The 56,001-nt window shown below is 73.9% G+C and carries 50 protein-coding genes and 1 pseudogene (2 of these 51 only partly in view); 20 read left to right on the forward strand and 31 right to left on the reverse strand.

Features of this window, described 5'->3' with window-relative positions:
* On the forward strand, positions 1-905 hold the 3' portion of the coding sequence (locus ACFY04_RS12990; RefSeq protein ID WP_389116256.1) for a hypothetical protein. Its footprint begins 241 nt before the window's first position; the window shows 905 of its 1,146 coding nt (coding positions 242-1,146); its start codon lies off the left edge, out of view; its stop codon occupies positions 903-905.
* Between the two features lie 73 nt (positions 906-978).
* Here the strand turns inward: ACFY04_RS12990 and ACFY04_RS12995 are convergent, their stop codons facing one another.
* The 6 genes from ACFY04_RS12995 to ACFY04_RS13020 all read right to left on the reverse strand — a co-directional run bounded on the left by ACFY04_RS12995 (position 979) and on the right by ACFY04_RS13020 (position 6,290).
* Positions 979-2,376 carry a cytochrome P450 gene (locus ACFY04_RS12995; RefSeq protein ID WP_389116259.1) on the reverse strand — a complete coding sequence of 466 codons (1,398 nt, stop codon included), beginning with the start codon at positions 2,374-2,376 and terminating at the stop codon, positions 979-981.
* Complete coding sequence (locus ACFY04_RS13000; RefSeq protein WP_389116260.1) at positions 2,373-2,993, reverse strand: ATP/GTP-binding protein; 621 nt, start codon at positions 2,991-2,993, stop codon at positions 2,373-2,375. Before ACFY04_RS13000 ends, ACFY04_RS12995 begins: the two co-directional genes overlap by 4 nt.
* A complete protein-coding gene (locus tag ACFY04_RS13005) occupies positions 2,974-3,333 on the reverse strand; it encodes a DUF742 domain-containing protein (protein WP_389116263.1) in 360 nt (119 codons plus the stop codon). Before ACFY04_RS13005 ends, ACFY04_RS13000 begins: the two co-directional genes overlap by 20 nt.
* Positions 3,330-3,740, reverse strand: a complete 411-nt coding sequence (locus tag ACFY04_RS13010; RefSeq protein WP_389116264.1) for a roadblock/LC7 domain-containing protein — start codon at positions 3,738-3,740, stop codon at positions 3,330-3,332. Before ACFY04_RS13010 ends, ACFY04_RS13005 begins: the two co-directional genes overlap by 4 nt.
* 2 nt (positions 3,741-3,742) lie before the next feature.
* Positions 3,743-5,224: a sensor histidine kinase gene (locus ACFY04_RS13015; protein WP_389116265.1), complete on the reverse strand. Its 1,482-nt coding sequence runs from the start codon at positions 5,222-5,224 to the stop codon at positions 3,743-3,745.
* 427 nt (positions 5,225-5,651) lie between these two features.
* Positions 5,652-6,290: a TetR/AcrR family transcriptional regulator gene (locus ACFY04_RS13020; protein ID WP_389116266.1), complete on the reverse strand. Its 639-nt coding sequence runs from the start codon at positions 6,288-6,290 to the stop codon at positions 5,652-5,654.
* Positions 6,291-6,363: 73 nt separating this feature from the next.
* Between ACFY04_RS13020 and ACFY04_RS13025 the strand changes: the two genes are divergently transcribed.
* From ACFY04_RS13025 to ACFY04_RS13040, 4 genes are all read left to right on the forward strand, one after another.
* Positions 6,364-7,152 carry an SDR family NAD(P)-dependent oxidoreductase gene (locus ACFY04_RS13025; protein WP_389116267.1) on the forward strand — a complete coding sequence of 263 codons (789 nt, stop codon included), beginning with the start codon at positions 6,364-6,366 and terminating at the stop codon, positions 7,150-7,152.
* Between the two features lie 114 nt (positions 7,153-7,266).
* The gene (locus ACFY04_RS13030) at positions 7,267-7,983 is read left to right on the forward strand and encodes a response regulator (protein WP_389116269.1); all 717 of its coding nucleotides are present in this window, start codon (positions 7,267-7,269) and stop codon (positions 7,981-7,983) included.
* A gap of 74 nt (positions 7,984-8,057) precedes the next feature.
* Entirely contained in the window at positions 8,058-8,840 is a 783-nt protein-coding gene (locus ACFY04_RS13035) for a crotonase/enoyl-CoA hydratase family protein (protein ID WP_389116270.1), read from the forward strand.
* A gap of 308 nt (positions 8,841-9,148) precedes the next feature.
* A complete protein-coding gene (locus ACFY04_RS13040) occupies positions 9,149-9,889 on the forward strand; it encodes a DJ-1/PfpI family protein (RefSeq protein ID WP_389116272.1) in 741 nt (246 codons plus the stop codon).
* 27 nt (positions 9,890-9,916) lie between these two features.
* Here ACFY04_RS13040 and ACFY04_RS13045 read toward each other — a convergent pair whose 3' ends face one another.
* From ACFY04_RS13045 to ACFY04_RS13060, 4 genes are all read right to left on the reverse strand, one after another.
* Positions 9,917-10,270 (reverse strand): UBP-type zinc finger domain-containing protein, encoded by a 354-nt coding sequence (locus ACFY04_RS13045; protein ID WP_389116274.1) that lies wholly within the window; start codon positions 10,268-10,270, stop codon positions 9,917-9,919.
* The gene (locus tag ACFY04_RS13050) at positions 10,267-11,772 is read right to left on the reverse strand and encodes an ATP-binding protein (protein ID WP_389116276.1); all 1,506 of its coding nucleotides are present in this window, start codon (positions 11,770-11,772) and stop codon (positions 10,267-10,269) included. The genes ACFY04_RS13045 and ACFY04_RS13050 overlap by 4 nt, the downstream gene beginning before the upstream one ends.
* A complete protein-coding gene (locus ACFY04_RS13055) occupies positions 11,769-13,445 on the reverse strand; it encodes an FAD-dependent oxidoreductase (RefSeq protein ID WP_389116278.1) in 1,677 nt (558 codons plus the stop codon). Before ACFY04_RS13055 ends, ACFY04_RS13050 begins: the two co-directional genes overlap by 4 nt.
* A gap of 193 nt (positions 13,446-13,638) precedes the next feature.
* Entirely contained in the window at positions 13,639-14,379 is a 741-nt protein-coding gene (locus tag ACFY04_RS13060) for an ABC transporter ATP-binding protein (RefSeq protein ID WP_314245013.1), read from the reverse strand.
* 196 nt (positions 14,380-14,575) lie between these two features.
* Between ACFY04_RS13060 and ACFY04_RS13065 the strand changes: the two genes are divergently transcribed.
* Genes ACFY04_RS13065 through ACFY04_RS13075 form a run of 3 tightly spaced genes read left to right on the forward strand, consistent with a single transcriptional unit; the run spans position 14,576 to position 21,740 of the window.
* Positions 14,576-17,863 carry an FtsX-like permease family protein gene (locus ACFY04_RS13065; protein ID WP_389116280.1) on the forward strand — a complete coding sequence of 1,096 codons (3,288 nt, stop codon included), beginning with the start codon at positions 14,576-14,578 and terminating at the stop codon, positions 17,861-17,863.
* Positions 17,860-20,766: a hypothetical protein gene (locus ACFY04_RS13070; RefSeq protein ID WP_389116282.1), complete on the forward strand. Its 2,907-nt coding sequence runs from the start codon at positions 17,860-17,862 to the stop codon at positions 20,764-20,766. Before ACFY04_RS13065 ends, ACFY04_RS13070 begins: the two co-directional genes overlap by 4 nt.
* Positions 20,763-21,740: an ABC transporter ATP-binding protein gene (locus tag ACFY04_RS13075; protein WP_389116284.1), complete on the forward strand. Its 978-nt coding sequence runs from the start codon at positions 20,763-20,765 to the stop codon at positions 21,738-21,740. Before ACFY04_RS13070 ends, ACFY04_RS13075 begins: the two co-directional genes overlap by 4 nt.
* A gap of 173 nt (positions 21,741-21,913) precedes the next feature.
* Here the strand turns inward: ACFY04_RS13075 and ACFY04_RS13080 are convergent, their stop codons facing one another.
* Both ACFY04_RS13080 and ACFY04_RS13085 read right to left on the reverse strand, forming a co-directional pair.
* A complete protein-coding gene (locus ACFY04_RS13080; RefSeq protein ID WP_389116286.1) occupies positions 21,914-22,267 on the reverse strand; it encodes a hypothetical protein in 354 nt (117 codons plus the stop codon).
* Between the two features lie 189 nt (positions 22,268-22,456).
* A complete protein-coding gene (locus tag ACFY04_RS13085; RefSeq protein ID WP_389116288.1) occupies positions 22,457-23,347 on the reverse strand; it encodes an NAD(P)-dependent oxidoreductase in 891 nt (296 codons plus the stop codon).
* Between the two features lie 147 nt (positions 23,348-23,494).
* Between ACFY04_RS13085 and ACFY04_RS13090 the strand changes: the two genes are divergently transcribed.
* Complete coding sequence (locus ACFY04_RS13090; RefSeq protein ID WP_389116289.1) at positions 23,495-27,061, forward strand: BTAD domain-containing putative transcriptional regulator; 3,567 nt, start codon at positions 23,495-23,497, stop codon at positions 27,059-27,061.
* A 28-nt stretch (positions 27,062-27,089) separates the two neighbouring features.
* On the opposite strand, the gene ACFY04_RS13095 is transcribed toward ACFY04_RS13090, so the two are convergent.
* Positions 27,090-28,094 carry a LacI family DNA-binding transcriptional regulator gene (locus ACFY04_RS13095; protein ID WP_389116291.1) on the reverse strand — a complete coding sequence of 335 codons (1,005 nt, stop codon included), beginning with the start codon at positions 28,092-28,094 and terminating at the stop codon, positions 27,090-27,092.
* Between the two features lie 196 nt (positions 28,095-28,290).
* Here ACFY04_RS13095 and ACFY04_RS13100 point away from each other — a divergent pair, with 196 nt between their 5' ends.
* Together ACFY04_RS13100 and ACFY04_RS13105 are read left to right on the forward strand one after the other, a co-directional pair.
* A complete protein-coding gene (locus ACFY04_RS13100) occupies positions 28,291-29,232 on the forward strand; it encodes a nitrilase-related carbon-nitrogen hydrolase (RefSeq protein WP_389116292.1) in 942 nt (313 codons plus the stop codon).
* A gap of 138 nt (positions 29,233-29,370) precedes the next feature.
* A complete protein-coding gene (locus ACFY04_RS13105) occupies positions 29,371-29,937 on the forward strand; it encodes a hypothetical protein (RefSeq protein WP_389116294.1) in 567 nt (188 codons plus the stop codon).
* Between the two features lie 16 nt (positions 29,938-29,953).
* Here ACFY04_RS13105 and ACFY04_RS13110 read toward each other — a convergent pair whose 3' ends face one another.
* A complete protein-coding gene (locus tag ACFY04_RS13110) occupies positions 29,954-30,781 on the reverse strand; it encodes a hypothetical protein (protein WP_389116296.1) in 828 nt (275 codons plus the stop codon).
* Positions 30,782-30,878: 97 nt separating this feature from the next.
* Between ACFY04_RS13110 and ACFY04_RS13115 the strand changes: the two genes are divergently transcribed.
* From ACFY04_RS13115 to ACFY04_RS13125, 3 genes are all read left to right on the forward strand, one after another.
* Positions 30,879-31,163 (forward strand): hypothetical protein, encoded by a 285-nt coding sequence (locus ACFY04_RS13115; protein WP_389116297.1) that lies wholly within the window; start codon positions 30,879-30,881, stop codon positions 31,161-31,163.
* Between the two features lie 373 nt (positions 31,164-31,536).
* Positions 31,537-33,678 carry a PIG-L family deacetylase gene (locus ACFY04_RS13120; protein ID WP_389116299.1) on the forward strand — a complete coding sequence of 714 codons (2,142 nt, stop codon included), beginning with the start codon at positions 31,537-31,539 and terminating at the stop codon, positions 33,676-33,678.
* Positions 33,679-33,874: 196 nt separating this feature from the next.
* Complete coding sequence (locus tag ACFY04_RS13125) at positions 33,875-34,321, forward strand: hypothetical protein (RefSeq protein ID WP_389116301.1); 447 nt, start codon at positions 33,875-33,877, stop codon at positions 34,319-34,321.
* 58 nt (positions 34,322-34,379) lie between these two features.
* On the opposite strand, the gene ACFY04_RS13130 is transcribed toward ACFY04_RS13125, so the two are convergent.
* Positions 34,380-35,858, reverse strand: a complete 1,479-nt coding sequence (locus ACFY04_RS13130) for a hypothetical protein (protein WP_389116303.1) — start codon at positions 35,856-35,858, stop codon at positions 34,380-34,382.
* Between the two features lie 421 nt (positions 35,859-36,279).
* Between ACFY04_RS13130 and ACFY04_RS13135 the strand changes: the two genes are divergently transcribed.
* Positions 36,280-37,776 carry a DUF6056 family protein gene (locus ACFY04_RS13135; protein ID WP_389116306.1) on the forward strand — a complete coding sequence of 499 codons (1,497 nt, stop codon included), beginning with the start codon at positions 36,280-36,282 and terminating at the stop codon, positions 37,774-37,776.
* Positions 37,777-37,792: 16 nt separating this feature from the next.
* Here ACFY04_RS13135 and ACFY04_RS13140 read toward each other — a convergent pair whose 3' ends face one another.
* On the reverse strand, positions 37,793-38,644 hold the full coding sequence (locus ACFY04_RS13140; protein WP_389116308.1) for a methyltransferase domain-containing protein: 852 nt from the start codon (positions 38,642-38,644) through the stop codon (positions 37,793-37,795).
* Between ACFY04_RS13140 and ACFY04_RS13145 the strand changes: the two genes are divergently transcribed.
* Positions 38,634-38,966 carry a hypothetical protein gene (locus ACFY04_RS13145; protein WP_389116310.1) on the forward strand — a complete coding sequence of 111 codons (333 nt, stop codon included), beginning with the start codon at positions 38,634-38,636 and terminating at the stop codon, positions 38,964-38,966. The two genes, ACFY04_RS13140 and ACFY04_RS13145, sit on opposite strands and share 11 nt — an antisense overlap.
* A 135-nt stretch (positions 38,967-39,101) precedes the next feature.
* Here ACFY04_RS13145 and ACFY04_RS13150 read toward each other — a convergent pair whose 3' ends face one another.
* From ACFY04_RS13150 to ACFY04_RS13180, 7 genes are all read right to left on the reverse strand, one after another.
* Positions 39,102-39,335 (reverse strand): hypothetical protein, encoded by a 234-nt coding sequence (locus ACFY04_RS13150; RefSeq protein ID WP_389116312.1) that lies wholly within the window; start codon positions 39,333-39,335, stop codon positions 39,102-39,104.
* Between the two features lie 63 nt (positions 39,336-39,398).
* Positions 39,399-41,834, reverse strand: coding sequence for a molybdopterin dinucleotide binding domain-containing protein (locus ACFY04_RS13155; protein WP_389116537.1), 2,436 nt, complete (start codon positions 41,832-41,834; stop codon positions 39,399-39,401).
* The gene (locus ACFY04_RS13160; protein ID WP_389116315.1) at positions 41,792-43,669 is read right to left on the reverse strand and encodes a molybdopterin-dependent oxidoreductase; all 1,878 of its coding nucleotides are present in this window, start codon (positions 43,667-43,669) and stop codon (positions 41,792-41,794) included. Before ACFY04_RS13160 ends, ACFY04_RS13155 begins: the two co-directional genes overlap by 43 nt.
* Positions 43,670-43,844: 175 nt before the next feature.
* A complete protein-coding gene (locus ACFY04_RS13165) occupies positions 43,845-44,816 on the reverse strand; it encodes a GDSL-type esterase/lipase family protein (RefSeq protein WP_389116316.1) in 972 nt (323 codons plus the stop codon).
* A gap of 90 nt (positions 44,817-44,906) precedes the next feature.
* On the reverse strand, positions 44,907-45,665 hold the full coding sequence (locus ACFY04_RS13170) for a HEAT repeat domain-containing protein (RefSeq protein ID WP_389116318.1): 759 nt from the start codon (positions 45,663-45,665) through the stop codon (positions 44,907-44,909).
* Positions 45,610-46,275: a hypothetical protein gene (locus ACFY04_RS13175; protein ID WP_389116320.1), complete on the reverse strand. Its 666-nt coding sequence runs from the start codon at positions 46,273-46,275 to the stop codon at positions 45,610-45,612. Before ACFY04_RS13175 ends, ACFY04_RS13170 begins: the two co-directional genes overlap by 56 nt.
* 20 nt (positions 46,276-46,295) lie before the next feature.
* Positions 46,296-46,643 (reverse strand): S26 family signal peptidase, encoded by a 348-nt coding sequence (locus ACFY04_RS13180; RefSeq protein ID WP_314244995.1) that lies wholly within the window; start codon positions 46,641-46,643, stop codon positions 46,296-46,298.
* Between the two features lie 153 nt (positions 46,644-46,796).
* On the opposite strand from ACFY04_RS13180, the gene ACFY04_RS13185 reads away from it, so the two are divergent.
* Entirely contained in the window at positions 46,797-47,303 is a 507-nt protein-coding gene (locus ACFY04_RS13185) for a hypothetical protein (protein WP_389116321.1), read from the forward strand.
* 13 nt (positions 47,304-47,316) lie between these two features.
* Here the strand turns inward: ACFY04_RS13185 and ACFY04_RS13190 are convergent, their stop codons facing one another.
* The 6 genes and pseudogenes from ACFY04_RS13190 to ACFY04_RS13215 all read right to left on the reverse strand — a co-directional run bounded on the left by ACFY04_RS13190 (position 47,317) and on the right by ACFY04_RS13215 (position 52,898).
* Positions 47,317-47,745, reverse strand: coding sequence for a VOC family protein (locus tag ACFY04_RS13190; RefSeq protein WP_389116322.1), 429 nt, complete (start codon positions 47,743-47,745; stop codon positions 47,317-47,319).
* Between the two features lie 22 nt (positions 47,746-47,767).
* Complete coding sequence (gene dacB / locus ACFY04_RS13195; protein ID WP_389116324.1) at positions 47,768-49,402, reverse strand: D-alanyl-D-alanine carboxypeptidase/D-alanyl-D-alanine-endopeptidase; 1,635 nt, start codon at positions 49,400-49,402, stop codon at positions 47,768-47,770.
* An 85-nt stretch (positions 49,403-49,487) separates the two neighbouring features.
* Entirely contained in the window at positions 49,488-50,960 is a 1,473-nt protein-coding gene (locus ACFY04_RS13200) for a carotenoid oxygenase family protein (RefSeq protein WP_389116326.1), read from the reverse strand.
* Positions 50,961-51,068: 108 nt separating this feature from the next.
* The gene (locus tag ACFY04_RS13205) at positions 51,069-51,446 is read right to left on the reverse strand and encodes a hypothetical protein (RefSeq protein WP_389116327.1); all 378 of its coding nucleotides are present in this window, start codon (positions 51,444-51,446) and stop codon (positions 51,069-51,071) included.
* A gap of 110 nt (positions 51,447-51,556) precedes the next feature.
* Positions 51,557-51,736: pseudogene (locus ACFY04_RS13210) on the reverse strand (cytochrome ubiquinol oxidase subunit I); the annotation flags it as partial.
* A gap of 52 nt (positions 51,737-51,788) precedes the next feature.
* Positions 51,789-52,898, reverse strand: coding sequence for a hypothetical protein (locus ACFY04_RS13215; RefSeq protein WP_389116329.1), 1,110 nt, complete (start codon positions 52,896-52,898; stop codon positions 51,789-51,791).
* Positions 52,899-53,071: 173 nt separating this feature from the next.
* Between ACFY04_RS13215 and ACFY04_RS13220 the strand changes: the two genes are divergently transcribed.
* Both ACFY04_RS13220 and ACFY04_RS13225 read left to right on the forward strand, forming a co-directional pair.
* Complete coding sequence (locus tag ACFY04_RS13220) at positions 53,072-53,500, forward strand: Ig domain-containing protein (RefSeq protein WP_389116330.1); 429 nt, start codon at positions 53,072-53,074, stop codon at positions 53,498-53,500.
* 91 nt (positions 53,501-53,591) lie between these two features.
* Positions 53,592-54,188: a nucleoside/nucleotide kinase family protein gene (locus ACFY04_RS13225; protein WP_389116538.1), complete on the forward strand. Its 597-nt coding sequence runs from the start codon at positions 53,592-53,594 to the stop codon at positions 54,186-54,188.
* Between the two features lie 48 nt (positions 54,189-54,236).
* On the opposite strand, the gene ACFY04_RS13230 is transcribed toward ACFY04_RS13225, so the two are convergent.
* Both ACFY04_RS13230 and ACFY04_RS13235 read right to left on the reverse strand, forming a co-directional pair.
* Positions 54,237-54,842 (reverse strand): GPP34 family phosphoprotein, encoded by a 606-nt coding sequence (locus ACFY04_RS13230; protein ID WP_373037767.1) that lies wholly within the window; start codon positions 54,840-54,842, stop codon positions 54,237-54,239.
* A 117-nt stretch (positions 54,843-54,959) separates the two neighbouring features.
* Complete coding sequence (locus ACFY04_RS13235) at positions 54,960-55,211, reverse strand: hypothetical protein (RefSeq protein WP_389116331.1); 252 nt, start codon at positions 55,209-55,211, stop codon at positions 54,960-54,962.
* A 216-nt stretch (positions 55,212-55,427) separates the two neighbouring features.
* On the opposite strand from ACFY04_RS13235, the gene ACFY04_RS13240 reads away from it, so the two are divergent.
* Positions 55,428-56,001: the 5' portion of an alpha/beta hydrolase gene (locus ACFY04_RS13240; RefSeq protein ID WP_389116332.1), read on the forward strand. Its footprint extends 524 nt past the window's final position; only the first 574 of its 1,098 coding nucleotides appear in the window; its start codon is at positions 55,428-55,430; its stop codon lies off the right edge, out of view.

The following is a 56,001-nucleotide window of genomic DNA, read 5'->3' on the forward strand; positions in this document are numbered from 1 at the left end:
CCTGCCGCATCATCCCGGACGGGAACGTCGAGGCCCTCCTGCTCTTCACCGAATGGAACTACTGGGCCAACGCCGTCGACGACTGGCAGGATTCGGGTTCCGACGAGGTGGGGACGGGTGCCGTCGTCGAACACGGCGTACGTCTGCTGCGCACCATCGAGGACCCGGGGGCCTCGGTGCTGCCCGACGGACCGATGACCCGTGCGCTGCTGGACCTGGTGCGCCGCACCCATGCGATGCTCACGCCCTACGAGCTGCGCAGGTTCGCCGAGGGGACGCGCGACTGGCTGCTGGGAGCGGCCTGGCGGGCCGCGCGGGCCGAGGCCGGGATCATGCCGGGGCTGAACGACTTCGTCGCCATGGGGCCGCTGGCGAACGGGACGCGCTTCTCGCTGACCTGGTCCGGCGTCGCACGCGGGGACCGACTGCCGGCGGAGGTGCTCTGCTCCCGCGCTCTGACGGTACTGACGGATGCGGCGGGATTCGTCGTCAGCGCGGACAACGACCTGTTCTCCTACGACAAGGACGACCACCTGGATCCGAGGGAGGTGAATCTCGTCAATGTCCTCGCCCACCAGGAGAACTGCTCGCCCGCCGAGGCCGTGCCGCTCGCGGTGGCCCTGCGTGACCGGGTGATGGTCCGCTTCATGACGCTGTGGGCACGGACGGAGGCCGGCGCGACCGCGGAACTACGCCGTCATCTGGCGGCGTTGGGTCACTACGTGGCCGGCTCCATCGCCTGGCAGAGCCGGGCGCCCCGGTACGCGAGCCCGCGCAACCGGCACGAACTGCCCCTGGCGGACGCCCGGTTCGCGATCCGGTTCGCCGACGCCCCCAGCTTCGCCGCAGCCGAGCCGCCGGATGTGCCGGCCCTCGCTTCGTGGTGGCAGCGGCTGCCCGACTGAGTGACGCCGAGGGCCCCGGCCGGTGCGGCCGGGGCCCTCGGCCCGGAAGTCGTCAGGGGTCGGTCGTCAGCGGTCAGCCGAGGCCGAGCAGCCGCCGCCACCAGCTGACGCCGCCGCGGCGGCGACCCGCGACCGCGGGCGCTGTCGTCGGCCGCGGCGGGACGGGCGCGTGCTCGGGGTGCCCGGCCGGCTGCTCCTCCTGGGACTGCGCGTTCGCCACGGGGCGCGGGGCGAACCGTACCGGCAGGGACAGCAGGTGGCGTGACATGAGGGTGCCGCGCCATTGCAGCTCGCTCGCGTCGACCGCCAGCTGGAGGTCGGGCAGCCGGTCCAGCAGGACCTCGATGCCGGTGTCCGCGATGGCGCGGCCGATGTCCTGGCCCGGGCACTCGTGCGGGCCGCTGCTGAAGGCCAGGTGGGAACGGTTGCCGTGGACGGAGGCCGCGGGATCCGGCCGGATCTGCGGGTCGGCGTTGCCCGCGGCCAGCCCGAGCAGGATCATGTCGCCGGCCTTCACCTCCCGGCCGCCGAGCAGGGTGTCACCGGTGGCCCAGCGCCCGATGATCGTGTTGATCGGCGGGTCGTCCCACAGGACCTGCTCCAGGGCGTCGGGCAGCGTCATGTGGCCTCCGGAGAGGCTGGCGCGGAAGCGCGGGTCGGTCAGTACGGTCCGCAGCGTGTTGGCGATCAGGTTGGCGGTGGTCTCGTAGGCCGCGATCAGCACGACACGCAGGTGCATCAGCACTTCGGTGTCGCTCAGGTTCGCGGGGTGCTCGATCAGCCAGGAGGCGAGGTCGCGCACGGGCCTGGCCTTGCGCTCCACGACCAGGTGTTCCAGCGTGGCGGTGACGTAGCGGTCGCTCTGGAGGGCCGTCTCGGTCCCCTGGAGCATGTCGCGCGCCGCGTTGACCAGCAGGGGTCCGTGTTCGTCGGGTGCCCCGATGAGCTGGGTCATGACCAGCATCGGGAGCTGGTCGGAGAAGGCGGACACCAGGTCCGCGTACCCCTCACCCGCGATCTGGTCGACGAGCTGGTTGGCGAAACGGGTCACGTAGCGACGGATGCCGCGCTTGTCGAAGCGTTCCAGGGACTCCACCACGGCCGAGCGAAGCCGCTCGTGAACGGGCCCGTCGGTGAAGTTGCACACCGGCACCCAGGAGACCATGGGGCCGAGCGGGGTGTCGGCCGGCACCCGGCCCTCCTTCATGTCGCGCCACCCCCGCGGGTCGCGGGCGAAGCGCGAGGAGGTGCGTGCCACGTCCAGGTTCTCCCGGTGGCCGAGGACCAGCCAGGCCGGGAGGTCCCCGTTCACCAGTACGGGGGCCACCGCCCCGTGTTCGGCCCGCAGCTTCTCGTACAGCGCGAGGGGATCGGCCTGGGCCTCCGCTCCGTGGAGGCGGTACAGGCCGCCGGCGGTCGCCGCCGCCGCGTGGGCGGGGCACTCGGGCGGTGGGGTGGGACTGTTACTCACATTGCCTCCTGGGTGGCTGCCTGGGAGTGCAGGTAGCGCATGAGGGTCAGCAGGACATCGCGGGACGAGTCCCGCCGTCTGGCATCGCAGACGAGGATCGGGACCGCGGGGGGCAGATCGAGGGCCTGGCGCAGTTCCTCCAGCGGATGCTCGGGCGCGCCGGGGAAGGAGTTGACGGCCACGACGAAGGGCACGCCCCGCTCCTCAAGCCGTCCGATGACATCGAAGCTGATCTCCAGCCGACGGGTGTCGAGGAGTACGACCGCTCCGAGCGCGCCCTCGAAGAGCCCGCGCCACAGGAACCAGAAACGCTCCTGGCCAGGTGTTCCGAACAGGTACAGGACGAGCTCGTCGTTGATGCTGATGCGGCCGAAGTCCATGGCGACGGTGGTGGTGATCTTGCGGTCCACGCCCCAGGTGTCGTCGACGCCGACGCCGGCCCGGGTCATCGTCTCCTCGGTCGTCAGCGGCTTGATCTCGCTGACCGCACCGACCATCGTCGTCTTGCCCACGCCGAATCCGCCGACGATGACGACCTTCACGGCGGCCGCGGCCGTCTGCGGGAGTATGTCCGCCTCGCGCGGCCCGGCGGGCGGGTCAGAGCTTTTGAAGTCCATCGATCACTGCCTCGATCAGAGCAAGGTCGGGTAGCTGCGCGGCGGGAACGGGCGGACGGACGTACACGCGTCGAGCGGCCATCAGGTCCCCGACCAGCACGGTGACGACGCTCACGGGCAGGTTTGCGTACGCGGAGATCTCGGCCACCGACAGCGGTGACTGGCACATCCGCAGGATGGCCGCCTGCTCGGGCTGCATCTCGGGCCGGGCGGACCCTTTGGCCACGACTAACGTCACGAGGTCCAGGTGGACGGCGGTGGAGGGTCCGCTGCGTCCGCCGGTGATGACGTAGAGCCGTTCGGGGCTGCCGTCCTCCCAGCTTGCGGGCGGCTCATTCACGTGGGCTGCCCGTCATGTCGGGGCGGGCTGCTCAGGTGGTCCCCCATTCGGGTCACCAGGTTGCGCATCTGCGCGCCCATCAGGCCCGCGTCCACGCCCTCGTCGGCGAGGACCGCGAGGTAGGAGCCGTCGCCGGCGGCCATCAGGTAGAAGAACCCGCCGTCCATCTCGATCACGACCAGGCGCATCCTGCCCTCCGAGCGGGGCAGTTCCGCGCCCACCGCTCCGGCCAGGCTCTGCAGGCCCGCGCAGGCCGCTGCCAGGCGGTCGGCCGTGTCGGTCTCGGCCCCGTGCTGCGCCACGCAGAGTCCGTCCGCGGACAGTACGATCACGTGCCGCGTCTGCGGCACTCCGGCGGCCAGGTCCTTGAGCATCCAGTCCATGCTGCTGATTCGCTGAGTCATCATTGCTACGCCCCCTTGGTCGCTGAACCCGACGTTCCTTCGGTGCCCGGCGCATCGGCGCCGGGGGTGCCGGACAGTCCGCTGTGGAACGCCTCCAGCCACATTCCGGGACCGCCGTCGTCCGCCGGCCGGGGCTCCGCGGCCGGCCGGGCGTCGGCGGTGGTCACACGGTCCTTCCGGCGGCGCTGCGGCAGGCCGGTCGCGGTACGTGCGCCGGCCTCCGGCTGCCCGGCGGTGACGGGCGCGGGCCCGGGCCCGGGCACCGGAGCCGGCCGGGGCGCGCCCACGCCCGCCGGCGAGCGGTCGAAAGGGTGCTCGCGCGGTGTGGCGGCCACGGCCCTGGGCCCCGAGGAGGAGCCGATGCCGTGGGCGAGACCGGTCGCGGAGGACGCCGTGGTGATCAGGTGCTGCGGCACGATCACCACGGCGCGGACGCCGCCGTACGCGGACGAGCGCAGGGACACCTGGAACCCGTACGCCTGCGCCAGCCGGCCGACCACCGCCAGACCCAGCCTGGGTGTCTCGCCCAGGTCGTTGAGGTCGATGCCGGACTGCGCCTGCGCGAGCATCTTCTCCGCCCGGCTGCGGGCCTCTTCGCTCATGCTCAGGCCGCCGTCCTCGATCTCCACGGCGATGCCCGACTGCACCTCGACGGCCGTGAGGTGGACCCGGGTGTGCGGCGGCGAGTACCGCGTGGCGTTGTCCAGCAGCTCCGCCAGGGTGTGGATCAGCGGTTCCACGACGGGACCGACGACGGCGACCTCGGAGACCGAGTGCAGCTCCACCCGCTGGTAGTCGATGATCCTCGACATCGCGCCGCGCATCACGCTGTACAGGGTGACGGCCCTGCTCCACTGGCGGCCGGGGCGCGCACCGCCGAGGACCGAGATGGAATCGGCGAGCCGGCCGATCAGGGCGGTGCCGTGGTCGAGCCGCAAAAGGTCGCCGAACACGTCCGGGTTGCTCCCGTGCCGGTCCTCCATCTCGCGCATCTCGTGGGCCTGCTGATGGACGATCGCCTGCACGCGCCGGGCGACGTTCACGAAGGCCCGCTGGGCCGAGTCGCGCAGGCTCTCCTCGTTGTCGACCGCGTCGACGACGTGGGCCAGCACGGCCTGGAGGGCAGCTCTGAAGCGCGGGGTCAGGGCCTCGTCGTCGCCCCAGCGGCTGCCGTGGCCGCCGCGCCCTCCCAGGGCGGTCAGCACCTCCTCGGCCAGCTCGCCCTTGCGCAGCCGCTCGATGGCCTCGGGCAGCACCGACTGGGACAGCCGGGCCGCCTCGGTCTCCTGCCGGGCCAGGGCGTGCCGGAGGGCCGCGACCTGGGCGCGCCCGGTGGCGAGCGCGCGGCCGCGCCGCCGCGCCTCGACGAAGACCGCTGCGGTGCACACGGCGCCGACGGCGATCAGGGCGGTGCCGAGCGGTCCCGAGGAGGAAGCGAGCGCCCCTACCAGGCAGGCGGCGGCCACGACCGCGATCGCGGGCAGCATCCGGCTTGCTCTTCCCCCCAGGTGGGCACTTTCGGGGGGCGTACCTCTTTGCTCCATCGGCGTCCTCGAACTATCGAAAAGGGGGGCCTTCTGACCGGTGGGCGGGAGCATAACTACGCCCAACTTCCCTGATGTGGCCTTTCGTTGGAGTTCCCCGGACCGGAGGAACCGTTATGCGCCATCGATGACATCGAATTCCGGCGAGGATCCGGGCCCGCGCGCGGTGCGCGGTGGCGTAACGGGAGGTGGGCGGCGCGCCGGCCCCGTTCGGCGCGCGGGAATCCGCGCGCGCAATCCGATCGGTTCCGGCCGCGTCCCTCGGCTCGCGGGTGGCGACCGGGACCGAAATGCGCTAAGGGGTGTCTTGCGGATCGGGCCGGATCAGGCACCGGCCGCCGCGAGCCCGGCCTGATCGGCAAGACACCCCCTAAGGGGTGTCGGGACCGGCCGCGCCGAGGCCGGTGAGCAGGACGTCGAGGGCGAGGTCGGTCGCCTCGTCCAGCGGCGTGTCCTCGAGGAGGGAGCCGACGGCCAGGGCCGCGAGGCCGTGCACCACGGAGAAGGCGACCTGGGCGAGCCGGGCCGGGTCGCCCGCCCGTACGACACCCTCCTGCTGCGCGAGGGCGATCAGTTCGGCGGCGATCTCCAGGCTCCGGTGGCCGAGCTCGCGGAGTTCGGCGCTGGAGTGGTCGGCGTGCTTGGCCGTGAACATCAGGCTCAGCAGCGGGGCGTGCGCGACGGCGAAGCCGATGTACGCGCGGCCCATGCAGGCGAGCCGGGTGGTGACGGGGCCGGGCTCGCCCACGGCGGCCCGGAGGCGTTCGTTGAGCCGGGTGAAGCCGCCCACGGCGAGCGCGTCCAGCAGGGCCTGCCGGTCGCGGAAGTGGCGGCCCGGCGCCGCATGACTGACGCCGAGGTCCCGCGCGAGGGCGCGGAGGGAGAGGCTGTCCGCCCCCGAGGTCGCGAGCACGTCCTCCGCGCGCGCCAGCAGGGCCTCCCTGAGATTGCCGTGGTGATAGGGCGCATCGGCGTCGGCCAAGGCGGTCTCCTCCCTCGATGTTGTCATTGACAACAATGTTTGCTCTGTCTACATTCAAGTATCGACCATCAACCGCAGTCCCGGAACGGAGCGCCGACCCATGTCTATGACATACCGCGGAACCACAGCCCTGATCACCGGGGCGAGTGCAGGCCTCGGTGTCGAGTTCGCCCGGCAGTGGGCCGAGCGCGGAGCGGACGTCGTCCTCGTCGCCCGGCGCGTCGACCGGCTGGAGGAGCTGGCGGCGGACCTGGAGCGCCGGTACGGGGTCACGGCCCGCCCGATCGCCGCGGACCTCGCCCGGCCCGGTGCCGCGGCAGCGCTGCGTGCGGAGCTCGACGCACTGGGCGTACCGGTCCACACGCTGGTCAACAACGCGGGCTTCGGCACCCACGGCCCCTTCGCCGGCGAGGACCCCGCCCGGATCAGCGAGATGATCCAGCTCAACGTGCTCGCGGTCACGGAGCTGACCCGAGAGTTCCTGCCCGGCCTGACGGCCGACGGCCGGGGCGCCCTCGTCACCGTGGCCAGCGCGGCCGCCTACCAGCCGACCCCGGCGATGGCGGTCTACGGCGCCACGAAGGCCTTCGTCCTGAACTTCACCGAGGCCGTCGCGTACGAGACGCGCGCCTCCTCCCTGCGGGTGCTCGCCGTCTCGCCGGGGCCGGTCCGCACCGAGTTCTTCGACGTCGTCGGCAGCCGGGACGCCGCCGTGGGCCGGATGGCCACCCCCGAGCAGGTCGTCACCGCGACGCGCCGGGCGCTGGAACGCGGCAAGACCCCGCCCAGCATCGTCGTCGGCCTGGGCAACCGGCTCTCGGCCACGGCGTCCGCCCTGGCCCCCCGCCGCCTCGCACTGACCGTGGCGGGGCGCGTCCTCAAGGCGTGACCGGACGCACCTGAACACCGGAGGGCGGGCCGTCACAGGGGTGACGACCCGCCCTCCGGTACTTCGGGCAGTGCGAACGGAGCCGGACGTATCCGATGAGGACCGAATTCCCCGATGCCCACGGTACTGGTGGTCGACGATCAACTGCTCATCCGTGCCGGACTGGTGTCCCTGCTGAACGCCGCGCCAGGGCTGTCCGTGGCCGGCGAGGCGTGCGACGGGGAAGAAGCCGTCCGGCTGGCCGAGGCCACCGCACCCGATGTCATCCTCATGGACCTCCGGATGCCGGGCACCGACGGCATCACCGCGACGGAACGCATTCTCCGCCGCGCGGGAGACACGGGTGACACGCCGCCGAGGATCCTGGTGCTGACCACCTTCGACCTCGACGCATACGTCTACAACGCCCTGCGTGCGGGCGCCTGCGGGTTCCTGCTCAAGGAGACACCCCCCGAGCGCCTGGTCGCCGCCATCCATACCGTCGCCTCGGGTGACATGCTCTTCGCGCCGACCGTCACCAGGCGCCTGATCGAGGCGTACCACCCGGGGCCGACACCGCCGGGGGCGATCGCCCCGGACTGGCACACCGTGACCGGCCGTGAGCGCGATGTCCTGCGTCTCGTGGCCACGGGCGCGACGAACACGGAAGTCGCCCAGCGGCTCTTCATCAGCGAAGCCACCGTGAAGACCCACCTCAACCGCGCCATGGCCAAGCTCGGGCTCTCCAGCCGCGCCCAGGTCGTCGTCTTCGCCTACGAGACGGCGCTCGTGACGCCGGGCGGCCCGACGAACCTCCCCGGCTCCGGCCCCGCTGCGGGCGGGCCGGGCTGAGCGCCCGGGGAGTCCCGCACGCAGCGGCCTCCCCGCCCCCACAATGGAGGCCGGCGAGCAGGAGGGGAGCGGGCATGGCGGACGAACAGGCCTCGGTGCGGGTGGAGCGGGACGGCCCCGTGTACACGGTGATCCTGAGCAGGCCAGGGGTACGCAACGCCGTGGACGGACCGGCGGCGGCACAACTGGCCGACGCCTTCCGGGAGTTCGAGGCCGATGAGGACGCGGCCGTCGCCGTGCTCTGGGGCGAGGGTGGAACGTTCTGCGCGGGCGCCGACCTCAAGGCCATCGGCACCGAGCGCGGCAACCGGGTGCTCGCCTCCGGCGACGGACCCATGGGGCCGACCCGGATGCGGTTGAGCAAGCCGGTGATCGCGGCCGTTGCGGGGCACGCGGTGGCGGGCGGCCTGGAGCTGGCGCTCTGGTGCGATCTGCGGGTCGTGGAGGAGGACGCGGTGTTCGGCGTGTTCTGCCGCCGCTGGGGCGTCCCCCTGATCGACGGCGGTACGGTGCGGCTGCCCCGCCTGATCGGCGAGAGCCGGGCCATGGACCTGATCCTGACGGGCCGTCCGGTCCCGGCGGCCGAAGCGCACGGGATCGGGCTGGCCAACCGCGTGGTCCCCACGGGCCGGTCGAGGGCGGCCGCGGAGGAACTGGCCCGCGAGATCGCCGGGTTCCCCCAGATCTGCCTGCGCCACGACCGGTTGTCCGTCCTGGAACAGCACGGACTGGCCGAGGAGGACGCGCTGGCGGGGGAGTTCCGGCACGGCCTGGTGCCCCTGGCCGCGGGTGAGACCCAGGCCGGAGCGGGCCGGTTCGCAGCCGGGGCGGGCAGACACGGCACCTTCGGGCCGTAGCGGGTGCCGGGGACCCGCGGCCTTCGGCGATCGTCCTGGCCTAGGGGGTGTCTTGTCGGTCAGGCCGGATCAGGGAGCGGGGTCTGGTGCCGTGCATCGCAAGGCGGACGAGGGAGTCCATGCGGAGCATCGACGACCGAGGATAACGCGGCGAGGCGCGGTGCCAGGGCCCGCGAGCCCGGCCTGACCGACAAGACACCCCCTAGGTGTGGCGACTGCCACAACCGGCCCCGGGAACCCGGCCTCCGGCGGCTCCGACTCCTGCCGTAGAGCGGCGTATCGGCCGGGCGATCGGAAGGAACCACCGTATGGACCGCAGGAACGTGCTCCGGGCCCAGGTCGCTGTCGGCGCCGCGGCCGCGCTGGGAGGTGCCGCCGGGGTGGCGGCGGCGGAACCGCGATCCGCCGGCAAGCCGGCGGGGCCGTTACGCGTGCACGTCGTCATGTACGACGGCGTGGAGGAGCTGGACTTCGCGGCGCCCTACGAGGTCTTCGCGGCCGCCCGGTTCTTCACCGACCGCGAGGTCGACGTCCGCTACGTCAGCGCCTCCGGGCCCGGCGTCGTGCGCGCCGCCTACGGCACGCAGGTGAACGTGGAGCACGCCTGGGCCCCGCGCACCGCGGACGTCCTCCTCGTGCCCGGTGGCGGATACGCGCGCCGCGACAGCCCCGGAGTGTGGGCCGAGATCCGCAGCGGCGTCTTCCCGGGGAAACTGGCCGCGGCGGTACGCCCCGGCCTCACCGTCAGCGCCGTCTGTACGGGCACCATGCTGCTGGCCGCCGCCGGGCTGACCACGAGACGCCCCTGCACCACCCACCACAAGGCGCGCCCCGACCTGGAGAAGCAGGGAGGCCTCCTGAAGAACGCCCGTGTGGTGGACGACGGAGACCTGGTCACCGCGGGTGGCATCACCAGCGGGCTGGACCTCGCCCTGTGGCTCGTACGCCGGGAACTGGGTGCCGACGCGGCGACCGGCGTGGAGACCATGCTCGAATACGAGGCCCGCGGCACGGTGTGGACGCCGCCCGCGGCCGGGCGGCGTTCGTAGGGCTGCCGTAGCCGACGGTCACGGCGGTCAGCGGTGCAGTTGCCGTGTCCAGTCCTCGGGGACCCGGCCGGCCGGGCCCGGGGCAGGCTGCTCCGCCGGGTGATCGCGCGGAGCGGTCAGCTCGGGGCCGGAGTCGTACAGGGCGTCCGTGTCGTAGTTCCAGAACCATTCCTCGCCCGGCTCGAAGCTCTGCACCAAGGGGTGGCCGGAGGACTTCCAGTGGGCGGTGGCGTGCTGGGCGGGGGAGGAGTCGCAGCAGCCGATGTGGCCGCACTGGGCGCAGCGCCGCAGGTGGAACCACCAGCCGCCCAGCTCGTCGCACTCGACGCAGCCGGTGCCGGTGGGTGCGGCGCTCGGGTCGATTCCCTGGATGTCGCTCATACGGGCTCCTCAGCGGTCTCGGTCGCGGTCGCGGATCCGGTCTCGGTCCGGGTCTCGGTACCGGTCTCGGGGGCCGGGGCGGTCAGCGGCAGCAGTACCTGGAACCGGGTGTCACCCGGGGCGGACTCGACCTGGAGGCTGCCGTGGTGCTTGTTCACGACGATCCGCCAGGAGATGTCGAGGCCCAGACCGGTGCCCTCGCCGACCGGCTTGGTGGTGAAGAAGGGGTCGAAGATGCGGCTGCGGATGTCCGCCGGGATACCGGGTCCGGTGTCGCGGAACTCCACCAGCAGGCGGTCGCCCTCGCGCGCCGTGCGGACGGTCAGCGTGCCCTCGCCGCCGGTGCTCCCGATGGCGAACACGGCGTTGTCGATGAGGTTGGTCCACACCTGGTTGAGCTCCGCCGGGTAGGCGGGCACGTCCGGCACGGAGCGGTCGTACTCCTTGACCACCCGCACCCGGGAGCCGATCTTGCCGGACAGCATCAGCAGGGTGCTGTCGAGGAGTTCATGGACGTCGACGACCCGGTACGGGGCGCGGTCGAGCTGCGAGTACTGCTTGGCCGCGGCCACGAGGTGGGAGATGCGGGTGGTGGAGTCGTCGATCTCGTCCATCAGCAGCTCGGTCTCGACCGTGTAGTTGAGCCAGCCGATCGCCGACGGCAGGATCTCCTCGGCCACGGTCGCCGCGACCTGCTCCAGCCAGTCCGTGTCCAGCCCGGCCTGCACGAAGGTCGGCGCGAGGCGCCAGCCCTCCTCGATGCCGTGGTCGTCCAGCCAGTCGGCGAGCTCGTCCTCCCGGTCGGAGGCCTCCAGCGGACTGAGCGCCGTCGCCTTCGCGACGCGTTCGACGGTGCGCTCCTGGATCTCGATGAGGTCGGCGATCGTCTCGCGCGAGTACTGGCCCTGGGAGATGTGGGCCAGCTTGTGCCGCATCTTGCCGACCCGTTCCCGCAGGGTCGCCGTGGCCCGGACGGCCGCCGCCGCCGGGTTGTTGAGCTCGTGGGTGAGGCCGGCGGACAAGGACCCGAGCGCCAGGAGCCGTTCGCGCTGCCCGATGGCCCGCTGGGTGTTCTTGGAACCGAAGAACAGCCCCTCCAGCAGGTGCGCCGCCATCGGGAACCACTCCCGCATGATGTCCGAGAACGACTGCGCGGGCAGCACGAAGAACCGCGTCGGCTCGGTCACCCGCATCGAGTTGGTGTACGTCTGCGGCACCTGGTCGCCCAGGTACGCCTGCATGGCTCCCGCGTACACGCCGCGCTGCGAGGTGCGGCTCACCTCGACGTCGTCGCCGCCGACCCGGCGGGACAGCACGACGGTGCCCTCGATCATCACGTAGAAGCAGGTGGCCGGGGAGCCTTCGGTGTACACCGGACCGGCTTCGAACCGCTCCACCCGCCCCTCGCCGCACAGCCGCCCGAGCTGCTCCGGGGTGAGCTTCTCGAACAGGAACAGCGAGGCGATCTCCTGCGGGCTGCACGGCATGGCCTGCCCGCTCATGACTGCTCCAGGTACCGGTGGACGAGCATCACGGCCATGGCTCCCTCTCCGACGGCGGACGCGACGCGCTTCGCGGACTGGGCGCGCGCGTCGCCCGCCACGAACACGCCGGGAATGTTGGTCTCCAGGTGGTAGGGCGGCCGGTCGAGTTCCCATGCGGCCGGCGGCCGCCCGTCCGGCGTCAGGTCCGGCCCGGCCAGGATGAAGCCGTGCTCGTCGCGCAGCACCGTTCCGTCCAGCCAGTCGGTCAGCGGGGCCGCGCCGATGAACACGAACATCCACTGCGCGTCGACGAGTTCGCTGCCTCCGCCGTCCACGTCCCGCAGCGTCAGCTGCTCCAGGTGACCCTCGCCGTGCGCCGCCTCGACGACGGTCCGGGTACGCACGGTGATGTTCGGCGTCTCCTCGATCTGCTGGATCAGGTAGTACGACATCGACGCCGTCAAGGACTCCCCGCGCACCAGCAGCGTCACCGACTTGGCGCCCCTCGCCAGGTACATCGCCGCCTGCCCGGCCGAGTTGGCGCCGCCCACGATGTACACGTCCTGCCCCTGGCAGGAGGCCGCCTCGGTGAGCGAGGAGCCGTAGTACACCCCGCAGCCGGTCAGCTGGTCGCAGCCCGGCGCGTGGAGCTGCCGGTACGACACACCGGTCGCCAGGATGACGCTGTGGGCGGCGATCGCCGAGCCGTCCGAGAAGCGGACGACGCGCGCCGCGCCGTTGACCTCCAGCCCGGTGACCTCACGCGCCGTGAGGATCTCGGCGCCGAACCGGCCGGCCTGGCGGCGGGCACGCTCCGTGAGCTGGGCACCCGACACGCCGTCCGGGAAACCGAGGTAGTTCTCGATGCGGGAGCTCTGACCGGCCTGTCCGCCGGTCGCCGACCGCTCGACCAGTACCGTACGCAGCCCCTCGGAGGCCCCGTACACCGCGGAGCCGAGCCCGGCCGGGCCGCCGCCGATGACGACGAGGTCGTAGAAGTCGGCGGCCGGCGTCGTCGCGAGCCCCACGTGGGAGGCCAGTTCGGGCGCCTCCGGTTCGATCAGCGCGGTGCCCTCGGGCGTGATGACCAGCGGTAGCCGCTGCCCGTCGGCCCCGGCCGCCTCCAGCAGCCGCCGCCCTTCCGGTTCGTCGGAGGAGTACCAGCGGTACGGCACCTGGTTGCGGGCCAGGAACTCCCGCACGTCCGAGGAGCGCGCCGACCAGCGGTGCCCGACCACCTTGGTCGCGGGTACCGGACGGTAGTCGCTGCTGCGCCAGGCCGTGAGCAGATCGTCCACGACCGGGTAGAGCTTCTCCTCCGGGGGGTCCCAGGGCTTGAGCAGGTAGTGGTCGAGGTCGACGACGTTGATCGCGTCGATCGCCGCGTTGGTGTCGGCGTACGCGGTCAGCAGCACGCGCCGCGCACCCGGATACACCTGGAGGGCCTGTTCGAGGAACTCGATGCCGTTCATCTGAGGCATCCGGTAGTCGGCGAGGATCACCGCCACCAGGTCGCCGCGCAGCTTCAGCTCGCGCAGCGCCTCCAGCGCGGAGTCGCCGGTCTCGGCGCGCACGATCCGGTATTCGGCGCCGTAGCGCCGCCGCAGGTCACGGGCGATGGCCCGGGAGACTCCCGGGTCGTCGTCCACGGTCAGGATGACGGTCCGCGCTGTGTCGGCGGCCTGTGCCATACGTCGTCTCCACCCCGAGTGCTCTGGGCAGGCGGCCCGGCGAGCCGCCCGCGCCGGTTCCCGCCCATCGTAGGGTCGATCCTCCGGGACCGCTCCGGGACGACGCGGGCCGTGCGCTCCGGGTACCCACCCGGTCGCTCCTGGTCAACGCCCTGCGGCCGCGCGCGGAAGGTCACGTACGGAGGTGCTCCGGTCATACGCCGGTATCGACGATGCGGCCGTCGCGCAGTTCCACGACCCGGTCGGCGAGTTCGATCAGGTTGGGGTCGTGGGTGGCGACGAGGATGGTCACCGACTCGCTGCGCACCACCGCGCGCAGCAGCTCCATGACCGAGCGGCCGGTCTCCGAGTCGAGCTGGCCCGTCGGCTCGTCCGCGATGATCAGGTCCGGGTCGTTGGCCAGGGCGCGGGCCACCGCCACGCGCTGCTGCTGGCCGCCGGAGAGTTCGCCGGGCCGCTGTTCGGCGTGGTCCGCGAGCCCGACCAGGGCCAGCAGGGTCCGGGCGCGCTCCTCCCGCACCTTGGCGGGCACGCGCCGCAGCCGCATCGGAACGCCGACGTTCTCGGCGGCGGTCAGGACGGGTATCAGACCGAAGGACTGGAAGACGAAGCCGATGCGGTCGCGGCGCAGGGCGAGCAGGCCCGGCTCGTCGAGGGCCGCCAGGTCGGTGCCGTCGAGGGTGATCCGGCCGCCGGTCGGGGAGTCGAGGCCGCCGACGAGGTTCAGCAGGGTGGTCTTGCCGGAGCCCGACCGGCCCCTGAGGGCGGTGAGTTCGCCGCGGCGGACCTCGAAGGACACGCCGCGCAGGGCGTGGACGGCCTGCGGTCCGCTGCCGAAGCTGTGGTGCACGTCGTCGACGACCACGATCGGAGAGCCGTCGCCCTTCCGCCCGGCCTGCGCCGCGACCGTCGCCGTCGCCTGGTGATCGCTCATCGTGTCTGTTCCCCCGTCGAGTTGTCCGCGCGGGGCGCCCGGCTTCCCGTCCCGCATCCTCTGTCGCTTCAGCTTTCTGATCGCATTTGCGCATCTGTCGCACCAATCACGCAAGCCCCTTCCTTCCATCGATCACATCTGACAGCATCGTCCGCTATCCGGTACTGACGGTCCGGACGGGGGAGGAATACAACACGTGCTCGGCTTCGTCGTGCGCCGACTGCGCGGGCGATGGCCGCTCGCCGTCGCCGTGCTGCTCACCGTACTGATCACCGCGACCACACTGACCGCGCTCACGGCATTCACCCGTGGCGTGGGCGAGGAAGGGCTCCGGCGGGCCCTGACCGGGACAGCACAGCCCCGGACCACCGTCGTGATCACCAGTGGCCATCCCGCCGACTCCCGTGCCAAGGACGACGCGTCCGTACGGACCTTCGCGGACGAGGCGTTCGGGCGGCTCCCGGTCGCATCCGAGAGCGTCGCCCGCAGCCGCTCGTACGGACTGCCCGGTGTCGCCGCCTCCGGCCGCGACGCCGACCTGACCCTGCTCGCCGCCCTCGGCAAGGACCACGTACAGCTGCTCGCCGGTGCGTGGCCCGCGCCGGTCGCCGCACCCCCGGCCGCCGGCGCCCCGGCAGCGCCGACCCAGGTGGCCGTACCGCGCGCGGCGCTCGCCCGCCTCGGCCTGGCCGAGTCCGCGCTGCCCGCACCGGTCCGGCTGGACGACCGGTTCGGCGGGGCACCGTTGAACGTACTGGTCACCGGCGTGTACCGGGCCACCGACCCGGACGCCGCGTACTGGCGGCTCGACCCCCTCGGCGGCCGCGAGGTCCAGGCCGACACCTTCGCCATCTACGGCCCGCTCCTGGTGGACGACAGCGCCTTCACCACCGGCAGCATCCTGCAGAACCACCGCCTCACGCTGCTCACCCCGGACCTGCGCACGGTCCGTGCCGCCGAGGCCGAGGCCGTCCGGACCGCGACCGACCCCGCGAGCGTCACCCTCGAACGCGCCTCCTCCCTGCGCACCGCCACCGAACTGCCCAAACTGCTGGCCGAACTGAGCGCCGGCACGGTCGTCGCCCGCTCCACCCTGCTGATGGGCGCGCTCCAGCTCGCCGTCCTGTCGACCGCCGCACTGCTCCTCGTCTCCCACATCCTGACCGTCCGCCAGGAACCGGAACGGGTCCTGCTCACCGCGCGCGGCGCCTCCCGCCGCCGCCTCGGCGCGCTCACCGCGGCCGAGTCCCTGCTGCTCGCCCTGCCCGCGGCCGTCCTGGCACCCCTGCTCACACCGCCCCTGCTTCGCCTGTTCGGCCGGTTCGGACCGCTCGGGCGGGTCCACCTGGAGATCCCGGACACCTGGCTGGTCTGGCCGGTCGCGCTCGGCTGCGCCCTGGCCTGCGTCCTGCTGACGACCCTGCCCTCCGTCCTGCGCGGGGCCTCCGCCGCCGTACTGCGCCGCGTCGGCAGCCGCCAGGCGCTGGTGACGGGCGCCGCCCGCTCCGGCGTCGACCTGGCCGTCGTGGTCCTCGCCGTCCTCGGCTACCAGCAGCTCTCGCAGTACGGCGGTACGGACGCCCCCTCGTCCGGCGCCTCCGCCGGCGGCGGGCTCGGTGTCGACCCGGTCCTGGTCGCCGCTCCCGCCCTCGCCCTGTGCGGGGGCACGCTGCTGGTCCTGCGCCTGCTGCCGTTCGCGGCGCGGGCCGGGGGACGGCTGGCGGCGCGCGGCCGGAGCCTGGGCCCCGCCCTGTTCGGCTGGCAGCTCGCCCGACGGCCCGGCCGGGCCACCGGGCCCGTACTGCTGCTCGTCCTCGCCGTCGCCAGTGGGATCCTGGCGCTCGGCCAGCACACCGGCTGGTCCGCCTCCCAGCGCGACCAGGCCGACTTCGCGACCGCGGGCGGCCTGCGGATCTCCGGCAGCAGCATGTCCCCGATGGGGCAGGGCGGACGCTACGCGGCCCTGCCCGGCGGCGACCGCCTCGTACCGGTGGTCCGCCGGGATCAGAAGCTGCCGGACGGGAATCCCGCCGACATCGTCGCGCTGGACGCCGTCAAGGCGGGCGAACAGGTGCCGCTGCGCGCGGACCTGCGCGGCGGGCAGGGCATGCGCGAGCTGTTCACCCCGCTCGCCGCCGGTGGCCCGGGCGCCGCCGCCCCCGCGAGCCCCGGTGTCGCCCTGCCCGGCTCCCCGCGCCGGATCGACCTCGACGTGTCGGTCCGGTCCTCCGGTACGAGCTGGGCCGCTGTGGGCCTGCTGCTGCGCGACCGGTTCGGGGCGACGTACGGGACGCCCTCGGTCACCCTGCCCGAGGGCGGCGACGTCACCCTCCCCTTCCTCCTCGACGCGCTGACCGGCGCCCCGGTCGGATCGGCGGCCACCCCGCTGACCCTGGCGGGGATACGCCTCTCGTACGCCGGCGACAGCGACAACCCCGGCGACGGCAGCGAACTGGCCCTGCGCCGGATCGCCGTCTCCGACACCGCGGACGGCGCCGCCACGGGCGTCACCGCACCCGCGGACGCCGCCGGCTGGCGGACCTCGCTCCCGCAGGGGTCGAGCGCGAAGAGGGCCCCCGAGCCGGTCCCGGTCCCGGCCGGCTCCACGGACCTGCTGCGGCTGCGCTACTGGGGCGGTTTCGGGACCCTGCAGGGCGTCACCACCGTCGTGTTCCCGACGCCCGCCGCGCCGGCCCCCACCGCCGTCCCCGCGGTCGCCACCACCCGCTACCTGAGGTCCCTGGGCGCCTCCGTGGGCGATACGGTCCCCGTCACGCTGGACGGCGTCAACGTCCCGATGCGGATCACCGCCTCCGTGGACTCCCTCCCCGTGGCCGGCCGCTCGGCGCTCGCCGCCGACCTGCACGTGCTCGGCCGGTTCCTGCTGGAGTCCGTCGGCCAGCAGCCCGCCTCGCCCACCGAGTGGTGGCTGCCCGCCGACTCGGCCGCCGACCCGGTCCCGGCCCGCGCGGCGGACAAGCTGCGCGAAGGCGCCCGGATCGAGCGCGTCCAACTGCGCGAGGAGATCACCGAGCGGCTGCTGGACGACCCGCTGAGCGCCGGCCCGCAGAGCGCCCTGGCCGCCCTCGCCGCCGCCTGCGCGGTCCTGGCGGCCATCGGCTTCGCGACCTCCACCGCCGCCGAACGGCGCGTGCGCGGACGGGAGTTCTCGGTCCTGCTCGCACTCGGCACCCCGCGCCGCTCGCTGGCCCTCGCGTCCGCCGCCGAGGGCGGGGTGCTGATCGTCACCGGGTCCGCGGTCGGAACCGGGCTGGGCATCGCCCTCGTCCATCTGATGGCGCCCCTGGTCGTGCTGACACCCGCTGCGGGGCGGCCGTTCCCGCCCGTACAAGTGGACATGCCGTTCTGGCAGACCGTGCTCACGGTCGCCGCCATCGCAGCCGTTCCCCTGCTGTCGGCCGCGCTCAGCGGCCCCCGGGGCCGCGACATCGCCGCCCGGCTGCGTCCCGTGGAGGAGATGTGACCACCCCGCCGTCCGCCACCCCGCCCTCGTCGACCCCGCCCTCGTCGACCCCGGCGTCAGCCACCCCGCCCCCGTCCACCGCCCCGCGGCCCGCGCCCTGGGTCAGGACCCGGCTGCGGGCGGCGCCACTGGGCACCCTCCTCGGCGCCGCGCTGGCCTTCGTCGCCGTCCTGCTGGCCGCCGCGCTGCCACGGGCCCAGGACCGGGGCGCCGACCAGGCCCTGCGGTCCTTCCTGGAACACAGCGCGGCCGGCAACGCCAGCCTGCAGGTGACCGCACCCTCCCCGGACAGGGGGCAGAGCGCCCAAGCCCTGGACACCACGCTGGAGAAACTGCTCGGGCCGACCGGATCCACCTTCCGCGTGGACGCGGAGGCGACGGTCCACGGCGCGCGCACCACCAAGCGGCAGGAGCTGCTGAACCCGGAACTCGCCCGCCCCTCCGGCTTTCCGCCCAGCATGAACCTCCTGCACGTCCGCCAGGCCGAGGCCCACGTGAAGCTGGCGGAAGGGCACTGGCCGAGCAGCACACCCACGGCCCCCGCGCAGGCCGCCCCCGGGGAGATGGCGCCCCTGCAGGTCGTCCTCTCGCAGAAGGCCGCCGCGACCCTCGGCGCCCGCGTCGGATCCGTCCTGAAGATCGCGGCCCGAGTCGACGGCACACCGTCCGTCGAGGTCGTCGGTCTCTACGCGGTCCTCGACGAGACCGACGAGTTCTGGACGGACAACCTGGGGTGCCTCGCCCGAGCCTGCGAGCACTACTACGGCGAGAGCCTCGCCTGGGACGTCGACGCCCTCGTCGGCACCGGGGACCTCGACCGGATGAGCACCTGGAGCCGCACCGCCGAGGACTTCTGGCGGCTGCCAGTGGACGTCGGCCACCTGCGGGCCGACCGGCTCGACGCCACGAGGAAGGACATCGCCTCGTACATCGCCGGGCCCACCGCCGCCACCCTCGCCCGGGAGACCGGCCGCGCGCGGCTGCACACCACCTCCTGGCTGCCCGAGCGGTTCGCGGAAGCCCGAGCCCGTACCCAGGCCGCGGCGCCGCTCGCCGCGATCGGACCCGCCGGGGTCGGCGGCGTCGCCTTCGTCGTCCTGTGTCTGGCCGGCGCACTCGCGGCCGACCGCCGCGACGCCGAACTGCGGCTGCTGCTCGCGCGCGGCGGTTCGCGCGCCGCCATCGTCGGCCGGCTCCTCGGCGAGGGCGCCGTCACCGTGCTCCCGGCGGCCGCAGCCGCCACCGCGCTCGCCGTCCTGCTGCTGCCCACCCCCCGGCTCGCGCCCGCACTGCTCTCGGCCGCGGCCGTCGCCCTGCTCGCACTGCTGGCCTTCCCCGTACGGGCGGCCGTACTGCTGACCCCGGCCCGCCCGGCCGGGCGGTGGCGCAGGCCCGTGGCCGAACTGCTCGTCCTGATCGCCACCGCCGCCGCCGTGGTGGAGGTCCGCCGCCGCGGGGTCGCCCCGCCCGGCAGCGACCTCGACCCGCTGCTGATCGCGGCCCCGCTGCTGCTCGCCCTGTGCGGGGGGCTGCTGCTGGCCCGGCTCCAGCCGGTGGTCACCGGATGGCTCGCCCGGGCGGCCGGCCGCAGCTCCGGACTGGTCGGCTTCGTGGGACTCGCGCGGGCCGCCCGGGGCCCGGCGACGACCGGCACGCAGGCCCGCGGCCGCACCGGCCCCTCCGTCCTGCCGATGGTCGCGCTGCTCGTCGCCATCACCACCGGCGGATTCGGCGCCGCCGTGCTGCAGTCGGTGGACTCGTCCCGGCTGGGGGTGGCCCGGCTGACCGTCGGGGGCGACGCGGCGATCTCCGCGTACGGGAAATCCCCGCTCCCGGCGGGGCTCGCGAAGGCCGCGGGCGAGCTGCCGGGCGTACAGACGTCCGTGCCGCTGTGGATCGACCACGACTCCTCCCTGCACGGCACCACCGTGAGATCCAGCCAGGTCACCGTGATCGCTGCCGAGCCGGCCGCGTACGCGGAGCTGTCGCGGGTCCTCGGCTGCGGATCCTTCGAGCCCGCCCTGCTGGCCACCGGCGGTGCGCAGTCCGCCGATGCCCCGGTGCCCGCGCTGTTCAGCGCGAGCCTGGCCGGGCAGGCCGAACAGGGCGGCACGTACACGGTGCAGCCCGGCGACGGCGAGGAGCTGAAGGTACGGGTCGTGGGCCTGGTCGACTGCACCCCGGCCCATCCGGCGCGGGACGCCGCGACCGTCGTCCTTCCGGCGGGCGCCGCGGCGGCCCTCACGGGCGGCGCCGACCACCCGAACCGGTGGCTCGGCCTCGGTGACGTCGACGGTGACCGGCTGCGCGAGCTGGTCCGCGCCAAGCTCCCGGCGCCGTCCGGGACTCCCGCCAAGGCCCCGGCCCCGATCCCGGGTTCCGGTTCCGCCGCGGGCCCGGCCCCGCTCGACGAGCCGTACCCCGTGCACACCAGCGCCGAGGCCGTCACCGCACTGGGCGCCGATCCGCTGCAGGGCTCGGCACAGCGCCTCTTCTGGGCCTCCATGGCCGGAGCGGCGGGCTTCGCCCTGCTGGCCGTACTGCTGACGCTGATGCGGACCGTCCCCGAACGCGCGGCGCTGCTGGCCCGGCTGCGCACGATGGGGCTGCGCCGCAGGCAGGGCGTGGCGCTGATCCTCGCCGAGACCCTGCCGCAGACCCTGACCGCGACGCTGGGCGGGGCCCTGGTCGCGGCGGCCGCCGTGGCCCTGCTCGGCCCGGCGATGGACCTGTCCACGCTGGTCGGCGCGCACGTGCCGAACGGAGTGCAGCTGACGGCGGGGCCCGTACTGACCCAGGCCCTGGGCCTGGCCGCCCTGGTCGCCGCGGCCGTGTTCGCCGAGGCGGCGACATCCGGGCGACGGCAGATCACCACCGAGTTGAGAGCGGGAGACCAGCGTTGAACACCGACCAGCCGACGTACGAGGAGCTGCGCCGCCGGGCGACGGCCGCCGCGGAGCCGCGCACCCCGGCGGCGGACGCCGCGATCGCCTGCGACCGCCTGGTCCGGATCTTCAGCCAGGACGGCATCGAGGTACAGGCCCTCCAGGGGCTGGAGCTGACGGTCGAGCAGGGCGACCTCATGGCCCTGGTCGGCGCCTCCGGCAGCGGCAAGTCCACCCTCTTGAACATCCTGGCCGGCCTGGACGTCCCCACGGCCGGCAGCGCGGCGGTCGCCGGCTACGACCTGCTGGAACTGTCGGCGCGGGACCGGCTGCGCTACCGGCGCGAAGCGGTCGGGTTCGTCTTCCAGCAGACGGCCCGCAACCTGCTGCCGTTCCTGACGGCCGCCCAGAACGTCGCCCTGCCGATGCAGTTGAAGGGCGACAGCCCCCGCCGGGGAGCGAGCGCACGCCGCGCGGCCAGGGTCGGGGAGATCCTGGAGGCCCTCGGGATCGGCGACCTGGCGCACCGCCGGCCGGCGGAGCTGTCCGGCGGCCAGCAGCAGCGCGTCGCGATCGCCGTGGCGATGGCGAACGACCCCAGGGTGCTGCTCGCCGACGAACCCACGGGCGAACTGGACTCGGAGACGGCCGCGGCGGTCTTCGAGACCTTCCGCACGGCGAACAAGGAACTCGGCGTGACGGTGGTCATCGTGACGCACGATCCGATGGTGGCGGGCGAGGTCCGCCGGACGGTGGCGATCCGCGACGGCCGCACCAGCAGCGAGGTCCTGCGCCGCCTGGTCACCGACGAGCACGGCGAGGAATCCATCAGCGAACGCGAGTACGTCGTCCTCGACCGCTCCGGACGCGTCCAGCTCCCCCCGAAGTTCCTGGAGGCCCTGGGCATGGAACACCGCGTGGCGGTCGACCTGGCCCCGGACCACATCGAACTCCGCCCGGACGGCGCCCACCAAGGGCCCCGTCACCCGTGAGACGTCAGTCGCGGAGGATCCTCCAGGCCTTCGTGCGGGCGAAGGCCTGCCCGACGCGGGCGCGGACCTGCTGGTGGGACGGGGCTGTGAGCACGGCGCGGACGCCGTGATCACAGCCATGCCGGGAGCACGGCACCGGGCCGCCGTGCTCCCGAAGCAAGCACTTCCGCACGTCAGCGGAACTCGTGGACCACCTGGATCTCGCCGACGATGCGGGCGTTGAAGTCGTCCAGCTCCTCGGCCGGAACCCAGAGCTCGCGGATCGTCCGCCCGCCCGCCTGCTGAACGGGATACCGGCTCAAGAAATCCGACTCGACCTCGAAACGAGTGACGAAGCCGGCACCATCGTGCTTCACGTTCCAGTCCCGCGCGATCCTGATCGCGTAGTCCTCGTTGAGGACCGGGTAGAAGATCGGCTGCTCGGGCAGCCTGGGCGGCCAAGCACGCCAGTTCAGCTCCCGCACCAGATCCAGCTCTTTGGGGCCGGTGGGGCGCCAGAGGGTCGTCGTTGCCTGCCGGCTGGTCATCTGCATCGCTCTCTTGACGTGGGCCGCCGGTTCGGCGGGTCGGGAGACCGGACGCTACCGGCACTTCAGGGTAGGCAGCTACGCAGTTTCCGTACCTGACGCTTCCCCCTGGCAGCGGGACGAGCACCGTTGCGAGCCCGACCGGCAGCGCCAGGAACGCGCGGACAGCGGTACGGACGGTTCGCCGGATCACAGACTGTCGGCGCGCAACGACTCCACGGCCCTGGACAGACTGGACGCGGCGTGCCCCGCGCGGATCTGGTCGTCGAAGAGCCGCAGCAGTGGCGCCAGCAGGTCCGTCGGCAGCCCTTGCGCCTCGGTGGCGGAGAGGATGTTGCGCAGTCCCACCGCGTTGATCTCCAGGTTGGAGGTCGTGGTGGTGTAGTCCTTCGCGTCGATCTCCTCCGCGAAGGACGGCAGCGCGTCGGCGGCCGCCGTCAGCCACCGCACCAGCGGGCGCGTCAGCTCCGCCGCCCCGATCCCCTCCGTGCCGGCGAGCGCCACCGCCTGGAAGAACCCGGCGAACATCCCGTACATACCGCTGAGCAGAGCGGTGTCGTACACGGACGACAGCTCGGGGGCCGGACCGACGAGGCTGCCCTCACCGATCGTGTCGAGGACCGTACGGTAGGTCCGGTAGGCCGCCTCGTCGCCGCTGTAGAGAACGAAGGCGGCGGAGGAGCCGATGGTCCGGGGCACCGCGTACACGGCGCCGTCCAGGTAGGCGGCCCGCTGGTCGGCCACCCAGGCGCCGAGGGCGCGGGCGGCAGGCGGGGTCCCGGTGGTCAGGTTGACGACCGTACGGCCTGCCAGTGCCCCGGCCGCCGGCCGCAGGAGCTCGCCGACCGTGTCGTAGTCCAGTACGGCGACGACGACGAGTTCGCCCGCCGCCACGGCATCGGCGGGCGTGGCCGCGAGGGACGCCCCCCGCTCCACCAGGCCGTTGGCCTTGCCCGCCGAGCGGTTCCAGACGGTGGTCGGATGGCCCTTCGTCAGGAAGGCGTCGGCCAGGGCCTGGCCGAGGTTGCCGAGGCCGATGACGCTGACCGGGATCGTGTGCGGTGCGGCGGTTGCGCTCATGACTGTTCTCTCCTTGGGTCGTCGCTGCTGTCGAACGGGACCCACCCTGCGATGCCGCGCTGCCGGTCCACTGCCGGTCTGCTGCCGGTCCGGTGCCGCTCTGCTGCCCGCCGGGTCGCGGACGGCAGGGCGGTTAGGGTGATCGACATGCGTGTGGGGGTTCTGGGGCCGCTGATGATGTGGACGGGCGACGGCGACGGTAAGGGGGAGCCGGTGGCCGTGACCGGAGCGCGGGCACGCCGGCTGCTCGCCCGGCTGCTGGTCGAACCGGGCCGCCCCGTCTCCGCCGACCGGCTGGTGGACGCGTTGTGGGGCGGCCCGGACACCGAGTTGCCCCTCCACCCGTACGCGAGTCTCCAGGGGCAGGTCTCGCGGTTGCGCGCCGCCCTCGAACGCGCGGCACCGCTGGACGGCCGCGGGCGCCTGCTCCACGACGCGAGCGGGTACCGGCTGGAGCCCGCCCCCGGGGAACTGGACGCGCAGCGGTTCGCCGGGCTGGCCGCCAGGGCCCGCGCCCAGGGTCTCGCTCACCGGCCGCGTGCCGAACTGCTGGGCGAGGCCCTCTCCTTGTGGCGCGGCGAGGCCTACGCGGGCCACACCGAGGACCCGGCCGTGCGTGCCGCGGCCGCCCGGCTGGAGGAGGAACGTCTCTCCGTGCTGGAGGAGTTGCTCGGCCTGCGCGTGTCACTGGGCGAGCAGCGCGCCGTCCTCGGCGAGCTCGACCAGCTAGTCGCAGCCCATCCGCTCCGTGAGCGACTGCGCGCGGTCCAGTTGCGCGCGCTGTACCGGGCCGGCCGGCAGGCCGAGGCGCTGGACAGCTACGAGGTGCTGCGCGGCCGGCTCGCCCAGGAGCTCGGACTGGATCCGGGACCGGAGCTGACGGCGCTGCGGCAGGCGATCCTCCGCCAGGACGCCGACCTGGAGCAGCCACCCCACGGAGAGGACGCGGGAACAGCAGGCGGCGCCCGGCATCCGGACCCCGGCCGCGCGGCGCCGGCCGCCACCCAGGCCGCCCCGCCGGCCGTCGCCCGGTCGGCCGCCGCCCCACAGGCCGCCCCGCCGCCCGCGCTGCGCACCGCGAAGAACGGAGCGGCCGGACAGCTGCCCGAGCCGCTCACCCGGCTCGTCGGCCGCGACGCGGACCTCGCCGCCGTCCGCGCCCTGGCGGCGCACTCCCGGCTGGTCACCCTCACCGGACCCGGCGGCGTCGGCAAGACCCGCCTGGCGGTCGAATGCGCCGGCCTGGCCTCCGCCCGCCACCCGGACGGAGCATGGCTGGTCGAGCTCGCGCCGCTCCCCGCAGGCGCCCCGGCCGACGCCGTGGCCGCCGCGGTGCTGCGCACCCTGGGCGTACGCGGCCCCGAAGGGGGCCCGACCGCCGGAGGGGAAGGGGAACAGCCCGACGCGCTGCGGCTGCTCGTGGGCGCCCTCCGGGAGCGCGGGCTCCTGCTCCTGCTCGACAACTGCGAGCACCTGTCCGAGGCCGTGGCCGAGGTGCTGGAGGCGGTACTCCCGCAGGCGCCCGGACTTTCGGTGCTGGCCACCGGCCAGGAACCGCTCGCCCTGGCGGGTGAGGCGGTGCACCCGCTGGCGCCCCTCGCACCCGCCGATGCCGTGGCCCTGTTCACGGCCCGCGCCGGACTCCCGCCGGACCGCACCACCACGCCCGAGGACAGCGCGGCCGTCGACGCCCTGTGCGGCCGGCTCGACGGGCTGCCGCTCGCGCTCGAACTGGCCGCCGCCCGGGCCCGGGCCCTGGGCGTGCACGGCCTGCTCGCCGGACTCGACGACCGGTTCGCCCTCCTGTCACGGGGGCTGCGCGGGGTACCCCCGCGGCAGCGGACGCTGCGCGCGGTGATCGACTGGAGCTGGGCGCTGCTCGGCGGCGCCGAGGAAGCCGTACTCCGAAGGCTGTCCGTGCACGGAGGTGACGCCTCCGCGGAGGCCGCGGGCGTCGTGTGCTCGGACGCGGCCGCGTACGTACGGGAACACCAGGTGCCGCCGGTGCTCGACCGTCTGGTGGAGCGCTCGCTCGTGGTCCTGGTCGACCGTCCGGAGGGCCGGCGCTACCGGCTGCTGGAATCCGTCAAGGACTACGCACGGGAGCGGCTGCGCGCGGCCGGCGAGGAGGAGGAAGCCCGGGCCCGGCACGGTGCGTACCACCGGGAGCTGGCGCTGAGGGCCGAACCGCTGCTGCGCGGCCCTCGCCAGCGGCTCTGGCTCGCCCGGCTCGACGCGGCCGAGGCGGAGCTGTACCCGGCGGTCGAGGAGGCGCTGGCGCACGGCCGGGTGGTACCGGCCTTGCGGGCGGCGCGCGCCCTGGCCCGGTACTGGCTGCTGCGCGGCGGACCCGCGGAGGGCGGCCGGCTGCTCGACGCCTGCCTCGCGGCGGAGCGCGACCACCCCGCCCAGCACCCCGCCCAGCACCCCGCCCAGCCCCCCGTGCAGCACTTCGCCCCGTACTTCGCCCCGCACCACGCTCCGCACCTCGCGTCCGGTACCGGGCCGGGCCAGGACCGGCACGCGGGGGAGCGGATCGCCGCCACCGCCCTGGCGACGGCCTGGCGGGCCGGCCTGACCGTGTGGGAAGGCACAACGAGCGCCGCCGAGGGCCTGCTGCGGACCGCCGCGGCCACCCTCGACGCGCGGGAGGTGGCGGAGCACGACCCGCTGGGCCACGCGCACGCGCTGGGGTTCCTGGCCGCCGCCCAGATGGGCGCGGGAGACGTAGCCGCCGGCGAGGAACTCGCCGACCGGGCCCTGGCCGTGGCCGAGGGGCTCGGCGACGCCTGGGGGACCGCGGCCGCCTTGAGCGTGCGCGCCCGGCACGCCCTCGCGCACGGTGACCTGGCCGCGGTACGCCGCGACGCGGAGCGCGCCGCACGCCTGTTCGGCGGACTGGGCGACCGCTGGGGCCTGTTGCAGACGGTCTTCCCCCGTGCCGCGCTCCACGAGATCGCGGGCGAGTACCCGCAGGCGTCCCGGCTGCACGAGGAGGGGCTGGCCATCGCACAGGAGCTCGGACTGCCGACCGAGGCCGGCAAACGGCTGTGCGCGCTGGGCCGGTCGGCGCTCCTGGCGGGTGCGTACGAGGAGAGCCGGCAGCGGCACACGGACGCCCTGCGGCTGGCCAGGGAACAGAGCCACCGGGCCGGGGAGGCCGACGCCCGGATCGGACTCGCCATGGTCGCCCGGCGCACCGGCGACCTTGTCGGCGCCGAGGAGCACATGCGGGCGGTGCTGACGTGGTTCCGGGGCGCCGGCTACGGGCCGGGCGCGACGCTCGCCCTCGCCGAACTGGGCTTCACGGCCGAACTGAGGGGGGACACGGACGCGGCCCGTGACCTGCACCGCGAAGGACTCGCGGCCGCGCGAGCGCTGGGCGACGTACGTGCCGTGGCCCTCGCTCTGGAAGGCCTGGCGGGCGCGGCGGCAGCGGGCGGCGAGCCCGGGCGGGCGGCACGGCTGCTCGGCGCCGCCGATGCGGCCCGCACCTCGGCCGGAGCTCCGCTACCGCCCGCCGAACGGTACGACGTGGACCGGACCTGGTCGGCCTGCCTGTCGGGACTGGGCCGTACGGCGGCCGAGGCGGCCTTCGCCCTCGGCGCGACGCACCCGCCCGACGCCGAGGCCGACGCCGAGGCCGACGCCGGGGTCGAGGCCGGGGTCGAGGCCGACGCCGGGGTCGGGGTCGAACCGGCCGTCTGCTCCTGAGTGTTGCCCGGCCGTCCGGCCGCGGTGGTCAGGGGTGTGATCCGGTGGTGGACGGCCTGGTTTCGAGGACCCAGGTGTGGTGGCGGACGGTGTCGGGCCCGGCGCGGCCGGCGAGGATGTCGCAGAGGAGTTCCGCGCAGGCCCGCCCGTAGTCGGCGGGGCGCAGGTCGACCGCCGTCACGGGCGGGTTCGCGCTCCGGTTCGCGGTGCCGTCGACGCAGGAGGCGACCAGCAGGCCGGCGCCCACCGTGCGGCCGAGGCCGGCCGCGGCGCGCAGGGTTCCGGGGGCCGCTCCGTCGGGGGCGCAGATCACGGCGTCGATCCCGGGGTCGGCGGCGAGCAGCCGCCGGGTCGCGGTGTCCGCGTCGGCCTCGGTCGCCGCGAACGGGACGGTGTGCAGGGTGACTTCGGTCCGGTGCGAGGCACCCCAGGCGGCGGCCGTCTCGCGCAGGGCCTGGGCCCAGGCGGAGGTGCCCTCGGGCGCGAGGAGGGCGGGCCGACGGGCGCCGCGGTCGCGCACGTGGTCGAGGAGGGCCGTGAGTGAGGCGGCGTTGTCGCAGACGACCGCGCCGGCGGGGGCGGGGGAGGGGCCGAGGTAGCGCTCGCCGGTGACGACGGGGACACCGGAGTCGAGGAGCCCCGGGACGGCGCTGTCGCCGACCTCGGGGTCGATGACGAGGAGGCCGTCGACCCGTGAGGCGAGCGGTCCGGAGGCGCCGCCGCCCGGGGCGAGCAGGACGACGTCGAGTCCTTCCTCCTGGGCGCGCTGGACGGCTCCGAAGGCCAGGTTCATGTAGTAGCCCAGCCGGGTCGCGGTCTGGGGCAGGTGCAGGCCGACGGCTCCGGTGCTGGAGCGGCGCAGCCGGCGGGCGGCGCTGTTGGGGCGGTAGCCGAGCTCCTCGGCGACCGCGCGGACCCGGTCCCGGGTGGCTTCCGCGACCCGCCCGGAGCCCTGGAGCGCGTCGGAGACGGTGCTCTTGGAGACGCCCGCGGCACGGGCGACATCGAGCAGGGTCACGGCAGGTGGGGTCACGCCCCGCATTCTAGACGCTCGGCCCGACCTTGCCGGAACGTTCCGGCAACGTCTACATTCATGCCCTGCCGGAACGTTCCGGCGCCTCCCGCGTCCGGCCCGTCCGGCGCACCGCACCGACCACCCCTTGACCGACCCTTTCCGTATCCCGCATTCTGACTGAAATTTCAGTCAGATCTTCGAAAGCAGTCCGCCCGTGACCTCGTACGCGCTCCTCACCTCCTCCGGATCTCCGCTCGGCTCCCCGGGCCGCACCCAGCCCGGCGAGCGCGAACCGCTGCGCGTCGGCCTCGTCCAGATGCGCTGGTACGCCGATGCCGCCGAGCACGACGACCGGCTCCGCGAGGGCGTCGCCCTGGCCGCCGGGCAGGGCGCCACGGTCGTCTGCCTTCCGGAGCTCACCCGCAGCCCCTACTTCTGCAACACCGACGACCCCATGGCCGACGGTGCCGCCCGCTACCTGGAGGACGTGGAGACCGGCCCCACCGTCGCCCTCGCGGCAGAACTCGCCCGCGAGCTCGGCATCACCGTCCACGCCTCCCTCTACGAGCGCGCCGAGGACGGCGGCCTCGGCTACAACACCGCCGTATGCGTGGACTCCGACGGCAAGCTGATCGCCCGGACCCGCAAGAACCACATCCCGGCCTTCCCCGGCTACCGCGAGGACCTGTGCTTCCGCCCCGGCGACAGCGGGTTCCCCGTGGTCGCGCACGAGGGAGCCCGCTTCGGCTTCCCCACCTGCTGGGACGAGTGGTTCCCCGAGCTGGCCCGCGCCTACTCCCTGGCCGGCGCCGAGATCCTCGTCCACCCCACGGCCATCGGCTCCGAGGTGGACCTGCCGGACTTCGACACCCGGCCCATGTGGGAGCACGCCATCAGCGCGAACGGACTGGCCAACGCCCTCTTCATGATCGTGCCCAACCGGGTGGGCACCGAAGGCCGCTCCACCTTCTACGGATCCTCCTTCATCTCCGACCCCTACGGCCGGATCATGCTGCGCGCCCCGCGCGACCGCGAGGCCGTCCTCGTCGCCGACCTCGACCTCGACCAGCGCCGGGACTGGCTGGAGTTCGGCCTCATGCGCACCCGCCGCCCCGGGCTCTACGGCAGCCTCACCGAACGGATGGACACCCTCTAGAACCCGCCCCGAAGGTCCCTCCTCTGGAACACGCCCCGAAGGTCCCTCCCCGAGCCGGGGGAGGGACCTTCGGACACGTTGGAGTGATCATCGGGGTGTCCACGTGTCAGGGCGCGGCGTCCTCGCCAGGATGCGGGCATGCCTCACTCCCTCTCCCTCGCCCTCTCCCGCCGCGCCCTGCTCCCGTTCGTGGCCGCCGTCGCGCTGCTGGGCACCGCCTGCGCCTCGGCGGCCGGTGCCGCGGAAGCCTGCGGATCGGTCATCACCGCGCCGCTCGCCCGCCCCGTCGCCGCCGGCGACCCGTGCCCGAGTGCCGACCCCGTCGTGTGCCGGATCCGTGTCCTGCCGATGGACGAGAAGGTCGAGGCCCAGCGGACCAGGATGCGTTACCACGGACTCCTCGAAGACATGCACCGTACGGAGGCCGCCATGCGCGCGGCGGGGGCCACCGACGAGGAGATCGCCCGCGAGATGGTCGGCATGCGCAACCAGGCCAAGGAGATCACCCGGGCCGGCATGACCCCGGAGGAGGTCCGCGTCCTGGAGGAGCGGAACATCGCCAAGTACGGCAACCCGCTCGGCCCCACCGCGGACCAGCTCTACGTCAAGTACGGCTCCTGGCAGGCGGTCACGGACGCCTCCATGCGGACCAGTTACGCCGTGGACCGCGAGCTCAGCCTCGAATACCGGCCCTGCCCCGTGTAGACGGGGCCGGCAGCGGTCACTGCGGTGCGACGGCTCCGGAGTCCGGTGACTGCTGGAGGCCGGACGCGTCGACCGCCTCGAAGTCCGAGCCATTGAAGCCCTTGAGCCCGTCGAGCTGCGCATTGTCCCAACCGGGGCTCTCCTCGCCGGTGATGTACCAGGGCGAGCCGTTGTCCGCGACGATGGCGCCGTACTTCTTGAGCGCGTCGGCCACGGCCCTGGCCTGCGGGGCCAGCCCCGAGGTGTCCACCGAGCTCTTGAGCCGCAGCCGCAGCCCCATCGGAGGCAGCGCGCTGTCCGCCGCCGAGCCCGCCTGGTGCCGCGCGGGCCAGAGGTAGCTCCGGTCGGAGCGGGGCACGGTGATGCGGATCGCGTGGTCGATCCGCCCGCCGACCGCCTCGTCATAGCGCGCCAGGCCGGGGAGGATGGCGAGGCCGGCGGCATCGGCGGACGTCCATCCGTCGGGCCGCAGGGCGTTGGACCGCAGGTCGAAGATCGCACCCGAGCCGGCGTGCCAGGTGCTGCCGCCCTGCCGCTCGGCGTCGAAGAGCTCGTAGGACTTGCACAGGGCCTTGTCCCAGACGACGACGTGCCGGTCCCCGTCGCTCGCCGGACCGTTCTCGATCCTGGCGTCCGGCGGGATCCGGTAGCCGGACGTGTCGCTCTCCTCGGGGTAGTCCAGGGACACCTCGGATTCCGGCACCGTCGTGTCCGAGACGGTGATGGGAATGCCGAAGGGCCGGCCTTCCGCGAGGCCCGATCCGAAATCCGGGTGGAGGGGCTCGGCGGAGCCGATCGAGGCGACGTACTGGTCGGACTTCGGGTGCACGGGCAGCTTGTCCACGGGGGCATGCCAGAAACTGTCCGACGGCGCTGTGGGGCAGGAGGGTGCTTTCCTCCCGGGATCCGCGGCCCCGGACAGCAGGCAGGCGGCGGTCAGTGTGACGACGGTGGCGATGGCGGGGATTCCATTGCGCGAGCGCAATGCCGTGATGCGCTTCATTGGCATCGGCTGTCCTGAGTGCCGGTCGAACGGCTCGATCGATCTGCCCGAGCGGAATGCCGAGGAATCACCGGTCCGGCTGTTCCGGCTGTTCCGGCCGTTTCAGCTCTTTCAGTCGTTTCAGTCGTTTCAGCGGTATCGGCGTTTCCGGCTGCTTCCGTCCATGTTAATGCCGGGGTGGTCGAGGCGCCTGAGCTCCGGGAGCCGCCTCATCCGCCGGTGAGAGCTGCGTCACTGCCTGCGCCCGCCGCCCTCTGACGACCGGGGGTGTGGAATGCGCCACTTGTGGGGGTCGGTGGTGAAGGGGGTGGCGCGCTCGGCGGCCGTACCGATCCCCCGCAACCCGCAGGTGGCCAGCGCATATACCGGTTCTGACCTGTTTTCCTAACCAACCACACAAGGATCTATATATCGGACAAATCCACCTCTTTCTTCCACAACTCCCTTTACGGTCATATGCGACTTGATGGTGTGTCAGCCCCGCACGTGCGGGCCATAATCGGCCCCGGTCGTCTCCGGAAGCAGTGGAGCCATCGGGACACCGATCGACCTCCCAGGCGGATCGCCGCACCGGACCGACCCTCAAGGCGCTGTACATGTCCCTGGCCCGCCGCACCCGACTCGCGGTCCTGCTCGCCGCGCTCTCCGTCGGCACCGCCGGCGTGACGGCCTGGGCCTACGGACACGGGACCGAGTACCCGCAGGCGGCTCCCGAGGTGCTGGTCTCCCCGAGCGTGACCGAGGGCTCCGCGCTCCAGGTCGTCGCGCACCCCGACGACGACCTCTTCTTCATGAACCCCGACCTCAGCCGCTCCATATCGACGGGCATCAAGGTCACCACCGTCTACCTGACCTCCGGCGAGTCCGACGGCAGGAACGAGGCCCACAGCCCGCACCTCCAGGACGCCGCCGGTCCCGCCGACCGCGCCGCCTACGCGGAGGCCCGGCAGAACGGCATACGCGCCGCCTACGCGCAGATGGCCACCGGGGACCGCGCCAGCGCCTGGCAGCGCAAGTCCGTACCCACCGCCGGTGGCGGCAGCGCCGAGGTGGACGTCCTGGTCTCCCGGCCCCAGGTCAACCTCGTATGGATGGAGCTGCGCGAGGCCCGCAGCATCTCCGGGGACAACCCGGAGAGCCTCCGTGGCCTGTGGGACGGCCGGACCCCCGCCCTGGGAGCCCAGCTGACCTCCGGAACCCCGGTCAAGGACTGGTTCTCCTACACCAAGGAACAGGCCGTGGCCGCCATCGCGGGCGTGTTCGAGGCGTACCGGCCGACGACGATACGGACGCAGGACCCGACCCCCGGCAGGGCGGAGGGCGGCGGAGCCTTCCTCGACCACCAGGACCACATCTACGGCGCCCGCTTCGTGCAGGCCGCCGCCGAGCGCTACGCGAAGACCTCGGACCGGCCGCACTTCTCGGTCCAGAACTACGTGAGCTACCCGAACAGCTCACTGCCCCCGACGCTCGACCCGCAGACCGCCGAGGAGAAGCTCGGCTACCTCAAGACCTACGCCTGGACCGACCACCAGGACTGGTGCGGCAGCCCCGCCGGCTGCGGCGACCGCAAGACCGCGACCCGGCCCACCGGCGCCGGCTGGAGCCAGACCATCCGCTACAGCCGCGGTGACGGCACCTCCTGGATGACCGAGGGCGTCTCCGGACGGCTGTGGGCCTTCGCCGCGCTGGACGGCCGTATGGCGTACTGGTCGCGGAGCGGCCCGCAGGCTCTCTGGCAGGGCCCCGAGTTCCTGCCCGGCGACGGCATCGACTCCGGGGCGGCGGCCGTCCGCCTCTGGGACGGCCGGATCGGCGTGTTCGCCACCCGCACCACCCTGGGCGCGACGCCCGAGGAGTACGGCCGGGAGATCGTCTACGCCGTCCAGAGCGCGGTCGATGGCGGATTCGGCCCGTGGCAGTCGCTGGGCACCCCGGACACCGTGGACAGGTCCGGCACCTCCGCCATCAGCGGGCCGTCCGTTGCCGTGGACCCCGAGGGCCGGATGACGGTCTACGTCCGCGACTCCCGCAGGACGCTGCGCGCCCGGGCGCAGGAGACCCCGGGCGGCGACTTCGGCGCGTGGCAGTCGCTGGGCGGCGCCGGCCTCCAGGGCGACCCGGTCACCGCGACCGACGAGTCGGGGCGGCGCCACGTGTACGCGGCCACGGCCGGGTCCGTACTGGCCTGGGTCCAGCCGGCACCGGACGCCCCGTTCGACGGCCCCGTCCCGACCGGGCTGCCCCAGACGACGGGCGCGCTCTCGGTACGCCCCGAGGGCGACGGTATCCGCCTGTTCTTCCGCCGGCCCGGTATCGGCACCGTCGCCACGAGCCTGGCCCGCGCGGGCGGGCCCGCGCCGGAATTCTCCCCGGTCGCGGAGGCCGGCGGCCTGGGCGGCTACGGCGCCGTGGGCATCGCGGGCGACCTGCTCGCGGGCCGGGCGGGCGCGGGCACGGTCGGCGTGGCGGCCACCGACGGACCGCAGCTCTGGCAGGAGTCCCAGATGCTGTACACGGGCGCCCCGGCCGGTGTGGCCGGGGGGGCCGGTACGGCCGTCGCCGCGGCGCTCGGCCTGGACGCCGATCTGCACGTCATCACGACGGTCCCCTCGGGCGGTGCCACGCCGCCCGGCAGCCGGAGCCCCGCCCCGTGGCACCGGGCCGTCCAGCCCTGGACGCTCGCGCAGGCCGGCCGCCCGGGCACGACCGGCGCCGGGGGACAGCCCCCTCGGTGACCTGCGCCGCAGCGTTCGCCCGCGGCCCCCGGCGCCCCCGGGCCGCCGGGTGGCAGGGCGGATGGGGGCGGGCGAGGATGTCAGCCAGACCACCTCGCGCAGGCCAGGGCGGCCGCACTCGGACCAACGGGCGATCGGGGCTTCCATGACCCCTCCTCTCATCTCGTGCCGACGCAGGTGCGCAGGACCCGGAACGATGCGCGCCCTCGCCGCCCTGGCCGCCTGCACGGCACTGGTGGCCGGATGCGGCAACGACACCGCGCCCGACTGGGGGTACCCGGAACTCGCGAAGACCCTCCGATCGCTCTCCCGTGATCTCGACGAGGCCTGTGAGCGGACGGAGACCCCGGAGAGCTGCGCGGAGGACCTCGACAGGCTCACGGCGCCGACGGAACGGGCTTTCGCCCAGGCCCTGGAGCACAAGCTGCTCGATGTCGGCACCGTGGCGGCGATGAACGAACTGGACAGGGTGAGGGAGCTCCGCGTCGCCGCCGCCGAGGAGGCCCGGACCCGGCGGGATCCGCAGTACCTCCCCCTCGCACGCGCGGTGGCGGCCGAGAAGCTCGCGTACCAGCGCCTGCTTGCCGAGCTGGAGCGTCTGCGCACCGCTCCGCCGCCCGGTGACGGGACGGACCCGGTCTGAGGCGGTACCCGCAGACTGAAGGGCTCAGTGGGCTGAGCGGGCTGAAAGGTCTACGGGGCTACGGCGTCCGGGGTGGTGCGGGGAGCGCCCCGCCGTCGAGCGCCACCAGGGTGAGGACGACGATCGAGCCCGTCCAGGCCAGGGGTGCGACCGACGAGGGCCGGCCCGCCCGGTCCACCTTCTCGGGCAGCTCCCCGAGCGGGTTCCGCTTGGCGAGGACCCAGTCCAGGACCTGCCGCGCCTTCGCAGGCTGCCCCGTGCCCGCCCATGCGAGGGCGAAGAGCGAGGTGCTGGGGGTCCAGGCGTTCGCACCCCAGGGCGCGGTCGGATCGTTCCCGGGGGTGAGCCCCCCGTTGGGCAGCAGCAGCGCCTTGTACGTGGTGTCCAGCGCCCGGGGCAGATCGGCCGGGGCCGTGTTGAACGGGGGCGCCATGAACGCCACCGCGCTGTCCCGTCCGTGCTGTCCGTCGACGGTGCGCTGATAGCCGAGGGGGGCGAACTTCCGGGAGATCCCGGTGGAGAGCCGCCCGGCGGCGCCGGACCAGCGGGCCGCGTCCCCCGGCCGGTCCAGCTCGCCGGCGAGGTGCGCGGCGGCGTTGAGCCCGGCGAGCAGGGGCGCGGCCGTACCGATGTTGGTGGTGGTCGTCATCACCTCCCAGTAGTCCGGGGAGGCCGGGGGCAGCCCGTCCGCCCCGAGGGAGGCCGCCGCGCGGTCGGCCGCCTTGAGGATCATCGGGTAGAGGGCGGTCAGCCGGGCGCGGCGGGTGGCGGGAGGCGCCGTCAGGTACCACTGCCAGGTGGCCCACGGCACCCAGCCGTTGGCGTCGAGCTGCCACCGTCTGCTGTCCGGCGGGCCGGAGCCGTCGAGTTCCGTCCGCGCGTCCCAGGTGCCGTCCTTGCGCTGGGTCGCGGCGCTGTAGCGCAGGATCCGGTAGGCCTCGGCGTCGTGGCCGGTGTGCGCGAACGCGGCGGAGGCGAAGCTGGAGTCGCGCGGCCAGGAGTACATCCATCCGGGAGACCAGCCCGCCGCCATGGCCCCGTTCGGCCGCAGCAGGGCGCGCATGGCCAGCAGGGCCCGCTCCGCCGCCGCGCGCTGGGCCGCTGAACTGCCCGGCACCCGGCCGACGGCCAGCCAGGCGCGACTCGCCGCGATCTGCAGACGGGCCGTCGGGTCCTCCGGGGGTACCACGACCGACGTCGTCCGGCCGGCGGGGAGGTACCTCCACCGGCCGGACAGCAGCCGCAGCACGTGGCTCCGCTCGACGTACCGTGCGCCCCCGGCGACGGCAGGTGCGACGCCCTCGGCGGCGGTGGTGTTGGAGAGGAGTCCGACGGTGGGGGCGACGAGCATCGACAGGGGTGCGTAGCGGCCCTCGGCATCGCCGTGGCTCTGGTGTCCCAGGGGCCGGACGAAGAACACCGGCCGCCCTTCCTGGGAGGGCCGGCCGACGGGGCTCCCCGCGACACACACGGGGAGGGCGACGCTCGCGAGGGACGCCGTGACGGCCGCCCAGCGGACGAGCCGGGCAGCATGCATCGCCACTCCTTCTGTCGGGCTTCCGTGCGCGCGGCCCCCGGAGCTCCCATCGTGGGCCGGATGCGCGGAGCCCGCCACGAGATGCCCGCCGCCCGGGTGACGGCAGGGGAAGGGCCTGAAGAGGCCTCGCGTTCCCGCACGGAGCGAGAGACGCAGCAAGGGACGCAGCCAGGGACGGAGGAACGGACGCAGCCAGGGACGGAGCAACGGACGGAGTAACGGACGCGGCGACGGAGCAGCGGCCGCGGCAGGGGCGAAGGCGCCCGTGGCGCACGGCAGGAGGGCCGCGGGCCCGGCCCCGGCGGCTCTCCTCTCGGATGCCGGTGGGCGGTGAACCGTGCACATTGGTGTGACCGGAACCGGCAGGCGCATCGGCCGTCGGAAGTCGGTCCGGCCGCGCTCCGCTGCGAAGGACTGGTGAATGAGCACTGCTTCGACCGAGGGGAATCGCCGGTTCGTCCGCAGGCTCCTGCCGGTCGCGGGCGGCTCCCTCGTGGCGGCGGCCGGAGCTCTGATCGCCGTCGGCTGCTTCCTCGGCCTCTACGTCCGGCCCACCTCGGACGACTGGTGCGCCGCCTGGAAGTCCCGCGATCTGGGCGTCCTCGGCATCACGCACGACTTCTACGCCACCCAGAACGGCCGGATCACCAACGCCTTCCTGAGCGGCATCGTCTACGGCGACGGACTCGCCGGGATGAAGATATTGCCGACCGTCATAGCCGTCGCCTTCACCGTCGGCCTGGTCCTGCTCGGGATCCGGTTCCTGCGGTGCCTCGGCGTGAACCCCCCGGTGCTGCTCCTGGTCGCCGCCTCCCTGGCCGTGCAGGCCGTGATCTACTACGGCGGCACACGCAGCTATCAGGTCCTGCTGTGGGCACCGGCCACGATCTCCCACACCATCCCGAGCGTCATCGGAGTGTGGGCCCTGCTGCTGGGCATCTGGACCGTCCGCCAACCGCGGGCCGCCGTACGCGCGGGCGGCTTCGCCGCGGCGTTCCTCATCGGGTTCGCCATCGGCACCCTGAGCGAGTCGTTCTCCCTCGTCAGCGGACTCCTCGCGGCCTGCGTGGGACTGCTGGCCGTGCCCCGCCTCAAGCTGGCGCAGACCTGGCATCCGTTCACCTGGTGCCTGCTCTGGTGCTCGGGGATCGTCTGCGGGCTGATCGTGCTCACCACGTCCCCCGGCGCCCGCTGGCGCCGTGCCCAGCAGCCGCCCAAGGAGTCCATGCTCTCCGCGGGCGAGCTCCGGGGCACCTACGAGGACTGGCTGCACATGTGGGACACCGTCACCGGTCAGTGGGCCTACCTCGGAGCCGCCGCCGTCGGCGTCCTGCTGGGCCTGGGGGCCGGGCTCGCGGCGCCCGTGCCCGCGCCGGGGAAACGGGAGTCGGGCCGGGCCGTCCCGCGGAAGATGCTGGTCGCCCTGCTGTTGCTGCCGGTGCCCGTGGTGGTGCTGGGATCGTTCGCGGTGGTGGTGGGGCTGCGCAGCGGCTACGGACCGAGCGGATGGACGTACGCCCGCACCTGGACGAACTACCTCGTACCGATGGAACTGGCGCTGTGCGCCTACGGTGTCCTGCTGGGGGTGTGGGCCCGCCGGTACCTGGCGCGCCAAGGGGTCGCCGTGGCCCTGCCGGCGGGCATCGTGGTCGCGGCCGGACTGACGCTGGCCTCGCTGGCCGTGCTCGTCCCGAGCGTCAAGCAGCTCACCACCGCCACGGTCACCCGCGCGGTGGCCTGGGACGCCCAGAACTCCCGCATCCGGACCGAGGCCGCGGCGGGTGCCACCGACCTCGGATACCGGCCCATGTACATCGGGAGCCTGGCCGAACCCTTCTTCACATCCGACTACAGACGGGACTGGGTCGCGGCCTGTGTCTCCACCTGGTACGGCATCGAGCGGATCCACCGCCTCTGAGCACGGTCGTACCGGCTCAGCGGCGCGGCACCGCCCGGGCCAGGAAGTGACCGGCGGCGTCCTCGTACTCCTCCAGGTGCCAGCCCGTGGTCTCCAGCGCGCGGCGGAGGTTGCCCTCGGCGAGGAGGTCGTCGGGGTCGAGGGGGCGGCCGTGCCGGGCGGCGCGCTCCGCTCGGCCCGACGGGTGGAAGAGCAGCAGGACGCCGTCGGCCGCGGTGACGCGGGCCCATTCGCGCAGGGCGGCGGCCGGGTCCGGGAGGTGGTCGAGCAGCCCCGCCGAGAAGATGCCGTCCAGGGAGGCGCCGGCCAGCGGGAGCCGGGTGCAGTCGGCGGCGAGGAGGGACCCGTGGCGGGTGCGGCCGTGCCGGGCGGCGGCGGCCAGCATGGCCGGGGTGAGGTCGACGCCGAGCACGTGGCCGCGAGGTCCGACCTGGGCCCGGAGCGCGGGCATGGCCCGGCCGGTGCCGCAGCCGAGGTCGGCCGCCCGCCCGCCGGGTGCCAGCCGCAGCCGGGCGATCGCCGCCCCGTAGGCGGGGGCCTGGTAGGCGAACCGCTCCTCCCAGGCGTCGGCCCGGCGGGTGAAGAAGGCCCGGGTGGCCGTGTGTTCGGCGCGCGCGGCCACGAGGGTGGCGAACCGCCCGAGGAGCTGCTCACCCCAGGGGTCCAGGGGGAGCTCCTGTGGCAGGAAGCGGACGCCCCGGGCACTGGCGCCGATCCGGAACGCCTGCTCCGGGTACCCGTCGCAGGAGGCCAGGACCACGGCGCCGGCGGGCAGTTCCAGGGGGTCGCGGGCAGGCCGCAGGTACGGGGAGGGCCGGGTGGCCCCGGCGAACAGCGGGTCGGAGCCGGCGGCCCGGGTGAGTTCCACCGGCGGGCGGCCGGGGGCGGCGTCGGGCCGGGCTCCCGGGGCGGCGGCGCCCGCCGCCCGTACCCTGCTCGGCCCCCTGATCGCGGGCCTGTCCGGACGCGCCCTCGGTGCCCTGCCGCGCGTTCCGGTGCACGGGCGGGCGCGGCCCGCCCCCGGACTGACCCGGCTGGTGCCCGTCGCCTGGGACGGCGCGCGGGCCAGGATCGCCGAAGGGCACGGCGCCGCGTTCCTCCAGGGGGCCGCCGTGGGCGACGCGCTCGCCGCGATCCCCCCGGACTGGACCGACGGAGCTCCGGCGCCCCTGGTCCTGACGGCCGGGTGACGGCCGGCTGACGGCCAGACCGGCGGCCCGACCGTCGGCTCGTCAGACGAGGTCCAGCAGCCGCTTGTACGAGCCGCCGAACCCGCGGTGCTCGTCGACCAGGCGGATCTCCAGGATCCAGTGGGCCTGCCACCCTCACGCGACGGTCCGGCGCAGCGGACGGTCGTGCTCCGGGCAGATGTACGCGTCCGGCCGTGCGTCCCGGACACCTGCCGGGGGATCCGCCCCGACCCTGTGGCCGCAGTGCCATCCGGCCGGCGTCCAGCCCGAGGTGGCGGCGAGCGCCAGGAGTTCGGCGTGCAGTTGCCCGCCCGTGGGGCGCGAGTCGGCGAGCAGGGCCTCGCGGCAGGCGGCGGCGCGCGTCAGCACGCGGAGGCGTGCGGCCGGGCCGGCGCGGCACCGACCGCGCCGGCCCGGCGTTCCCGCGCGCGCTCAGTACACGTCGCGGCCGTACCGCTTGGCGGCGGACAGCTGTTTCAGGTAGGCGGCGGCCTCGTCCGCGTCGAGGCCGCCGTGCGTCATGGCGATCTCGCGCAGCGCCCGGTCCACGTCCTTGGCCATCCGGCTCGCGTCACCACACACGTAGAAGTGGGCGCCGTCCTGGAGCCAGGACCACAGCTGGGCGCCGTGCTCGCGCATGCGGTCCTGGACGTAGACCTTGGTCCGCCGGTCGCGGGAGAAGGCCAGGTCGAGCCGGGTGAGCGTGCCGTGCCGGTGGAGTTCCGCCAGCTCCTCACGGTAGTAGAAGTCGGTGTCGCGGCGCTGTTCGCCGAAGAACAGCCAGTTCCCGCCCTGGTGGCCGAGCGCCCGGCGGTGTTCGAGGAAGGCCATGAACGGTGCGACGCCGGTCCCCGGACCGACCATGATCGCCGGGGTGTCCGAGCCCGCGGGCGGCCGGAAGTGCGCCGAGCTCTGCACGAACAGCGGTACGGGCGTGCCCGGTTCGGCGTCCGCGAGGAAGGTGGAGGCGACGCCCTTGCGGTGGTGGCCGGCCGGTCCCTCGTAGCGCAGGACGGAGACGGTCAGGCTGACCTCGCGGGGGTCGGCGAGCGGGCTGGACGAGATCGAGTAGAGGCGCGGCCCGAGGCGCCGCAGACGCTCGGCCCACTCCTGGGCACCGATCCGGACCGGGAACTCGGCCAGGACGTCGACGGGCTGGCGCCCCCAGGTCCACCGGGCGAGACCGTCCTTGTTGTCGGGACGGGTCAGCCGCTTGAGCGTGCGGTCGCCGGTGTGCTCGGTGATGAAGCGCAGCAGGTCGGGCGTGAGCCGGGTGATGTCCAGGTGCCGGTGGAGCGCCTCGGCGAACGGCATGGGCTCGCGGCCGGGTACGGCGACCTCCGCGTCCGCGGAGAGGCCGGTGGCGGCCAGCCACTCCGCCACCAGGCCGGGGCAGTTGACCGGCTGGACCCCGAGGGCGTCGCCCGCCTCGTACGCCGGGCCGTCCTCGCCCAGGTCGAAGGTGAACCGGCGGACCTCCTTGCTCGCCCCGGGCAGGCTGAGCAGCCGGTTGCCGGACAGCCGGGCGGTGTAGGGGGAGTTGCGGTCCGCCGCGGGCCGCAGCTTCCCGGCGCGCTCCGGGTCCGGGGCGGCCGTGAGCGCCTCGCGCACCTGCTCCAGCCACCGTCCCGCGGGCTCCTCGTAGTCGGGCTCGCAGTCCAGACGGGGCAGGAGGCGCCGGCCGCCGAGCTCTTCGAGGCGCTGGTCGAGCCGGCGGCCGTGGCCGCAGAAGGCGTCGTAGGCGGAGTCGCCGAGGGCGAGCACCGCGTACCGGACGTCCTGGAGGCGGGGCGCGTCGGCTGCGGTGAGGGACTCCCAGAACGCGGCTCCGTTGTCCGGCGCGTCGCCGTCGCCGAAGGTGCTGGTGACGACCAGCAGATCGGTGCCGGGTGTCAGGGCGGCGGCGCTGCGGTCCGCCATGCTGTGCACGCTCGCCGGGAAGCCGCTCCCGGCCAGCGCCGCTCCGACGGTGGCCGCGAGGTCCTCGGCGTTGCCCGTCTGCGAGGCCCACAGGATCACGGTCTGCCGGGCCGGCCGGTCCTGGGCGGCGGGAACGGCGGCCGGAGCGGCCGGGGGAGCGGCGGCCAGGGCGGTCGCCGTACGCGAGTACCGGCCGGCGAGGACACCGTCGACCCAGAGCGCGTGCCCGGCCTCGAACGGGGCGTCGGCGGGAAGCGAGGGGACGCCCGGGCCGGGCGGGGCGGAGGCGAGCCCGGCGAGGAAACCGGCGAGGTACTGGCGCTCCCGGTCGGAGAAGGCGGGCGGGGTGTGGTCCTCCAGCCCGAACAGGGTGGCGAGGGCGGCCGTCGCGGGGGCGGTCACGGGACGGGTCAGCGTGGCGGTGGCGGCGCCGGGCGGGGTCTCGGCGCCGGCCGGACCGCCGGGGCCCGATCCGGCCCCGGCCCCGGCCCCGGCCCCGGCGCCCGCACCCGCGCCCGCACCCGCACCCGCGCCCGCACCCGCGCCCGCGCCCGCGCCCGTGCCGGCCGGCAGTGCCGCCACGGGAAGCGGGGCCCGTGTCTTGGCCAGGGTCACCGCGCACATCTTGAATCCGGGCTGGAAGGAGAGCGGGTCGACGGCGTCGTCCGTGACGGCGTTGACGCTGAGGTACTCGCCGAACAGGTCGTTCCAGTGGAAGGGGGCGAAGCAGTTCCCGGGCCGGACCCGGTCGGTGACGACGGCGGGCAGCACGGCCCGCCCGCGCCGGGAGGCCACCTCCACCCCGTCGCCCTCCTCGATGCCGAGCGCGGCCGCGTCCTGCGGGTGGATCTCCACGAACGGTCCGGGGTTGAGCTTGTTGAGCTTCGCTACCTTGCCGGTCTTGGTCAGGGTGTGCCACTGGTGCTGCAGACGGCCCGTGTTGAGCACGAACGGGTAGTCGTCGTCGGGGAGTTCGCCGTCCGGCAGGTGCGGACGGGCGAAGAAGACGGCCCGCCCCGTCGCCGTCGGGAAGGCCAGCCGGGGGCGGCCGCCGTCCGGGCGCTCGGCCAGGGGCCGGCTGACCCCGTCGTTGAGATAGCGGACCGGATTGCGGTCCGGCCCGCCCGGGGCGGCCGGCCACTGCACCGGGCCCGAGCGCAGTCGCTCGTACGTGACCCCGCGCAGGTCCCAGCCCGTCTTCGGGTTCCAGGCCTGCCGGAGCTCCTCGAACACTCCTCGGCACAGGTGTACGTGAACGCCTCGGCGAACCCCATCGCGCAGGCGACCCGGGCGATCAGCTGCCAGTCGGGCAGGGCCTCGCCGGTTGGGTCGGCGGCGCCCTGCACCAGGGTGAGGTTGCGCTCCGAGTTGATCATCACGCCGTCCGCCTCGGCCCACAGCGTCGCGGGCAGTGCGATGTCGGCGTAGGCATTGGTCTCGGTCTCCGCGAACACGTCCTGGGTGATGACGAGTTCGGCGGTCTCCAGGGCCTTGATGACGGTGCTGCGGTTGGCGACCGAGGCGACCGGGTTGGTGCAGATGATCCAGCACGCCTTGATCCCACCGGCGGCCATCTCCTCGAACATCTCGACGGTGCCGCGGCCGACGTCGGTGCGCAGGGTGCCCTTCGGTACGCCCCACAGCTCCTCGACGTAGCCGCGGTCCTCGTCCACCAGGACCGAGCGCTGGCCGGGCAGTCCCGGTCCCATGTAGCCCATCTCCCGTCCGCCCATCGCATTGGGCTGGCCGGTGAGGGAGAAGGGGCCGCTGCCCGGGCGGCAGATGGCACCGGTGGCGAGGTGCAGGTTGACCAGGGCGTTGGTGTTCCAGGTGCCGTGGGTGGACTGGTTGAGGCCCATGGTCCAGCAGCTCGTCCACTCGCCCGCCTCGCCGATCCAGCGGGCGGCCAGCCGGATGTCGGCCTCCGGTATGCCGGTGATCCGGGCGACCCTGTCGGGCGCGTAGTCCTCCAGGAAGGCGGGCATGTCCGGCCAGCCCTCGGTGTGCTCGGCGATGAAGCCGGGGTCGGTCCAGCCGCCCTCGACCAGCAGGTGCAGCAGGCCGTTGAGGAGGGCCAGGTCGGTGCCCGGCCGGATCTGCAGGAACAGGTCGGCCTTGTCGGCGGTGGCATTGCGCCGGGGATCGACCACGATGAGCTTGGCGCCGGAGGCCTTGACGCGGTCCATCATCCGCAGGAAGAGGATGGGGTGGCAGTCGGCCATGTTGGCGCCGATGACGAAGAAGGCGTCCGCCCGCTCGAAGTCCTCGTACGAGCCGGGCGGTCCGTCGGCGCCGAGCGAGAGCTTGTAGCCGGTGCCGGCGCTCGCCATGCACAGCCGCGAATTGGATTCGATCTGGTTCGTCCGCAGGAAGCCCTTGGCCAGCTTGTTCGCCAGGTACTGGGCCTCAAGGGACATCTGGCCCGAGACGTAGAGCGCCAGCGCGTCGGGGCCGTGCGCGTCGAGGATCTCCCTCAGGCGCACGGCCGCCTCGGTGACGGCCGCCTCCACCGGTGCGGGCGCGGGCCCGGCGCCCCGCTCGCCGCGGATCAGCGCGGTGGTCAGCCGGCCGGGCGCGGCCAGCATGTCGGCGTGCGTGGCGCCCTTGGTGCACAGGCGCCCGGCGTTCGCCGGGTGCTGCTTGTCCCCGGCGACCTTGGCCACCGTGCGGCGGCCGTCACCGCCCGTGGCGATGTCCAGGACGATCCCGCACCCCACGCCGCAGTAGGAGCAGACCGTACGCACCCGCTGCCCGGTCGCGGCCTTCGCCTCCGGCTCCGCCACAGCAGACCTCCTCGCGCCTTCGGCCGACACCGCCCCGCTCCGGGCCGCTGCGGCCGTGTGCAGGTCGGTCCCGTTGCGGTCCAACGTAGGAAGTTCCTGTTGCGCGCAGGTGACGGGCGGTGCCCCCCGGGGGTTACAAGCGGCTTCGTCAAGATCACCACGGGCGGTGAGGCCGTCAGCGGCCGAGCGTGTCGAGGTGCTCGTAGAGTGCCCGGTGCCCTTCGGCGGTGGGGTGCAGGCCGTCGGCGAGCAGGTCGGTCCTCTCCCGCAGGGGCTCCCACAGGTCGAGGTGGTCGATGTGGTTCGCCTCGCACCAGGCCCGGAGGAAGGCGCGCAGGGCCAGTGCGCGCGCCCGGGTGAAGCGCAGGCCCTCGTAGTCGCGGGTGCGGTCCTCGTCGAGCCAGGACGGCCCGGCGACGACGAGCCGGGCGTTGTGGCCGAGGGCGGTGGCGGCCAGCGCGTCGAGGCTGCCGGTGAGCCGCTCGAGACCGGCGGTTCCGTCGGTGTCGGTGTCGGCGCCGGTGTCGGCGCCGGCCTCCGCGCCGGCGAGCGGCACGGCGGAGTCGTTGATGCCGGCGGCGACCAGGAGGGTGTCGGGCCGGCGGGCCGCCAGCAGCGCGGGCGTCTGCTCGCCGACGTCGGCGAGGGTGCTGCCGGGGATCGCCAGGTTGAAGAGCCGGCGTTCGGCCTCGTTGCCGGCGATGTGGGCGGCCGCCAGGTGGCCCGCCCAGCCGCCCCGCGGGTCGCAGCGTCCGTAGGCGATGCTGTCGCCCACGATGACGATGCGCTCCGCCGGGCGCAGCGGCTTCGCGTCCAGGTAGGCCCAGGTGCTCTCGCCGGAGGAGAGGACCACCCGCCGGCGGGTGTAGTCGTCGACCTCGTAGGCGTCGGCCGCGGCGAGCTCCTCGTTGGTGAGGTGCAGCTCGGCCCCTTCGACCGAGGCGCCGAGCCTGCGCTCCAGGATCAGATGCACGTCGAGCCCGCTGGCGGCGATCACCGCCGGATCGGTGATCTTCAGGGGCCGGGTGGTGTAACCGGCCAGCGACGCCGGGGAGGTGGGCACGGCTCTGCCGAAGAGAGCGGTCTGGACCCGCTCGTCCAACAGCGTGCCGAAGGAGAAGAGGGTGTGCGTGCGTGATTCGGTCACAGTGAGCCGCAGGGCCTTTCTTCACGGAGGGTCAGGTTTCACCCTAACGGCCGACGGCTGACGGCTGACGGACGCAGCCGGCCGGCCTCCTCACCGGGAGGACGATCGCCCCGCGGCCGTCGTGGAGACCCGCGGTCTCTCTCCCCCCGGCATCGGACGCGTCCTCGCGACAATCTGGTGGCTGTCGACACTGCAGGGCCTGACCATTGCGCCGACCGGCCGCGGTCCCCGGCGGCGATCAGCCGCAGACCGACGACGAGGGACCGCAGCTCGTTGCCGGGTGCGGCATGGGCGCTCGCCTCTGCGAGGACCTCGACCAGATCCGCCGGGTACGGGGTGCCGGCTTCCTCCAGCAGCATGACGGCGGCCCGCTCGCGCACCAGCGGCTCGGAGCCGTCGACGGCCTCGGCCGCCCACCGCCGCACCGCGTCCGCGCGGGGGCCGGCGCCGCTCCGCGAGGCCGGCGAGCGCGGAGAAGGCGTCGGCCCGGACCGGCCCGTCGGGGTCCTCCGCGTACCGCCGCGCGAGGCGGTCCCCTACGTCCTCACCCACCAGGGAGGCGAGCGGCGTGATGCGGACGACCGCTCGCCGGGTCTCGGGATCGGGGTCCTCCAGGAACCGCAACAGGGCCGGGAGTTCGACCAGGACCAGGCCGAAGGCGGCCGCGTCCGCGTCGCCGCGCTCCGCCGAACCGGGCCCGCGCCCGTCGGCGATGTCCGCGAGCCGGTGGATCAGGTCCGCCCGTACGCGGGGTACGTGCGCGGCCGCGTGCGCGAGGAACGGGGTCGCGGGATCACCCGCGCGGGCTCCATCGGTCGCAGTACTCGACGTGGATCTCGCGCGCGGCACCGAGGACTCCCTCGGTGGAATGGAACTCGGTGCAGAAGTGCGCGTGGCGCGGATGGGCGGCCACGTATCCGGGACCGTGCCGGGCGACATCGAGGAAGTGAGGGGCGGTGGCCCGGAACACCTTCGCGCTGCCGGTCATGAACAGGGTCTCGGCGTGGAGGTGCTGGTGGAACAGATCCCGGTTCTCCCGGTGGTGCCGTGCCCCGTCTTCGGCCGAGGATCCGCCGGTGAGCTCCGGGCCGGGGACCGTCAAGGTCACCGTCTGCGGGCGCCCCGGGCCGAGCCGGGCGCGGAGTTCCTTCCAGCGGGCGGGCGCGAACTGGAGCGAGTGGTGCAGCAGCACGAGATCGAGCTGTCGTGTCCCGGCTTCCGGCAGCCCGCGCGCGGGGGCGTGATTGCCGCGCATCGGCAGGTGGACCAGCGAGCGCGGTGACGAGGCGGCGAGCAGCCACAGGCCGCCGATCAGATACGCGGCCTCCTGATCGAGGTAGGTGTCCAAGGAGCGGTCACGGTCGAGGAGTACGGCCCGGACCGGTGGCTCGGCCGGACGGATGACCTTGAACTCCGCCGGTCCGAGACGCGCTTGGTGGATGGTGACCGGAAGCTTCATACGACGCACCGCGACAGCCCTTACGCCGCACGCGTCTTGTCCGCGGCGCCCACGCGGGGGACACCGTCGACCGCCGTACAGATGCCGAAGACACGGTCGTGGCCGGTCCAGCCGTTCACCCGGCCCCGGTTGTTGCTGATCTGCACCCGCTTCCTCGCCGGGTCCACGGCCGACACCAGGTGCAGGTACACCGTCCCGGCGACACGGGCGAGAACGATGTCCCCGGCCTTCAGCTTCGACGGGTCGGCCGGAGCGACCACCACCCGCTGACGACTGCGTATCAACGGGACCATCGAGGAGCCGGTCGGCCGGAACTCCACCGTGGCTCCGCCGGCCACCCTGCCGGCCACTGCGTCCAAAGCACCCATCCGTGGATGCTCGCAGATCCGGCCGCGGGACCCCATCGATTTACGCCCGCGCGCGTACGGCGGCCTCCGGGTGTGTCTGCGGTGTGTCTGCGGCGGTCCCTTCCCGGCGGGCGGTATGGATGGTGGGTCGGGGACGAGAGCGGGGAGTGGCGCGTGGCGGCGATGGTCGGACTGTTCTGGGTCACTCCGGACGCGGTGTACGTGGGGTCGCCGCCGAACGCCCCCGGGATCGGTGTCCGGCTGACCGCCGAGGGCCTGGAAGCCGCGGACCCCGACAGCCCCCGGACGTGGACATGGGCGGGGCTGCGTTCCGCCGTGGTCGAGGACGTGCCCGGGCACAATCCGGTGGGCCGTGCGACGAAGGCCCTCGGCGCGATGATCTCGGCCGCGATCGGAGCGGACTACCTCGGCGAGGGGCCGCCGGAGATGAAGCTGCGGCTGGAGACGGAGGAGGGCACGCACGAGGTCACCGTCCACGCGGCGGCGGCCGGAGGCTACCCCGCCGAGGAGGTACGGCTCTCCCAGGACCTGCTCGACCGCTTCGTGGCGGGAACCGCGGACCTGCGGACCGTCGAGGCGTGGGGCCGGGAGCACGCCGTGGAGGGCACCCCCGAGCCGCGTGCGCGGGAAGCCCTGCTGCGCACCTGGGCGCAGCCGTAGCCGGTCCCCCCACTCAGTCGATACAGAACTCGTTGCCCTCGATGTCCAGCATCGGGATGCACGCATCGTTGCCGTCGTACAGCGTGCGCACGTGTACCGCGCCGAGCGGGACCAGGCGTGCACACTCGGCCTCGAGTGCGGCGAGGCGCTCTTCACCCACGAGTCCGGTGCCGACCCGCACGTCGAGGTGCAGCCGGTTCTTGGCGGCCTTCCCTTCGGGGACGCGCTGGAAGTACAGCCGCGGGCCCACGCCCGAGGGATCGGTGCAGGCGAACCACGCGTCCTGCTCCTCGGGGGGCAGCGAGCGCTTGACATCGTCCCAGGTGGCAAACCCTTCCGGGGGCGGCGGCACGACATACCCCAGCACCTCGCACCAGAAACGGGCGAGGCGCTCAGGTTCCGCGCAGTCGAAGGTGACTTGGAACTGCTTGATCGACGCCATCGGTCCAGCATAGAGACGTGATCTAGGACGACTCCTGGAGGTAGGCGGCGATCATCGCGAGGTCGTTGGCGATGGCCAGCACCTCGGTGGGGTCGGCGCCCGGCGTGGAGGCTCCGTTGACACCCGCGTAGAAGGTGTCGAAGCGGCCGCCGCCCTTGTCGAGATAGCCCGCGATGGTGATGGCGCCGACGGCCAGCCGGTCGTTGAGGGCGTCACCGCCGACGGCCGCGCCGGTCTTGGCGAACACCTTCCCCCGGGCCGGACAGCTGCGGCAGTTCTCGGCCAGCAGACCGTCGACCCCGAGGATGGGCAGGGCCTCCCGGAACAGCCGCGCGTCCGGGGTCCGTTGCCAGTACGCCAGCATCTGCACCAGCACCTGCGGCGTGGCCCGGTCGGCGGGGTTGCCGCCCCGGCCGTCCATGAGCTGCGCCTGCTCGCGGTCGACGCCGGCCTGGTCGAGGAAGTCGGCGAGCACCGGGAAGCCGGCGGGGCACTGGTCGCTCTTCGCGGTGACGGCGAGGAGGCAGATGCCCAGGTTGGCGCCCAGGTTGTGGCTGACCTTGAGGATCAGCTTGGCGTACTGGGCGTAGGGCGGGGAGGTGTACGCGGCCACCCGCGTCCGTCCGTCGTAGTCGCGCGGCAGCCGCCCCACCGGGTTGGGGCCGGACGGGTCGGCGGTGACGTGCACCCCGGCACGTTCGAGCGCCTCGATCAGCGCGACCCGTCCAAAGGCGGCCGGGTCGCCGATCGGGGAGGTGCGCAGCAGCGGTTCGGAGTCCGCCGCGATCGTTCCGGTCAGGCGGATCCTGGTGCCGCCGTCGGTGGCCGTCACCGTGACCGCGGTCGGCTTCCCGGCCGCCACGGTCTTCACCGCCGAGGTGACCTGGTAGGGCGCGACCTTGGGCCGCCAGTCCAGCCGGGCGTCCGCGCCGGGCCGGTCCCCGGGGGTGGTCATCAGGTCGATCAGGTTGTCGTTGATGATCAGGGGCGTCGGGGTGGGGACGAGCTCCGGGTCGGGGAGGAAGAGCCGGCTGTCCACGATCACGTCGCCGTCGACACGGGTGATGCCGGAGTCGCGCACCTGCCGGGCGAGCAGGTCGATCCCGGCCAGCGGGTTCTCCGGGGTGAGGGTCGCCCCGGGGAAGTCGTTGGCGTAGGTGTGGTCGAGGTCGGTGTATGCGACCGTGCCGTCGGGGCGCGTACGGCCACCCATGGTGAGGTCGCCCTGGGCGACGAGGTCGAGGTCGCCGGTCAGGGTGGCGCCGTCGCGCTCGCCGACCGCGTAGAGCGGGGTCACGAAGCGGTGGTCGGCGCCCAGGGTGTGCCACGGGCCCGAGACACTGATCAGCTTGGCGGTGGACCCGGGGATGAAGAACTGCTCGGGGAAGAGGCTGTGCACCACGCGGCCGCTGTCCGGGTCGGTCTGCAGGAGGCCCCACTGGGCATTGCGGTAATCCGGCTTGCGCATGATCTCCCTGATGCGCGGGTCGAGGCCGGCGAGCCCCGTGTCGCCGGTCGCGGACGGCGTGGACGGGGACGGGGACGGGGTCGGGTCCGCTCCGGTCGCGGTGCCCGAGGCGAGGGCCACGAACAGCAGGGCGGCGCAGGCGGCGGCCATACCGCGCCGCAGTGGTGCGGGGTGGATCGGTCTGCTCACAGCGCGCTCCGTTCGTCGCGGCTGTCTCCTCCCGAGGCCGGAAACAGCGTGGCACGGCCGCGCCGCCCGGGCGCGTCGGGCGGGTTCACTCCTCGGTCGGCAGCCAGCAGCCGTGCAGGCCGAGCGGGACGCGTACGGGGATACGGGCGCGGGCCACCGGGCCGGAGGCGGGATCCTCGGCGGGGATGACCAGGAACCAGCTCGATCCGTCCGTGCGGTCCGTCGCGAAGGTCAGCCAGTGGCCACCCTCCTCGGAGCCCGGCTCGGAGGCGGTCCCGGAGCCGGTCCCGGGGCCGGTTCCGGAGCCCGGCTCGGGGGCGAAGACCGGCTCGCCGACCGAGAGGTTCCCGGCCGGCCAGACGCGGGAGGTGCCGGTCTCGTTGTCGTACCAGCACACGGCGTCGTACTCGCCCGGCAGCAGGTCCGTCCGACCGGTGCCGGTGGCCAGCGCGGTGTACCGGTGGCGCCGGCCGATGCGCCGGTCGTCGACCCGCGGGAACTCCACCCGGGAGTCGTCGAGCAGGGTACGGGTCATGCTGCCGGCGGCCGGGTCGAGGCGCGCCCGTACCAGACCACCGCTGATCGGTTCGGTGCCCTCCTCCGGGCCGCCGACGGTGAGCCTGCTCCACTGCACGTAGTCGAGGACCACCGGGGCGTCCGCGCCCGGGCCGTCGTCGTACGCGTTCACGGTGTGCCACGCCCAGAAGGCCTCGTCCGCCGCCCAGCGCACCGGTCCGCCGTCGCGCGGGATCAGCGCCACCCGGGTGCCGCGCTCGGGGCGCCAGGCCAGGAAGGAGCCGCCCGTCATGGCCGCGGCCAGGTCGAAGAAGGCCGGGGCGAGGACCAGGACGGCGTAGCGGCCGGTCAGGGCCATGTCGTGGATCATCATCGGCTCGTCCACCCCGTCGACGGGCGTGGGCCCGCGGACGACCGCGCCGTGGCGGTCGATGACGGACCAGGTCAGGTAGGGCGGCTCCAGGCCGTAGCAGAAGACGACCATCTCGCCCGTGACCGGGTCGATCTTGGGGTGGGCGGTGATACCGGCAGGCAGGGCCCCGCCGAAGTCCTCGCGGCCGAGCGTCGCGAGTTCGGTGTCGACCCGGAAGGGGCAGGCCGATTCGGCGAGGGCCAGCAGGCGGCCGGCGTGCCGGACCACGTTGACGTCGGGCATCTCCCGGAAGGTGCCGGCGAGCTCCGGTCCCACCTGGTCGGCGTCCGGCATGATCATCGATTCGAGGCCGCCCCACAGGGCTCGGCCGGCCCGCTTCTCGGCCAGCAGCGCGGGGGTGCGTACGAAGCGGTTGCGGTAGCGGGCCCGCCCACCGGAGACCCACACGCCGTGCAGCATGCCGTCGCCGTCGATGGGGTACAGGTACGAGCCGATCGGCGTGAACCGCGGATTGGGGCCGTTGCGCAGGTACAGGCCGTCCAGGGTGTCCGGCAGCTCGCCCGTGACCTCCAGGTCCGCGACGTCGACCTCCTCGGACACGGGCGCGAAGGACCCCAGCAGGTGGGGGACGCGGGCGGGGTCGAAGCGGGGTGACGCGTACGTGTTCACGGGACCTCCCGGGTGCGCGGTCCTCTGTTGGCGCGCTGGTACGGCACCTTCCAGTGAAACGCGCGCCGGGTGAGGGTGCCAGGCGGCCCGGGACCGCCCGGGCCGGCGTCAGGCGGAGGTGAAGAGTTCCTCGTGCGCGGCGTCGAGGACGAACCCGTTGTCGAAGCGGACGCGCACCGTCACGCGGAGCTTCTGCTCCTGGAAGGCGGTCCACGCCGGTTGGAGGGAGGCGACCTTCTCCTCGAGCTGCTTCCTGCTCCCCTCGGGCATCTGATGGCCGAAGGAGTTGAGGAGCGACTTCAGGCGCTCGTACTCGCGGACGTCCTCGCCGCTCTGCGGCTGGTGCTCGTCCACCCGCTCGACGGTGCCCTCGGTGCCCGAGGCCAGGGCCAGGAACCCGGCGACGGGTTCCCCCGCCACCGTGACCGGACCGGTCAGCGTGAGGTCCGCGGCCAGCTTCACCCGGAGGCCTTCGTTCAGCGTCATCGATCCTTCATCTCCCCGGTCGGTGCCCGAGCCTATCGGTGGCTCGCGCGCCGGGCCCGACCGGTACCGGCACCGGTCGGGCGCGGCACCGGCACCGGCACCGCTCAGTACGGATTGGACCATTTCACGGTGTTGTGGCCTTCGGACACGTCACCGATCGCGAAGACGGAGAAGGGCGCGGAGGTCCGGCCCTCCCACAGCGCTTCGGCCGCGGCCGTCTTCATCGGCTGCTGCTGGAACATGACCCTCCCCAGGGTGTCCCCGCCGAGAGCCACGGGCAGGCCGGCGAGGGCGGCTGCCGACCCGCGCGGGGTTGCCCCGGACGGTCGGCAGGGGCGGTCGTCAGGGGTGGGCCGACACGTGGTCGCCGACGGCCTCGTGGGTCAGGTGGAGGCCCGCCCGCAGGACGGCGTCGTGCCGGGTGGGGTGGGCCGCGCGGTGGGCGAGGTCCAGGCCGCGGGCCCGGTCCAGGTCCGCGGACACCGTGGCGCGGTCCTCGCCGCCGCGCAGGGCGGCGTCCACGGCCCGGGCGGTGGCCCGCACCAGCGGGGCGAGGTCGCGCAGGGCGGTGTCCGACCCGGCAGGCGCGGCGGTGTCCGACCCGGAAGGCCGAGCGGGGCCGTCGGTGCGGGCGCGCTCCCGGAGTTCCTGGGTGAAGTACTGGAGGGTGAGGGCGGTCCGCGCGGCGAGCCTCAGCCGCTCCTCCAGCCCGTCCGGCGGCCGTTTCGGCGTGCGGAGGTACAGCCGGGGAAGCCGGGTGCGCCGAGCCGCCCGCTCGTAGGCCGCGAGGCCGTTGCGCGGTCGCAGCCACAACTCCGCATCCTCGGGGAGACCCTGAGCGGTGGGCGGTCCGCCGGCGCCGAGCCGGGCGGCGACCGTGCCGAGGAGACCGCCGAGTTCGATCCGGTACGCGTCGAGGCCGGCGGCGGCCGACCGGTAGGGGTCCGGCGGCCACAGCAGGAGCCCCAGCAGCACGACGGCGGCGATGCCGACCGCGCTCTCCACCAGGCGGGCCAGGGCGTAGCCGGGGAGGGCGGTCGCGTAGATCACCAGCGCGCTGACCAGGACCTGCTGGTTGGGGGCGCCGTCCTGGTACATCAGGTACATGCCCGCGCAGCCGCAGGCCAGTACGGCGAGGAAGGACACCGAGGCCGCCACCGACACCGAGGTCACGGAGGAGGCCGAGGGCGGCGGCAGCCAGTGCAGTACGAGCGTGCTCAGCGCCACGCCCACGACGACGCCGACGAGCCGGTTCCACCCGAGGCGCGGGGCGGCGTACACGTCCTCGCGGAGGATCAGTACGGCCGGCAGGGCGGCGGGCACCGGGACCGTGCTCGTGCCCCACCAGAGGCAGAGGAACCAGGGCACGGCGGCGCATACGGCCAGGCGGGTGGCGGACCGCAGTCGTGCGCGGGGCGGGGGGCTGTGCGGAACGGCGACCGTACCGGGCATGGCGGACATCGTAGGCCTGTGCGGCCTACCGCAGCGCCATCGACGGGACGGCCGGGCCCGCCTATGATTCCGACGCGCCACGCACCTCGAACATGCATACCCACAACGGGCGATGGCGGTCTCCGGGACCCTTGCCGGGACGCCGTCCTCGCCCGACGAGTTCGGAGGTTCCGTTGAGCACATCCACGCGCACCCCGCGCACCCCGCGCAGACTGGCGGCGCTGGCCGTCGGCCTGACCGCTGTCCTGGCAGCGTCGGTCGGTCCGTCCTTCGCCGCGCCGCACGGCTCGACCGGCCCGGCGGTGACGCGTACAGCGGCCGCCGCCGCCCCGTCCGTGGTCAACCCGGGCAACCAGGTGTCCCTCCAGTACGACTCCGCCTACTTACCGATGACCGCCACCGGCGGCGCGGCCCCCTACACCTGGTCCGCGGTCAACCTGCCCACCGGTGCCACGATCAACGCCTCGACCGGCCTGATCTCGGGCCTTCTGCGCGGCAGCGGCATCCGTACGGTGACCGTCACCGCCAGGGATGCCAGGGGTGCCACCGCCTCCGCCACCTTCACCTGGCGCGTGATCCGAGAGGCCTGTCCCCGCTGCTGACCCTGCGCCCGGTGTCCCCGCCCCACCGTGGGCGGGGACACCGGGCGGTGTTCCTCGGGCAGGATGGGCGGATGCGTACGACGGAACCGGTATCGAGGGCGGGGCGCTGGCCACCCCGGGCAAGCGGCGCATCCTGGGCATCGCCGGGCCCCCGGGGGCCGGAAAGTCGACACTGGCCGCCCGCCTCGCGGACGCGCTCGGGCCGGAGCGGGCCGTCGTGGTCCCGATGGACGGGTTCCACCTCGCCCACGGCGAACTGGACCGGCTGGGCCGCGCCGACCGCAAGGGCGCCCCGGACACCTTCGACGCCGCCGGCTACGTCGCCCTGCTGCGCCGGCTGCGCGCACCGCACGGACCCACGGTGTACGCGCCCGCCTTCGACCGCGCCCTGGAGGAGCCGATCGCGGGCAGCATCCCCGTGCCCCCGGACGTCCCGCTGGTGATCACCGAGGGCAACTACCTGCTGCACGACGCGGGGGAGTGGGCCTCGGTACGTTCCCTGCTGGACGAGGCCTGGTACCTCGCCCCGGCCGAGGACCTGCGCCTGGAGCGGCTGATCGATCGTCATGTACGGCACGGCAAGGACCCCGCGTACGCGCGCGAGTGGGTGGCCCGCTCGGACGAACGCAACGCGCGCCTCGTCGCCACCGGCCGCCACCGCGCCGACCTCGTCCTCGACGCCGGCTGACCACGCGCGGCGGGTCCGGGGCTCACCCGGCGGCAGCAGCGGTGCGGTTCACGGGACGCGCCAGACGTTGGCGAACGCCGCGTTCTCGATGGACCGCCGCTGGCGTACGGCCTCCAGTTCCATCACGGCGTCGCCGACCACGGCCAGTACGGTCGTCACCGCTTCGTCGTCCAGGCCGGGCTCGTCCTCGGACCGCGGGCCGCGGATGCCCACGGCCGCGGCGAGAGTGGCGAGCACGGGCTCGTCCGCCTCCCAGCGGCTCAGGGCCTGGCGGTGAGCGGGCGTGTCGGCCACTTCCAGGCGATCGGTTCCGAAGGGCAGCAGACCGCGGCGTCCCCGCGTCAGCTGACCGGCTTCCTCGAGGGCGGCCTGGTAGGAGGCGGAGAGGTCACGGCCGCGGCGCCACAGCCAGTCCTCGACCCGCTCGTACGGCGTCTGCCGGGTGAGCGCCGACGAGGCCTCGGCCAGCAGCCCGTCGTCCAGCGCGGGCTGTCCGCCCGGCACGATGCGGTCGCCGTCCAGAACGGCGGCCTGCGCGTCGAGGAGATCGATCAGCTCGGCGCCGGCGAGGGCGAGCGACAGGTCACCCTGGCCGACCGAACGGTCCGGCTGCGGGTCCATGGCGATGATGAACAGGTCTTTCGCCGTGCTCATGAACGGTTCCCCTCGGAGTCATCGGAAGTCGGATCCCGCTGATCACCTTCCTATGGTCGCACCAACGCCCGCCACCGTTGAGGGGTTCCCGCACATCCCCCGGACGGACGACAGGACCTACGGGAGGTCGTCTTCCAGCAGGGCCTGGCCGACATGGCCGCCCGGCCGGAGGCCGCCGGGGACGACGAACAGGGACGAGGCCTCGTGGACCAGGTAGCGGCCGAGGGCGTCGCCGCGGGCGAGACGCTGCTGGACGGGGACGAAGCCGGTGCGGGGGTCGGGTCGTCCGCCGTGCCGCAGGAGGTGAGCAGCAGGGCGGTGGCGGCGGCACACACGTGCGCCGCGCGACGCGATGCCCGGCCCGCGCATCCCCGGCGGTCTTCATGGCGCCGTCGCTGCCTCATGTGGCATTGCACAAAGGGGAGTCGGGCCGGCCGCGCTGTTTCCGTCCGGGCTTGGCCGAAGCCACGAAGGCGAGGGAGGGAACGCGGTGCCCGCTCCGCCCCTCTTGTCTGGTGCGCCACCCACTGGTAGCGCTCCGGACCGAGCGTCCGGACGGGGACGGCACAGAGGGTTCGCTGATTCATGGGTCTGACGAGTGGCACGCTCATGGCGAGCGTCGTGGTGTGCACGGCGCTGCTGTTCGCCCTCACGGTATGGGTGTGGCCCCGGCTGGGACGGCCGGGCGCCCGGCGGGTGCTGGGACGCGTCGGGCTGCTCGTGCTCGTGCAGCTGACGGTTCTCGCCTCGGTCGGCGCCGCGGCCAACCGCACCTTCCTCCTCTACGACTCCTGGGCCGACCTCGCCGGTACGAAGCAGCACGCCCCGGCCGCCCCGGGCGGCGCCGCCGTGGAGGTGCTGGGCCGACAGGCCCCGGAGGTGCCCGGCGGCCGGAACCCGCAGGTGGGCGGGGTGATCGAGAAGGTGACGATCCACGGCGAGCGGTCCCGGGCCGCCGCCGAGGCGTACGTGTACCTGCCGCCCGAGTACTTCGACAAGAACGACGGGCAGCGCAGGTTCCCGGCCGCCGTCGTCCTCACGGGCTACCCGGGCATGGCCGAGAACCTCATCAAGAAGCTGCACTACCCGAGGCTGGCGTGGAGCCTGGCGAAGCAGAAGCGCATGCAGCCGATGATCCTGGTGATGATGCGGCCCACCG

The organism is Streptomyces sp. NPDC001549, assembly GCF_042894025.1.
Classification (GTDB): Bacteria; Actinomycetota; Actinomycetes; order Streptomycetales; family Streptomycetaceae; genus Streptomyces; species Streptomyces kutzneri.

What these genes read in the sequence shown, in the direction of transcription:
- ACFY04_RS13000 (WP_389116260.1), bottom strand. Translation starts at nt 2,993, where the DNA reads ATGGACTTCAAAAGCTCTGACCCGCCCGCCGGGCCGCGCGAGGCGGAC.
- ACFY04_RS13010 (WP_389116264.1), bottom strand. Translation starts at nt 3,740, where the DNA reads ATGATGACTCAGCGAATCAGCAGCATGGACTGGATGCTCAAGGACCTG.
- ACFY04_RS13015 (WP_389116265.1), bottom strand. Translation starts at nt 5,224, where the DNA reads ATGCTGCCCGCGATCGCGGTCGTGGCCGCCGCCTGCCTGGTAGGGGCG.
- ACFY04_RS13020 (WP_389116266.1), bottom strand. Translation starts at nt 6,290, where the DNA reads ATGACAACATCGAGGGAGGAGACCGCCTTGGCCGACGCCGATGCGCCC.
- ACFY04_RS13025 (WP_389116267.1), top strand. Translation starts at nt 6,364, where the DNA reads ATGTCTATGACATACCGCGGAACCACAGCCCTGATCACCGGGGCGAGT.
- ACFY04_RS13030 (WP_389116269.1), top strand. Translation starts at nt 7,267, where the DNA reads ATGCCCACGGTACTGGTGGTCGACGATCAACTGCTCATCCGTGCCGGA.
- ACFY04_RS13035 (WP_389116270.1), top strand. Translation starts at nt 8,058, where the DNA reads ATGGCGGACGAACAGGCCTCGGTGCGGGTGGAGCGGGACGGCCCCGTG.
- ACFY04_RS13040 (WP_389116272.1), top strand. Translation starts at nt 9,149, where the DNA reads ATGGACCGCAGGAACGTGCTCCGGGCCCAGGTCGCTGTCGGCGCCGCG.
- ACFY04_RS13045 (WP_389116274.1), bottom strand. Translation starts at nt 10,270, where the DNA reads ATGAGCGACATCCAGGGAATCGACCCGAGCGCCGCACCCACCGGCACC.
- ACFY04_RS13050 (WP_389116276.1), bottom strand. Translation starts at nt 11,772, where the DNA reads ATGAGCGGGCAGGCCATGCCGTGCAGCCCGCAGGAGATCGCCTCGCTG.
- ACFY04_RS13055 (WP_389116278.1), bottom strand. Translation starts at nt 13,445, where the DNA reads ATGGCACAGGCCGCCGACACAGCGCGGACCGTCATCCTGACCGTGGAC.
- ACFY04_RS13060 (WP_314245013.1), bottom strand. Translation starts at nt 14,379, where the DNA reads ATGAGCGATCACCAGGCGACGGCGACGGTCGCGGCGCAGGCCGGGCGG.
- ACFY04_RS13080 (WP_389116286.1), bottom strand. Translation starts at nt 22,267, where the DNA reads ATGACCAGCCGGCAGGCAACGACGACCCTCTGGCGCCCCACCGGCCCC.
- ACFY04_RS13085 (WP_389116288.1), bottom strand. Translation starts at nt 23,347, where the DNA reads ATGAGCGCAACCGCCGCACCGCACACGATCCCGGTCAGCGTCATCGGC.
- ACFY04_RS13090 (WP_389116289.1), top strand. Translation starts at nt 23,495, where the DNA reads ATGCGTGTGGGGGTTCTGGGGCCGCTGATGATGTGGACGGGCGACGGC.
- ACFY04_RS13105 (WP_389116294.1), top strand. Translation starts at nt 29,371, where the DNA reads ATGCCTCACTCCCTCTCCCTCGCCCTCTCCCGCCGCGCCCTGCTCCCG.
- ACFY04_RS13120 (WP_389116299.1), top strand. Translation starts at nt 31,537, where the DNA reads ATGTCCCTGGCCCGCCGCACCCGACTCGCGGTCCTGCTCGCCGCGCTC.
- ACFY04_RS13125 (WP_389116301.1), top strand. Translation starts at nt 33,875, where the DNA reads ATGCGCGCCCTCGCCGCCCTGGCCGCCTGCACGGCACTGGTGGCCGGA.
- ACFY04_RS13130 (WP_389116303.1), bottom strand. Translation starts at nt 35,858, where the DNA reads ATGCATGCTGCCCGGCTCGTCCGCTGGGCGGCCGTCACGGCGTCCCTC.
- ACFY04_RS13135 (WP_389116306.1), top strand. Translation starts at nt 36,280, where the DNA reads ATGAGCACTGCTTCGACCGAGGGGAATCGCCGGTTCGTCCGCAGGCTC.
- ACFY04_RS13175 (WP_389116320.1), bottom strand. Translation starts at nt 46,275, where the DNA reads ATGAAGCTTCCGGTCACCATCCACCAAGCGCGTCTCGGACCGGCGGAG.
- ACFY04_RS13180 (WP_314244995.1), bottom strand. Translation starts at nt 46,643, where the DNA reads ATGGGTGCTTTGGACGCAGTGGCCGGCAGGGTGGCCGGCGGAGCCACG.
- ACFY04_RS13190 (WP_389116322.1), bottom strand. Translation starts at nt 47,745, where the DNA reads ATGGCGTCGATCAAGCAGTTCCAAGTCACCTTCGACTGCGCGGAACCT.
- ACFY04_RS13205 (WP_389116327.1), bottom strand. Translation starts at nt 51,446, where the DNA reads ATGACGCTGAACGAAGGCCTCCGGGTGAAGCTGGCCGCGGACCTCACG.
- ACFY04_RS13215 (WP_389116329.1), bottom strand. Translation starts at nt 52,898, where the DNA reads ATGCCCGGTACGGTCGCCGTTCCGCACAGCCCCCCGCCCCGCGCACGA.
- ACFY04_RS13230 (WP_373037767.1), bottom strand. Translation starts at nt 54,842, where the DNA reads ATGAGCACGGCGAAAGACCTGTTCATCATCGCCATGGACCCGCAGCCG.
- ACFY04_RS13235 (WP_389116331.1), bottom strand. Translation starts at nt 55,211, where the DNA reads ATGCGCGGGCCGGGCATCGCGTCGCGCGGCGCACGTGTGTGCCGCCGC.